The sequence below is a fragment of the Microvirga pakistanensis genome (genome assembly GCF_004458765.1).
GTDB lineage: Bacteria > Pseudomonadota > Alphaproteobacteria > Rhizobiales > Beijerinckiaceae > Microvirga > Microvirga pakistanensis.
Window position 1 is genome coordinate 340664 of record NZ_SPJX01000187.1, and the last position, 56953, is coordinate 397616.

Here is a 56953-nt window from a genome sequence, read left to right on the forward strand (position 1 = left end):
TACGGATTGGTCGCATCCCGTCACGAGCGGGAGGGCGGCGTCTTCCGGGTCAACTACCGCACCGGCGACATGAGCATCTGCTATGTGTTCGACGAGCGGGTCGTGTGCACGCCGCAGGCGAGGCCGTCCACGGCCGCGTCCACGATGGCTCCTGCCGCATCGACACCGGGCGCCGGCTCCGGTACGGGAGCCTCGCCTCAGCGTCCCTGAATACGTCCCGCAGGGTGTTCCGCCGGGGCGAAGATGAAACCATCTTTCTTTTTGGCATCCTCGCATGCTAGAGCATCGTGCGGAAAAGTGGATTGGGTTTTCCGCTCCCAACGATGCTTCTTAAATCTAGGAAAGCATCGGATTCGTCCCAAAGGTGCAGGTCCACTTTTCACGTCCGATGCTTCAAAGGCGGGCTGCGGCCTGTCTTTCGAGCGGGGCGACAACTTTAGAGGTCCTCAGTGAGCGACAATCTCAAGCGTGCAGCGGCTGAAAGGGCCGCTGAACTCGTGGCCGACGGCATGAGGCTCGGCCTCGGCACCGGCTCGACAGCGGCGCATTTCGTTACGGCCATCGGCGAGCGCGTGCGCGGCGGCCTGAAGGTCGTCGGCGTGCCGACCTCGGAGGCCACCCGCGACCAGGCGCTGCGCGAGGGCATTCCGCTCGCGACCCTCGACGAGGTGCCGGAACTCGACCTCACGGTGGACGGGGCCGACGAACTCGACGACGACCTCCGGCTGATCAAGGGCGGCGGCGGCGCGCTCCTGCGCGAGAAGATCGTGGCCTCCGCGAGCGCCCGCATGGTCGTGATCGCGGACGGCTCCAAGCGCGTCCCCAAGCTCGGCAGGTTTCCCCTGCCGATCGAGGTGGTGCCGTTCGGCCTCACGGCCACGGAGCGGGCCATCGGCAAGCTTTTGGAAAGCCTCGGCATGACCGGCGAGCTGCGCCTTCGGCGGGCTGCGGACGGAGCTCCTTACGTCACCGATGGCGGTCATTTCATCCTCGACGCCCATCTCGGACGCATCGACAAGCCCAATGTCCTTGCCTCGACGCTCAACAGCATTCCCGGGGTCGTCGAGCACGGCCTCTTCCTTGGCCTTGCCTCCGGTGCGATCCTCGCGACGGGGGAGGGGCTTGTCGAACTCGGTCAACTCTGACCAACAGCCTTCACGATTGGAGTCCCTTCTATGATCCGTTCCGCTTCACGACTGGCCACGACCTCCGTCGCGTTGTTCCTGCTGGCGAGCCCCGTCTTCGCGCAGCAGGCCCAGCCGAGCGCCGGCCATCTGGCCGCCGGGCGCGAGGTCGCCATCAGCTCCGGCATGACGGGCGCCTTCGATGCGCTGACAGGCCCGCTCCTGACCCGCCTGCAGCGGATGAGCGTCACCAATCCCGACATTCAGAAGGACCTGGACGCGGTCGTCGCGCAGCTGCGGCCCGAGGTCGAGCAGAAGAAGCAGGAACTGATCGACGCCACCGCCCGCATCCTCGCGTCGCGGATGAGCGAGGCGGAGCTGAAGGAGGTCGCGACCTTCTACGCCTCGGCCGTGGGCAAGAAATACGTGCAGCTTCAGCCGGCGGTTCTGGACGATGTCGTGCGCCAGATGGATCTGTGGTCGCAGCGGACCTCCGAGTTCATCATGATCCGCGCCCGCGAGGAGATGGGCAAGCGCGGTCACGGGCTGCAGTAGGCGCGGCAACGACTTGCGGACATGAAAAAGGCCCGGGAAACCGGGCCTTTTTCGTTGGATTGACGGGATGACTAATCCTCGACCGCCTTGAAGCGCCCAAGGCCCTTGAGGACGAAGGGGGCCATGAGGGCGATGAGCGCGATGGCAAGCAGGGTCGCCGAAATCGGGCTCTGCAGCAGCACCATCGGATCGCCGAGGCTGATCGACAGGGCGCGCCGCAGCTGGCTTTCCGCCACAGGCCCCAGGATCAGACCCACCACCACGGGCGCGATCGGGAAGTCGAAGCGGCGCATCAGGAAGCCGAGCACGCCGAACGCGGTCAGCATGATCAGCTCCACCGGCGACGGGTTGGCGGCGATCGTGCCCATGGTCGCGAAGACCAGGATGCCCGCATAGAGCCAGGGCTGCGGGATCGCCAGCAGGCGAACCCAGAGGCCGACCAGCGGCAGGTTCAGGACCAGCAGCATGGCGTTGGCGATGAACAGGCTCGCGATCAGGCCCCAGACCAGATCGGGCTTCTCCGCGAAGAGCAGCGGGCCCGGGTTCAGCCCGTATTGCTGGAAGCCCGCCAGCATCATGGCGGCCGTGGCCGAGGTCGGCAGGCCGAGCGTCAGGAGCGGCACGAGAGTGCCGGCGGCGGACGCGTTGTTGGCGGCCTCGGGACCGGCCACGCCCTCGATGGCGCCCCGGCCGAAATCCTCCGGATGTTTCGTGAGTTTCTTCTCCGTCGCGTAGGACAGGAAGGTCGGGATCTCTGCGCCGCCGGCCGGGAGCGCTCCGATGGGGAAGCCGTAGGCGGTGCCGCGCAGCCAGGGCTTCCAGGACCGCTTCCAGTCCTCCTTCGTCATCCAGAGCGAGCCGCGCACGGGCTCGAGCTTCTCCTCATGGTGGTGGCGGCGCGAGGCGACGTAGAGGGCCTCGCCCACGGCGAAGAGGCCGACCGCCAGGGTCGTCACTTCGATGTTGTCGTAGAGCTCCGGCACGCCGAAGCTCAGGCGCGACTGGCCGGACAGGATGTCGATGCCGACGAGGCCCAGGGCCAGGCCGATGAACAGGCTCGTGAGGCCGCGCACGGGCGAGTCGCCGAAGGTGGCCGAGACGGTGACGAAGGCCACGCACATCAGGGCGAAGTAGTCCTCGGGCCCGAAGCTGACCGCGATGTCGACGAGGTAGGGCGCGAGCAGCGCCAGCCCGAAGGTCGCGAAGGTGCCCGCCACGAAGGAGCCGATGGCCGCGGTCGCGAGCGCGGGCCCGCCCCGTCCGGACTTCGCCATCAGGTTGCCTTCCAGCGCCGTCGCCATCGAGGCGCTTTCGCCCGGGGTGTTGATGAGGATTGCGGTGGTCGAGCCGCCATACATGCCGCCGTAATAGATGCCGGCGAACATGATGATGGAGCCCGCCGGATCGAGCTTGAAGGTGATCGGCAGGAGCAGCGCCACGGTGAGCGCCGGGCCGATGCCGGGCAGAACGCCGACGGCCGTGCCGAGAAGAACGCCGATGAGCGCGAAGAGCAGGTTCATCGGCTGAATGGCGACCGCCAGGCCGCTGGCGAGGGAAACGAAGGCTTCCATGGGGGCCTCAGAGCAGGTTTTCGAGCGGCCCTGCCGGCAGCGACAGGGTCAGGAGCTTCGCGAAGAGCAGGTAAACGACGACGGCGATCACCGCTCCGATCAGGAGATCCACCAGGAAAGCCCGGCGGCCGAAGGCGGCCGAGGTGGCGGCGAACAGGATGGCCGTGCCGATCATGAAGCCGCCGCCGATGGCGATGAGCACGATCAGGCAGGCGAGGCCGCCGAGGATCAGGATGATCGGTGTCCAGTCGAGGCTTTCCCGGTCGGGCAGGTTGCCGCGAAGCGCGCCGATGCCGTTGCCGATGGCCAGGACGGCCAGGCCGACGGACACGATGACGGGCATGGCCTTCGGGCCGACGTCATAGGGGGACAGAAGCTGGAGCTTGGTCATATCCCACCAGACCAGGCCGGCCAGGGCGAGAAGAAGGAGGGCAATGACGAGGCCCGCTACGTCGATGCGCCGATTCTGAGATGACATGAGAGTATCCTAAAAAAAGCGCCGCGCTCTCAAGAACGCGGCGCTTCCACGGGCATTAACGCGAATTTTAAGACTTCACCAGCCCCACCGCGGTCAGAACGTCCTTCGTGCGGGCCACTTCCTCATTCAGGACCTTCGCGAAGGCGTCGCCGGACATGTAGGAATCCTCCCAGCCCTTGGCCTTGAGGATGTCCTGCCACTCCTTGGACTTCGCCATCTTGTCCATGGCGTCCGTGAGGGCCTTCTTCTGGTCGGCGGAGATGCCGGGAGGAGCCACGACCGCGCGCCAGTTGGCGATTTCGAGATCGACGCCCTGAGCCTTGATGGACGGCAGGTCGGCCGTGGCCTTGTTGGCCGGGGAGCTCAGGCCGAGGAGGCGCAGCTTGCCGGCCTTGATCTGGCTCTCGAACTCGCCGTAGCCGGAAATGCCCGCCGTCACCTTGCCGCCGAGGATAGCCGCCAGGGCCTCGCCGCCGCCCGAGAACGGGATGTAGTTGATCTTGGTCGGATCGGCGCCGGCCGCCTTGGCGAAGAGGGCCGCCGCGATGTGGTCCACGCCGCCCGCCGAGCCGCCGGCCCAGGTGACCTTGGCCGGATCGGCCTTGATGGCCTCGGCCAGCTCCTTGACGGACTTGATCGGGGAGCTCGCGGGAACGACGATGGCCTCGTATTCCGCCGTCAGACGGGCGATCGGGGTCGTCTGTTCGAGGGTGACGGGCGACTTGTTGGTCAGAAGCGCGCCCACCATCACGTAGCCCATGACCATGAGCTGGTTGCCGTCGCCCTTGGAGTTGTTCACCAGCTGGGCGATGCCGATGGAGCCGCCGGCGCCCGGAACGTTGGCGACCTGCACGCCCTTGGCGATGCCGGACTGGGTCAGGGCCTGCTGCATGGAGCGGGCGGTCTGGTCCCAGCCGCCGCCCGGCGCCGCCGGGGCCATGATCTTCAGGTCCATCTGGGCCGCCGCCGATGTCACGAAGCCTGCAACGGCCGCCACAGCGAGGGCGCCGCGCCAAAGGCTCTTGCGAATTTGGCTCATTTTAAGTTTCCTCCAAGGACTAAACGTCACGTGAGAACGTGGTGCCGCAGACCGTAGAGCCGGTTCGCCCGAGGGGCAAGCACGTGGCGCGCCGATTGGTGTTGAACTCTCCGGGAGCGCCCGAACTCGGGCTCGAACCGAAAAGGTGCATCGCTCCCTCGGCCTTCCCGCCGTCGTGCTCCGATGCATGCGGGTCATGCCCTGCCGGCTTGGCGGTAAGACTGGCGACGCTGCCGGAATAGCCACTATATGAAGGCAAGCCGCTAGCCGATTCCCAACGGAGACCAAGCCATGACCCAGTTCGATGTCGACCTCTTTGTCATCGGAGCCGGGTCCGGTGGTGTCCGCGCCGCCCGCATCGCGGCCGGCTATGGGGCCAAGGTAATGGTCGCGGAGGAGTATCGGGTCGGCGGCACCTGCGTGATCCGCGGATGCGTGCCGAAGAAGCTCATGGTCTATGCCAGCCGCTTCGCCGACGAGTTCCACGACGCGGCGGGGTTCGGCTGGACCTTCGGCGAGCCCGCCTTCGACTGGGCGACGCTCATCCGCAACAAGGACAGGGAGATCGACCGACTGGAGGGGATCTACCGGGCCAATCTCGAGAAGGCCGGGGTCGAGATCGTCAACAGCCGCGCCGTGATCGAGGATGCGCATACGGTTCATGTTCTCACGACCGGCGCCCGAATCCGCGCCCGCACCATCCTGGTGGCGGTCGGCGCCCATCCGACCATGGAGCCCCCCATTCCGGGCGGCGAACTCGGCATCACCTCGAACGAGGTCTTCCACCTCAAGGACCTGCCGAAGCGCATCATGATTGTCGGCGGCGGGTATATCGCCGTGGAGTTCGCCGGAATCTTCGCGGGCCTCGGCAGCCGGGTGACCCTGGTCCACCGGGGCGACAAGCTCCTGCGCGGCTTCGACGAGGACGTGCGGGATGCCCTGGGCGAGGCTTATGCCCAGCGCGGGATCGAGCTCGCCCTGAAGAAGACCCTCACGCGCCTGGACAAGACGGCCGACGGCATCGCCGCGACCCTGTCCGACGGCTCCGTGGTGGCGGTCGATCAGGTGCTCGTCGCCACCGGGCGGCGCCCGAACACCCGGGGCCTCGGTCTCGAAAAGGCGGGGATCACCGTCGACGAGGTGGGGGCGATCCCGGTCGACGCCTATTCCCGGACGCTCATTCCGTCGATCTATGCCGTCGGCGACGTGACGAACCGGGCCAATCTCACGCCGATCGCCATCCGCGAGGGCCATGCCTTCGCGGACACGGTCTTCGGGCGAAAACCCACCATCATCGATCACGACCTGATCCCCACGGCGGTCTTCTCGACCCCCGAGATCGGCGTGATCGGCTGCGGTGAGGCGGCGGCGCGGGAGATCTATGGGGATATCGACGTCTACAAGACCGCCTTCCGGCCCATGAAGGCGACCCTCTCGGGCGGCTCGGAGCGGGTGCTCATGAAGCTCATCGTCGACAAGGCCACCGACAAGGTCGTGGGCGTTCACATCATGGGCCACGACGCGGGCGAGATGATCCAGCTCGCGGGCATCGCCGTCACCATGGGGGCCACCAAGGCCGATTTCGACCGGACGGTCGCCGTCCATCCCACCGCCGCGGAGGAGCTGGTGACCATGCGCACCCCGCTCGTGGTCAAGAAGCCCGTGGCCGTGGGGTAACGGTCCCGGCGCGGTTCAAGTCCCTTTTGGCCGGCTTCGGATTGCGTGGTAGAATCCTTCCATCCGGAGGGTAGGGCATGCGCATCGGGTTCATCCTCGCGAACGCCGTGGCGCTGCTGTTCTGCCTTACCGTCTTGGCTCTTTTCGTGGCGCTCGTCGCGCTGGTCGGCTTTCTCGGAGCCCTGGTGACGGGGCTCGCCGTCCTCGTGATCGCCTACACTGTCGAGCTCGAGGATGGATCGGCCATCGGATCGGGCTGGACGCCCGATCTCTATGCGTCTCAGCGGATCGAGCGGCCCAAAAGCCCTGAAGAGCGCGAGGCGCGGCACGCCGAGCGGGTCCGGAACCTGGCCTATCTCGGCATCGCCAAGCATGTGGGCGCTGCCCTGACGGTGATCGGAGCTTTGGGCTTTTTCTTCGTTCAGCTACAGCCTTGAGGCCTCGGGAAGCGAAACTGATCGGCGCGTCACCTCTCCGCACTCGCCTTTTTGTTTATGTCGTGTATAGGTGCCCTTTCGTGCCGCTTGTTGCGGTGAACGAGGGGATACGAACGACACGGGGGTATGTGTCATGACTGAGCGGTGGACGCCCGACAGCTGGAGAAACAAGCCGATCCAGCAGGTTCCGGCCTTTCCGGACCCGGAGGCGCTTGAAAGCGTGGAGCAGCAGCTCGCAGGCTTTCCCCCGCTCGTTTTTGCAGGCGAGGCGCGGAAGCTGAAGCGCGAACTGGCGAAGGTGGCCAAGGGGGAGGCTTTCCTGCTCCAGGGCGGCGACTGCGCCGAGAGCTTCGCCGAGCACTCCGCCGACAACATCCGCGATTTCTTCCGCCTGTTCCTCCAGATGGCGGTCGTGCTCACCTATGCGGGCGGCTCGCCCGTGGTGAAGATCGGCCGCGTGGCCGGCCAGTTCGCCAAGCCGCGCTCGTCCGCGACCGAGACCATCGACGGGGTCGAGCTGCCGAGCTACCGGGGCGACATCATCAGCGACATCGCCTTCACGCCCGAGGCCCGCACGCCCGATCCGCGCCGCCAGCTCATGGCCTACCGCCAATCGGCCGCGACCCTCAACCTGATCCGCGCCTTCGCCACCGGCGGCTACGCCAACCTCGAGAACGCCCATCGCTGGATGCTGGGCTTCGTGAAGGATTCGCCGCAATCCTCGCGCTACAGCGAGCTCGCCGAGCGGATCACCGAGAGCATCAACTTCATGCGCGCCATCGGCATCGATCCCGAGACGCATCCCGAGATGCGCTCCACGGATTTCTACACCAGCCACGAGGCGCTGCTGCTCGGCTACGAGGAGGCGATGACCCGCGTGGATTCCACCACCGGCGACTGGTACGCCACTTCCGGCCACATGGTCTGGATCGGCGACCGCACCCGACAGGTCGATCATGCCCATGTGGAATACATGCGCGGCATCAAGAACCCGATCGGCCTCAAATGCGGTCCGTCGCTGACGGCGGACGGGCTCCTCAGGCTCATCGACACCCTCAACCCCGAGGACGAGGCGGGCCGCCTCACCCTGATCTGCCGCTTCGGCGCGGACAAGGTGGCCGATCACCTGCCGGGCCTGATCCGCGCGGTGAAGAAGGAAGGCCGCACGGTGGTGTGGTCCTGCGACCCGATGCACGGCAACACGATCAAGGCTGCCTCCGGCTACAAGACGCGCCCCTTCGAGCGCGTCATGGGCGAGGTGCGGGACTTCTTCGCCATCCACCAGGCCGAAGGCACGCATGCCGGCGGCATCCACCTGGAGATGACCGGCAAGAACGTGACGGAATGCACCGGCGGCGCCCGCGCCCTCACCGATGCGGACCTCTCCGACCGCTATCACACCTATTGCGATCCGCGCCTCAACGCGGAGCAGGCGCTCGAAATCGCGTTCCTGACCTCGGAACTGATCAAGCGCGAGCGGCAGTCCCGGGAGCGCCCGGCCGCTCTGGCGGCTGAGTAAAAGCAAAGCAAAGGGGCGCCGGAAGCGCCCCTTTTACTTTCACGGGTGAGTGCTTCTTCAGTTGAAGGCTCAGCTCAGCCAGCCCATGAAGAAGAGAATGAGAATGATCGGCAGAGGAATGCCGATCAGCCAAAGCAAACCGCCCTTCAGCATGATTGTCTCCATTGTTCAATTCGTGTGATGACAACGACCTGGACTGTACTGGGTTCCAAGAACCATCAGGCGTGCCCCGTGCTCCATCGTCATTCCCGCCTCTCGCCATGGCCGGACCTGATCCGGCCATGGCGAGAGGCGGCGCTGTGACGTGGGAGACCGTTGCAGAGGGATCGTCCGGCCTTTGCATTGCTGCGTCCGGCACGGCGCGCTAGTTTCGCAGGCGTCATGGCTCAGAACACGCTCAAGATCGCGCTCGCGCAGCTCAATCCCATCGTCGGCGACGTGGCCGGCAACGAGCAGAAGGCTCGCCACGCCCGGGCCGAGGCGGCCCGGATGGGCGCCGATCTCGTCATGTTCGCCGAGCAGTTCCTCGCGGGTTATCCCGCCGAGGATCTGGTGCTCAAGCCCGCCTTCCAGGACGCATGCCGCGCCGCCCTCGAACGCCTGGCGCGGGAGACGGCCGATGGCGGACCGGGCATGCTCATCGGCCTGCCGTGGCGCGACGGCGACGGGCTCTACAACGCCTATGCGCTCCTCGACGGCGGCGCGATCACCGTGCGCACCAAGGTGGACCTGCCGAACTACGACGTCTTCGACGAGAAGCGCATTTTCGACCCCGGCCCCTTGCCGGGACCGGTGAATTTCCGCGGCATCCGCATCGGCATCCCGGTCTGCGAGGATATCTGGACGGGCGACGTGGTCGAGTGCCTGGCCGAGACCGGCGCCGAACTGCTCCTGGTGCCGAACGGTTCGCCCTATCACCGTGGCAAGACGGAGGAGCGCTTCAACATCGCGGCCGCCCGCGTCACCGAGAGCGGCCTGCCGCTCGTCTACCTCAACCAGGTCGGCGGCCAGGACGAGCTGGTCTTCGACGGCGCCTCGTTCATCCTCAACGCGGATTGTTCGCTCGCGGGCCAGCTGCCGGCCTTCGAGGAGGCCGTCGCCTTGACCGAATGGGACAAGGGGGAGGAGGGCTGGGTCTGCCGCAGGGCGCCGATGGTCACCATCGAGGAAGACGCGCAAGCCGATTACGCCGCCTGCGTTCTCGGCCTGCGCGACTACGTGGAGAAGAACCGTTTTCCCGGCGTGGTGCTGGGCCTCTCCGGCGGCATCGATTCCGCCCTCTGCGCCGCCATGGCGGTCGACGCGCTCGGACCCGAGCGGGTGCATTGCGTGATGCTGCCCTATCGCTACACGTCGTCCGAGTCCCTGAGGGACGCGGAGGATTGCGCCACGGCGCTCGGCGTGCGCTACGACATCCTGCCCATCGCCGAGCCGGTGGAGGGTTTCGAGGCCGCGCTCCAGCCCCTCTTCGCGGGCCGGGAACGCGACATCACCGAGGAGAACCTCCAGAGCCGTGCCCGCGGCACCCTCCTCATGGCCATCTCGAACAAGTTCGGCGCCATGGTGGTGACCACGGGCAACAAGTCCGAGATGTCGGTGGGCTATGCCACGATCTACGGCGACATGAACGGCGGCTTCAACCCCATCAAGGACCTCTACAAGATGGAGGTCTTCTCCCTGTCCGCGCTGCGCAACCGCTGGAAACCGAAGGGCGCTCTTGGGCCGGACGGCGTCGTGATTCCCGAAAACATCCTCACCAAGGCCCCCACGGCGGAGCTGCGCGAGAACCAGCGGGACCAGGATTCCCTGCCGCCCTACGAGGAGCTCGACGAAATCCTGCGCGGCCTCGTGGAGGAGGAGCTTCGCGTCTCCGACATCGTGGCCAGGGGCTATGACCTCGACGTGGTGAAGAAGGTGGAGCGGCTTCTCTACATCGCCGAATACAAGCGCCGCCAGTCGGCGCCGGGCGTGAAGGTGACGCGCAAGAATTTCGGCCGCGACCGGCGCTACCCCATCGTGAACGGCTTCCGGGATCAGGGGCTCGCCGCCCACGTCAAGGACGAGGCGCTGGAGCGCGCCATCGGCAAGCCGCGGATGGGGTCGCTGGATACGTGAGCCACGCGCCACGTCATCACCGTCCCACGTCGTCACCGGCCCTGTGCCGGTGATCCCGATCCATCGGGGCGCCGCGCCTCTCCGTAACGGGATGGCCGGGACAAGCCCGGCCATGACGAGGGGGGCGTGCCTCAGGGCTCGGAACGACGCCGCCGTTCAAATCGAGCCCGTGGCCCCTTGCGCGGCCGCACGCCCTTCGTCATACCGTTCCCATGTCCAAGCCCATCGTTCGCTTCGCCCCGTCTCCGACCGGGCACATCCATATCGGCAATACCCGCGTGGCCCTGCTCAACGCGCTTTTCGCGCGTCGCGAGGGGGGCACCTTCATCCTACGCTTCGACGACACGGATCTCGCGCGCTCGAAGCAGGAATACGCGGATTCGATCTCGGCCGATCTCGCATGGCTGGGCATCCCGCCGGACGTGACGGTGCGCCAGTCGGAGCGTTTCGCGCTCTATGACGCCGCCGCCGAGCGGCTGAAGGACATGGGCCGCCTCTATGCCTGTTACGAAACGCCCGAGGAGCTGGAGTTTCGCCGCAAGCGCCAGCTCGCCCGCGGCCTGCCCCCGATCTATGACCGCGCCGCCCTGAAGCTGACGGACGAGGAACGCGCCAAGCTCGAGGCCGAGGGGCGCAAGCCCCATTGGCGCTTCCGCCTCGATCACACGAACGTCGCTTGGAACGACCTCGTGCGTGGCGAGTGCCACGTGGATTGCGGTTCGCTCTCCGATCCGGTGCTGGTGCGCGAGGACGGCACCTATCTCTATACGCTTCCCTCGGTGGTCGACGACATCGACCTCAAGATCACGCATGTGATCCGCGGCGAGGACCATGTCACCAACACGGCGGTGCAGATCCAGATCTTCGAGGCGCTCGGCGCGGCCGTTCCCACGTTCGCCCACCACAGCCTACTGATCACGGCGAGCGGCGAGGGGCTCTCCAAGCGCCTCGGCCATCTCTCGGTGAAGGGCCTGCGCGATGCGGGGCTCGAGCCGCAGGCGGTGGCCTCGCTCGCGGTGCTGGTCGGCTCCGCGGAGGCCGTGCGTCCGGTCCCCGATCTCGGCGAGCTCGCGGGGCTCATCGACTTCTCGCACATCTCCCGCGCGCCCGCGAAGTTCGACGAGAGCGAGCTGGAGCACCTCAACGCGCGCCTCATCCACGAGATGCCCTATGAGGCCGTGCGCGGGCGTCTTGAGGGACTATACGCGGATCTGGGCGAAGCCTTCTGGAACGCGGTGCGCGGCAATCTCACCAAAGTGCGCGACGCGGCGGAGTGGGCAAGCGTCGTGCGCGGCCCGGTGACGCCCGTGATCGACGATCGCGCCTTCATCGATGCGGCCATCGAAGCGCTGCCGGCGGCGCCCTGGGACACCACCACCTGGAAGGCCTGGACCGAGGCCGTGAAGACGAAGACCGGCGTGAAGGGCAAGGCCCTGTTCATGCCCTTGCGCCTCGCGCTCACCGGCCTCGACCATGGCCCGGAGCTCGGAAACCTGCTGCCGCTCATCGGCCCCGAGCGCGCCAGGGCGCGGCTGTCGGGCCAGGCGGCGTAAAGACCGGAGACCCTCTTCGTCATGGCCGGGCTCGTCCCGGCCATCTCGCGTTGAGGGGTGCTACGCCTCAGGAAATCGGGATCACCGGCCCGAGGCCGGTGATGACGTGAGCGCGGTTGGTCTCACGCCTTGATCCGGTAGCCCGTGCGGAAGATCCACCAGATCGCCGCGAGGCAGGCCAGCATGAACACGAGCGTCATGGCGAGGCTGACACCCACGTCCACGTCCGCGACGCCGTAGAAGCTCCAGCGGAATCCGCTCACCAGATAGACGACGGGGTTGAACAAGGCGACCTTCTGCCAGAAGGGCGGCAGCATGTTGATGGAATAGAAGCTGCCGCCGAGAAAGGCGAGCGGCGTCACGATCATCAGCGGGACCACCTGGAGCTTCTGGAAGCTGTCGGCCCACACGCCGATGATGAAGCCGAAGAGGCTGAAGGTGACGGAGGTGAGCACCAGGAAGGCGATCATCCAGACCGGATGCTGAATCGAGAAATCCACGAAGAGCCGCGCGGTGATCAGGATGATCGTGCCGATGATCACCGATTTGGTGGCGGCGGCCCCCACATAGCCGATCACCGTCTCGATGGCGGAGATCGGGGCGGAGAGGATCTCGTAGATCGTGCCCGTGAATTTCGGCATGTAGATGCCGAAGGACGCGTTGGAGATGCTCTCCGTCAGGAGCGAGAGCATAATCAGGCCCGGCACGATGAACGCGCCGTAGCTCACGCCGTCGATATTGGCCATGTGCGAGCCGATGGCCGAGCCGAACACGATGAAGTAGAGCGACGTCGAGAGAACCGGCGAGGCGATGCTCTGCATCAGCGTGCGCCAGGTGCGCGCCATTTCGAAGAGATAGATGGCCTTGATGCCGTAGACGTTCACGGGCGCCCCCTCACCAGGCTGACGAAGATGTCCTCCAGCGACGACTCGGAGGTGCGCAGATCCTTGAAGTCGATGCCGTGCTCGTTGAGCCGGCGCAGGAGCGTGGCGATGCCGGTCTCCTCGCTCTGGGCGTCGAAGGTGTAGATCAGGTCCGCGCCGTCGGCGGAAAGCTGCAGGTTCTCGGATTCCAGCGTGGCGGGCAGGGCTGCGAGCGGGGTCTGCAGGTGCAGGGTCAGCTGCTTCTTGCCGAGCTTCTGCATCAGAACGTGCTTGTCCTCGACCAGGATGATCTCGCCCTTGTTAATCACCCCGATCCGGTCGGCCATCTCCTCCGCTTCCTCGATGTAATGGGTGGTGAGGATGATCGTGACGCCGCTCTCGCGAAGCCCGCGCACCATGGTCCACATGTCCCGCCGCAGCTCGACGTCGACGCCAGCCGTCGGCTCGTCGAGGAACAGGATCTTCGGCTCGTGCGACAGGGCCTTGGCGATCATGACGCGGCGCTTCATGCCGCCGGACAGGGCCATGATCTTCGAGTCCTTCTTCTCCCACAGGGAGAGGTCCTTGAGGATCTTCTCGATATGGGCGGGGTTCGCGGGCTTGCCGAAGAGGCCGCGGCTGAAGCTCACCGTCGCCCACACGCTCTCGAAGGCGTCGGTGGTCAGCTCCTGCGGGACGAGCCCGATCTTGGTGCGGGCCGGGCGGAAGTCGCGGATGATGTCGTGGCCGTCCGCCGTCACCGTGCCGGTGCTTGGATTGACGATGCCGCAGATGATGCTGATGAGGGTCGTCTTGCCGGCGCCGTTGGGCCCCAGCAGCGCGAAGATCTCGCCCCGGCGGATCTCCAGGTCGACGTTGCGCAGGGCCTGGAAGCCCGACGCATAGGTTTTCGAAAGGCCGGAGACCGAGATGATCGGGTCCGACGCGCCGGAGGCATCCGGGATTTGCGTGTGATCGAGGGGTTTCATGACGCGCTAGATAGCACGAAAAGCGCGACGGGAACCCTGTCCCTTCCTCTTTGATGAGGATGGAGCCTCCAACCCGTCATCGCCTCTCCTCCGTCATCCCCGGACGTGGCTTGGGAATCCCTATCTTCCATCTCTATCGCAACAAGACGTGGATGGCCGGGACGAGCCCGGCCATGACGCAGGAGGATGGGGCTGAAGGGCTCGGGAAGAGCCGGATCAGTTCTGCGGATTCGGAACCGGAATGAGGTTGGGGGCGATCACGCGCACGGTTCTTTTCTGGCCGTTGCCGGCGGCGACTTCCTGCCGGTTGCCCTCGTTCTCCCCGACGACACGGGTGCTTTCGATCGATTGCGGGCCGATACCGGAGGATTCCTTGCTCGCGGTCGGAGCGGAGGCGGCGCTCTCGGCCGCGGCCTTCTCTTCCTCGTCCGCCTTCTTCTCAGCCGCCTTGCGGGCCTGCACGGCCTTCGGACGCGACATCTCCTCCGCCTTTTCGGCGGTCACGATCACGTCGCCCTTGCGCTGCGACAGCATGCTCTCGGCCTTGCGCAGCACCACAGCCCAGCTTTCGTTCGGCCGCTTGCAGGAGCAGCTCTCGTCGAAGCTCTTGCGGAACTTGAAGGCGTTGGCGAGCGACGTATAGGGTCGGTCGCTCGACAGGGAGACCGCCCGGTTGAGGCCCTCGTCGCCGCCCGGATAGGCATAAGCCGCCGTTTCGGTGCCGGGGCAGAGGGCCTGGCACATCTCGTCGGCGCTCTGCTGGCCGCCGGGCGGGGAGGTGAGCGGGAAGAACGAGCCGTCACAGGTCTTCACGCAGATCAGGCGGCCGCCGCCCAGGGCGCGCGGCCCTTCGTCGGCGATGATCGGCTGGCCTTCCGGCATGACCTCCTGCTGCTGCTGACCGCGGGGCGGGCCGAAGAGCGATTCGAAGAAGCCACGGGGCTGCTCGGCGGAGCAAGTCTGCTGCACGGCCGCCTGGAGCTGCCGGCGGCGGACGTCCACCTCGGCCGGATCGACCGCCTGGGCGGCCAGGCGGGCATAGCCGGCTTCGAGCTGACGGATCTGGGCCGCGATGGAGCCGCACTGGGCCGGGGCGGGGCCGGTCAGAAAGCCCAGGGGGCCGCGCTCACAGCCGATGGAGTTGTAATACCGGACGAGGCGGTTGATCTCCGCCCGCTGGGCCTGCATCTGCCCGGTCGGCGCTCCGCCCCCGTTGCGCTCGAGATTCGCCAATTCCGCGCGGAAGCGCTGGCACTCGGCCGATTGGGCGAAGGCGGCCTGTCCGGCGGCCAGGAACGCCGTCATGGCGAGGAGGAGGCGGAGGAGGAATGTCTTTGTCATCAAGCTGATCGCAGAACGCAGGTCCGATACGGCGCCATGGCCAGAGCCTGGTCATGTGACGCCGGAATGGGGCCCTATTGTGATTACCGCCTCGCGAGCCTCCGGTGAGGGCGCAGGACAGCATATCCATGTACCCTCATCCGGCGTCGGGAGCAAATAAGGTTGCGAGAGCCTTGCAAGAGTCTCGCCAAAGCCGGGCGGCATCCCCACATGCAGCGTAACTTAGGAGAGAACGGGAATGCTTGCTCGAATCGCCCTGGTCCTCGCTCTGGTGCTGGGGAGCGCCACCGGCGCCGCGGCCCAGGAGCCGGATCTGATCTTCAAGAAATCCACGGTGTGGCGTGCCCTGACGCCCGACGACAAGCTCGCCGTCTACGGGATCGACGACCCGCTCGTGGAGGGTGTGGCCTGCCATTACACGACGCCGGAGCGTGGCGGCATTTCCGGGACCTTCGGGGTCGCCGAAGAGGTGTCGGACATCTCGCTCTCCTGCCGCCAGATTGGACCGGTGAGGTTCAAGCAGCGGTTCGGGCAGGGCGACGTGGTGTTCAGCGAACGCCGCTCGCTGATCTTCAAGAAGATGCAGATCGTGCGCGGCTGCGACGCGAAGCGCAATACGCTGGTCTACATGGTTTATTCGGACCGGCCGATCGAGGGCTCGCCCAAGAACTCGACCTCCACCGTTCCCTTGATGCCCTGGGGCACCGAGGCCCCGGCCAAATGCGGCGACTGGCTGAACAAGTGATCGTCTTTGGCGCGGTGGCCGTTCCATCCGCCGTCATGCCCGGCGCTTTAAGCCGGGCATGCACGTCCTTGATACGCTGCGGGTCCCATAACGTGAATGGCCGCAGCGGGTGCGGCCATGACGGTTAAGGTATGAAAGTTCAGTTCGAGCAGGTGATCGAGACCGGCCGGAGTTCGTCGTCCGTGACGGACGCCTTCTGGATGGAGCCCGTGATCTCCGTAGCCTGGATCTGCCGGAACGAAGTGGCCCGGGCATAGCCTTGAGACTCACACCAGGTGTTTGCCACAACTTGGCCACATGACTGGTTTGAGATCAGGCATTCCGCGACGCCGTAGCCATCGGCGGCGGGAACCAGGAAGGTGGCTTCGGTCGAGGAGGCCTGCGAGCCGTTCGGAAGCAGCGTCAGGGACGCGGCAGCAAAAAACACGGCTGTGCCCAACCCGAGCACGGCATATGCACGGCGCATAGAAAACCTCTTCGATTGAATACATGCTTTATTGTCACGGGGGCCCGTGAATAAAGGTCTAACGGATTTGGTAAAGACCCGTTTCTTGCATTCCTGCAAGCAAACTGTGCTCTCCAGCACGGGAACCTTGACGCCTGCCAGCTGACAGGGCATTGATTGTTTCATGAACACGGCAACGATCCTCATTTCCGGGATTATTTGCGGCTAGCGCACCACGCTGGCTGGAGCCGTCTCGTTCTCATTCTGGAATGAAACCAATCTCCGGCCTTGTGGCCTGACAGGGACTCGGTTTCATGGCGCCCCAGCTGAAGCTCTACAATACGCTCACCCGGTCGAAGGACGCGTTCGTCCCGATCGATCCGAAGAACGTGCGCATGTATGTCTGCGGCCCCACGGTCTACGACTACGCCCATATCGGCAACGCCCGCCCCATCATCGTCTTCGACCTTCTATTCCGTCTGTTGAGACAAATTTACGGTGCGGAAGCCGTGACGTATGTGCGTAACATCACCGATGTGGACGACAAGATTAACGCCCGCGCCGCCCGCGATTACCCAGGCCTGCCCCACAACGACGCCATCCGGGCGGTGACCCGGAAGACCGAGGAGCAGTTCCATGCGGATATCCGGGCGCTCGGCGTCCTCATGCCGGAGGATGTGAACCGCCCCGGCGAGCGGCCGAGATTCGTGGAGCCCAGGGCGACCGAGCATATCGACGAGATGCGCATGATCATCGAGCGCCTCGTCGAGAGGGGAGCCGCCTATGTGGCCGAGGAGCATGTGCTCTTCTCGGTTGCGGGCATGCAAAAGCTTTCGGGCGTGCCGCAATACGGCGCCTTCTCCAAGCGTTCCCTCGACGAGCTATTGTCCGGCGCCCGCGTTGACGTGGCGCCCTACAAGCGCGATCCCATGGATTTCGTGCTCTGGAAGCCTTCCGGTCCGCAGGATCCGGCCTGGCCGTCGCCCGCCGGCATCGCGACCCCGGGCCGTCCGGGCTGGCACATCGAGTGCTCCGCCATGGCCTGGAAACATCTGGTCCAGGCTTTCGAGACGCGGCTAGCCTGCAGCGATCCCACGGAGCGCGAGATCTTCGACATCCATGGCGGCGGCATCGACCTCGTGTTCCCGCACCACGAGAACGAGATCGCGCAGAGCTGCTGCGCGTTCCAGACGCCGCGCATGGCCAATGTCTGGATGCATAACGGCTTCCTGCAGGTGGAAGGCGAGAAGATGTCGAAGTCGCTCGGCAACTTCTTCACCATTCATGACCTCCTGAAGGACTGGCCGGGCGAGGTGCTGCGCTTCAACATGCTGCGCACCCATTATCGCCAACCGATCGACTGGACCGCCAAAGGGCTGGAGGAAAGCCAGAAGACCCTGGATCGCTGGTACGAGCTGGCAGGTCACGGCGAGGCGGCGCAGCTGTCCGAGCACATCGTCGAGGCTCTTGCCGACGACCTCAATACGCCGAAGATGCTGGCGGAACTCCATGCTCTCGACGGTCAGGGCGTCTATGACGAGCTTGGTGCGAACCTAAGGGCGATGGGGTTCCTGCTCGAAGGAGCGGAACGTTGGAAGGCCCGCAAGCAGGCCTCGCTCACCGTCGATCCTGCCGTGGTCGAAGCATTGATCGCCGCCCGCAAGGAAGCGCGCGCGGCGAAGAACTGGCCCGAGTCCGACCGCATTCGCGACGAACTCGCTGGGCTCAACGTGGTGGTGAAGGACAACAAGGACGGCACCACCACTTGGGAGGTCGCGCGATGAATGCTCTTTCTCCTCTCACCGTCATGCCCGGGCTTGTCCCGTGCATCCACGCCTTTATGGCGCGGCGGTTCCAAGACGTGGATGGCCGCAACGAGTGCGACCATGACCGCAATATGTCCGAGGGAAGGTGTTGCTGATGGGACAGGCCATGCCGAAACCGGGGCTCCGCCCCTTCCTTCCCGCCGACGTCCCGACCCTCGTCGAGATCTTCCAGGCGAGCATCGAGGAGCTGACGGGCGAGGATTACAGCGAGGCGCAGCAGGAAGCCTGGATGCTGCAGGCCGAGGAGGAGGACTTCGCCCAGAAGCTCACGAAGGATCTCACCCTTGTGGCGACGGTCGAAGGGGCGGCCGTCGGCTTCATCGCCCTCAAGGACAACGAGCTGATCGAGCTGTTCCATGTGCATCCGGCCGTCGCCGGGCAGGGGATCGGCACCATGCTCTACGATGCGGTCGAGAAGCTCGCGACGGCCCGCGGCGCGGCGCGCCTCGTCGCCGAGGTCAGCGATAACGCGCAGCCCTTCTTCCAGAAGCAGGGTTTCCAGCCTCAGCGCCGCAACACCCTCTCGCTCGGCGACGAGTGGCTCGGCACCACCACGATGGAGAAACGTCTCGCGCCGGCCGAGGACAGGAAGCTGTCGTCATGAGCCGGGAGCGCCTCTATCTCTTCGACACCACCCTGCGCGACGGGGCGCAGACCACCGGCGTCGATTTCTCGCTCGACGACAAGCGCGCCGTCGCGGCACTTCTCGACCGACTCGGCATCGATTACGTGGAAGGCGGCTATCCGGGGGCCAACCCCCTGGATACCGCCTTTTTTTCCGAGAAGCGCACGAAGAGCGCCAAATTCACCGCTTTCGGCATGACCAAGCGGGCAGGGCGCTCCGTGTCGAACGATCCCGGCATCTCGGCCCTCCTCGAGGCGCGGGCCGATGCGATTTGTTTCGTGGCGAAGTCCTGGGACTATCACGTGCGGGTGGCGCTCGAGACGACGCTGGAGGAGAATCTCGCCGGCATCCGGGACAGCGTCGAGGCCGCGCTCGCCAAGGGGCGCGAGGTGATCGTCGATTGCGAGCACTTCTTCGACGGCTACAAGGCCAATCCCGATTATGCGCTCGCCTGCGCGAAGACGGCCTATGAGGCCGGGGCGCGGTGGGTCGTGCTCTGCGACACCAACGGCGGCACGCTGCCTCACGAGGTGACGGAGATCGTGACGGCCGTGACGGCCGCCGTGCCAGGCGCGCAGGTGGGCATCCATGCCCATGACGATTGCGGCTGCGCCGTCGCGAATTCGCTTGCGGCGGTGGAAGCGGGGGCGCGGCACATCCAGGGCACGCTCAACGGCCTCGGCGAGCGCTGCGGCAACGCGAATCTCATCACGCTCATCGGCGCGCTGAAGCTGAAGGAGCTTTATGCCTCCCGCTTCGATCTCGGCGTCACGGAGGAAGCCCTGGGCGAGCTCACCCATGTCTCGCGACAGGTCGACGAGATCCTCAACCGCCAGCCCAATCGCCATGCGCCCTTCGTCGGCGCGAGCGCGTTCGCGACCAAGGCGGGCATCCATGCCTCCGCCGTCCTGAAGGACCCGCACACCTACGAGCATGTGGAGCCGGAGATCGTCGGCAACGCCCGCAAGGTTCTCGTCTCGGACCAGGGCGGGCAGTCGAACATCCTGGCGGAACTCAAGCGCTGCGGCTTTTCACTGGAGAAGGGTGATCCGCGCATCTCCCGCGTGCTCGACGAGGTGAAGCGCAAGGAGGCGGACGGCTTCGCGTTCGAAGGCGCGGATGCCTCCTTCTACGTGCTGGTCAAGCGCATGCTCGGCGAGGTCCCGGCCTTCTTCGAGGTGGAGCGCTTCTCGGTCAACGTGGAGCGCCGCTACAACGCGATGGGCGAGCTCGTCACCGCGTCGGAAGCCATCGTGAAGGTGCGCGTGGGCGACGAGGTTCTCATCTCCGCGGCCGAGGGCAATGGTCCCGTGAACGCGCTCGATGTGGCCCTGCGCAAGGATCTCGGCAAGTATCAGCACCTGATCAGGGATCTGGAGCTGGTGGATTATAAGGTGCGCATCTATCAGGGCGGATCGGATGCCGTGACCCGCGTTCTGATAGAGTTCACGGATGCCTCGGGCGAGCGCTGGACCACCATCGGCGTTTCCGCGAACATCATCGACGCCTCGTTTCAGGCGCTGACCGATTCCATGATCTACAAGCTCCTCAAGGCTGGAGCTGCGCTTTAGAGCATCGGGTTGATCCCAAAAGTGAAAAATCCACTTTTAGGTCCGATGCTTTAGCGGACATCCCGGGCGCCCTACATCTCCGACGGGACGCTGAGGGACGGGTCAGAACTTCGCCTCGATCAGATCCGCGTTCTCGACGATGCCGACGCGGCGGGCCGCGGCTTCGACCATCGGGATCACGTCCTCGACCTTCTCGGCCACGAGGTAGCTCAGTTCCAGACCTTCGCGAATGAAGCCCTGGTCGCGCATGTGAGCGAAGAGGGTGAGCAGCGGCTTCCAGAATCCCTTCGTGCTGAGCATCAGGATCGGCTTCGTGTGACGGCCGAGCTGCGCCCAGGTCATCTGCTCCACGAGTTCCTCCAGGGTTCCGATGCCGCCGGGAAGCGCCACAAAGGCGTCGGCCTTCTCGAACATCAGGCGTTTGCGGGTGTGCATGTCCGGCACGACGATGGTTTCCTGAACCTCGTCGAGGAGCTTCTCGCGCGACTTCAGGAAGTCCGGGATGATGCCCGTGACATAGCCGCCATGGTCGAGCACGGCCTGGGCGACCGTGCCCATCAGGCCCACATTGCCTCCACCATAGACAAGGTTGATTCCCTGCTCGGCCATGGCCCGGCCCAATGCCGCCGCATTGTCGGCGAAGACGGGATCGCCTCCGAAACCGGAGCCGCAGTAAACACAGATGGATTTGATAGGCTTGAGATCTGACATGAGCTCTTCGGGGAGGCGGGGAGCCTCCCGCGTTGTATCATAAAACATATAGATTCCCTTTATGGCCGTAGCCTTTTGAAATATAAACCGTTTAAATGCACGAAAGTGCCGCGGTAGAGAAAAAGCACATGGCGCAGGCGACAGAGATCAAAGGAACCATCGCGATCCTCGGCGCGGCAGCGGCCGGCGTCGTCGCGGTTCTTGTCGGTGCCCTCTACTGGGCATGGCCCAGCACACCTGACCTCCCGGGTTCCGCCGCGACGCCCCAGGCGGCTGTGCAGCAGCCCGCCCCGCAGCAGCAGCCGGCGGCCGAAGCGCCGCCCGCCAGGGCCGCGGAGCCGAAAGCCCCGGATACGAAGGCTGCCGAGGCTCCCCTGGTTCCGTCCTTCGACCTCGTGCGCGTGGAGCCCAACGGCGAAAGCGTCATCGCAGGCCGTGCCGCCGCGGGTGCGACCATCGAGCTTCTGCGAGGGGATCAGGTTCATGCCCGCGGCGTGGCCGATGCCTCGGGCCTGTTCGCCATCGTGCCTCCGGCCCTGCCGCCGGGCTCCCACCAGATCGTGCTGCAATCCATCGCGCCCGACGGCGTGCGCCAACGCTCGACCCAGAGCGTCACCGTGGTGATCGATATCGCCCAGAAGCGGCCGCTCGTCACCCTGACCACGCCGGATCAGCCGACCGTCGTCCTCTCCAATCCCGAGCCGCCGGAGCCGCAGGTCGCCCAGGCTGCGCCCGGGAAGCCCGAGGAGCCGGCAAAGGTCGCGGAGCCCGCTCAACCTGCTCAGCCGTCCCAGCCGCCCGCCGCTCCCGAGCCTGCGGCCCAGCCTGCGTCTCGGCCTGAGATCAAGATCGTGAGCGTCGAGGCCGAGGACGGAAAGCTCTTCGTATCCGGCCTCTCGGCGCCCGGCGCGACGGTCCGTCTCTATCTCAACGAAGCCCTGATCGCTCCCGGCGGAGCCGGCACCGACGGAAAGGTCTCGTTCTCGATCGGTTCGGGCGTCCGTCCGGGCGATTACCGCATCCGCCTCGACGATGTCGACCCGGTCTCCGGACAGGTGAAGTCCCGCGCCGAGGTCAGCTTCAACGTGCCCGTCCAGGTCGCCTCCGCTCGGCCGGAGGCGCCGGCCGCGCCAGCGCCGGCTGCGCCTCCTACCGCCGGGACCCAGCCGAGCGCGAGAGCCGGCATCGATGCTCAGGTTGCTGCGGCCGGAACGGTCGTGATCCCCAACATCAACACGGCGATCGTCTCCCGAGGCGACAATCTCTGGCGGATCAGCCAGCGCATCTACGGCCAAGGCTATCGCTATACCGTCATCTATGGGGCGAACCAGGATCAGATCCGCAATCCGGATCTGATCTATCCGGGGCAGGTTTTCGTGCTCCCCACCCACGACGAGCAGAAAACCAATTAGCCTGAACGGGGCTGCGGACTCGGGTGGGGTGAATTCCCGGCTCCGATCTCTTATATCGGGATCCGACAGTTCATTCGGATTCTCTGGTCATGCCTCCCACCACCTCGGTTCCCCCGACGAGCGCCGCCGTGCGCCAGCCCAATGGCTTGGTCGCAACCTGGACGAAGCTCTGGCCCTATCTCTGGCCGCAGGGGCGTCCCGATCTTCAGCGCCGGGTCTTCCTGGCCTTCGGCCTGCTCCTCGTCGCCAAGGGCGTCACCATGGTGACGCCGTTCGCCTTCAAATGGGCGACGGACGCCCTCGTTGCCGTCACGAGCAGCGGGAACCAGGCGACTGAGGCGGCGGCCTCCGCCGGCTCCTGGCTGTGGAAGTCGCCGATCCTGCTCACGATCATCTACGGCATCACCCGCATCCTCATGGCGGTGCTGACCCAGGTTCGCGACGGCCTCTTCGCCAAGGTGGCCATGCATGCGGTGCGCAACCTGGCGCTCCAGGCCTTCGAGCACATGCACCGCCTGTCCCTGCGCTTCCATCTCGAGCGCAAGACCGGCGGCCTGACCCGCGTGCTGGAGCGTGGCCGCGAGGGCATCGAGGAGCTCTCGCGCCTCGTCGTGCTCACGCTCGTCCCCACCATTTTCGAATTCGTGCTCGTGCTGGGCCTTCTCGCTTGGGAGTTCGACTGGGTCTATTCGTTCGTCGTCTTCGTGATGGTCGTCATCTATCTCGCCTATACCTACAAGGCGACCCAGTGGCGGATCGCAATCCGCAAGCAGATGAACGACTCCGACACGGACGCCAACACCAAGGCGGTTGATTCCCTGCTGAACTACGAGACGGTGAAGTATTTCGGTGCGGAGCAGCGGGAAACTGCGCGCTACGACCGCTCCATGGAGCGTTACGAGAAGGCCTCGACGCAAACCTACACGTCGCTGGCCGTGCTCAATGCCGGCCAGGCGGTGATCTTTTCCATCGGCATGGCCATCGTGATGGTGCTCGCCGCCCGGGACATCATGGCGGGACGGGTGTCGGTGGGCAGCTTCGTGCTGGTCAACGCCATGCTGGTTCAGCTCTACATCCCGCTGAACTTCATGGGCATGCTCTATCGCGAGATCAAGCAGGCGCTGATCGACATCGAGGACATGTTCGGCATCATCGAGCGCAACCCGGAGATCCAGGACAAGCCGGGCGCGAAGCCGCTCGAGGTGAGCCAGGCGGTCGTGCGCTTCGAGGACGTGCATTTCTCCTACATCCCGGAGCGTCCCATCCTGAAGGGCGTGACCTTCGAGGTGCCGGCGGGCCACACCGTCGCCATTGTCGGCCCCTCGGGGGCGGGCAAATCCACCATCTCGCGTCTGCTGTTCCGGTTCTACGAGCCCACAAGCGGTCGCATCCTCATCGACGGGCAGAATATCGCCGACGTCCAGCAGGCGAGCTTGCGCAAAGTCATCGGCATGGTCCCGCAGGACACCGTGCTGTTCAACGACACCATCGGCTACAACATCCAGTACGGCCGCTGGGACGCTACCCCGGAGGAGGTGAGGGAGGCCGCGCGCCTGGCCCAGATCGACCGCTTCATCGGCCTCCTGCCGGAGGGCTACGACACCCCCGTGGGCGAGCGCGGCCTGAAGCTCTCGGGCGGCGAGAAGCAGCGCGTGGCGATCGCCCGCACGATCCTCAAAAGCCCGCCGATCCTCGTGCTCGACGAGGCGACCTCGGCGCTGGACACCTTCACGGAGAAGGAGATTCAGGACGCCCTCGACCGGGTCAGCCGGGGCCGCACCACCCTGGTGATCGCCCATCGGCTATCCACCGTGATCGGAGCCGACGAGATCATCGTCCTCGATCACGGGCGCATCGTGGAGCGGGGCGATCACCCGAGCCTTCTGGCACTCGGCGGGGTCTACGCCTCCATGTGGAACCGCCAGCGTGAGGCCGACCGGGCCCGCGAGACCCTGAAGCGCGCGGAGGAGGAAGACCGGTCGGAAGACCGGCCCGAGGATCGGGCGGAGGCTCCTGCGGCAGGTTGACGGGAGCCTCGGCGCCTGCCATCCCCTCGCAAACTCAAGAGCTTGACCAAGTCTCTCCGAAACCTGATCAAGCTCTTGTTCCCCTATTGCCGCATGATCCGGGCGAACAATCGGCATCCAATTGTTCTGATCATGCTCTAGCAAGGCTTCAAGAGAATGACCGATATCCTGGAATCGATGCGCCGCATCTTCGTCCCGATCCACAAGGAGGGGTATCCCTTCATTCTGATCGCGCTGTTCGCGACCATCGTTCTGGCGTGGCTCTGGTCGCCGCTGGGCTGGATCGGCACCATCCTGACGGTGTGGGTCTGCTACTTCTTCCGCGACCCGCCGCGCGTGACCCCGATGCGCGAAGGTCTCGTCATCTCCCCGGCGGATGGGCGCGTGAACCTGATCACCACGGCGGTGCCCCCGGCGGAGCTCAGCCTGCCGCCCGAGCCGATGACCCGCATCTCGGTCTTCATGAACGTGTTCGATTGCCACGTGAACCGCTCGCCGGTGACGGGCCGGATCGAGCAAATCCTTTATACGCCAGGTCTTTTCCTCAATGCCGAGATCGACAAGGCGAGCGAGGACAACGAGCGGAACGCCCTCGTCATCGAGACGGCCGGCACCCGCATCGGCGTGGTCCAGATCGCGGGCCTCGTGGCGCGCCGGATCGTCTCCTTCGTGAAGGTGGGCGACAGCCTGAGCACGGGCGAGCGCTTCGGCCTCATCCGCTTCGGATCGCGCCTGGACATCTATGTGCCCATGAGTGCCCAGGTTCTCGTGGGGCTCGGCCAGACGGCGGTCGCCGGCGAGACGGTTCTGGCGGATCTGACCGCCAACGAACCTGCCCGCCAATACCGGATCGGCTGACCTCCGGCTGGTCTTCGGCCCGCCTGGGGAGAGCAGGTTGTCCCCTCCCGGGCCCCCTCGGACGGAACTGTCCACAGCCGTTTGCGCTTCTCTCCTGTTCTTCCCACGGCTCAGCTTGGCTTTTCGGTCGGGCTGGCCCCTCGCTTCCGAGGCTTTGGGGAGCCTCGAGCCCGGAGAGCCCCGCCAGCGACCCGTAGGGCCACGGTAGTGACCTGAAGGGCGCGTCAGCGAAATCCGGGTCCACTTTTCCGCGCGATGCGTTAGGTTCATGCCATGAGTGACCTTTTTCCCCCTTTCGCCCCGGATCCGAACGAACCGCGCAAGCGGCTTTTCAAGCCTGTTCCATTCCGGGTCATCGTTCCCAACATCATCACGCTGATCGCCCTGTGCCTCGGGCTCACCGCGATCAGGCTGGCCTTCGAGGGGCGCTATGAACCGGCGGTCGTCGCCATCGTGGTGGCGGCCCTGCTGGATGGGGTCGACGGACGGGTGGCGCGGCTCTTGAAGGGCACGTCACGCTTCGGCGCGGAGCTCGATTCCCTGGCGGATTTCGTCAATTTCGGCGTGACGCCCGCCCTCATTCTCTACAGCTTCCTGTTGAACGAGCTGAAGGCGATCGGGTGGATCGCCGTGCTGGTCTTCGCCATCGCGATGGTGCTGCGTCTGGCGCGCTTCAACGTGATGCTCGACGATCCGCACCGGCCCGAATGGAAGAAGAACTTCTTCACCGGCATGCCCGCTCCCGCCGGCGCACTCACCTCGATGCTGCCCCTCTATCTGTCGTTTCTGGGCTTCCCGGTTGGCCCTGCCGTCGCTCCCATCGTGCTCGTCTACCTGCTGGGGCTGGCTTTCCTGATGGTCTCCACGATCCCGGTCTATTCGGGCAAGACGATCGGCCTGAAGGTCCCGCGCCATTGGGTGCTGCCGATCTTCGTGCTGTCGGTGGCGGTTTTCGGGCTTCTGGTGAACTTTCCCTGGGAGATGCTGACCGGCATCACGGTTCTGTTCCTCGGCTCCATCCCGCTCAGCGTCATGCGATACCGGCAGCTCGAGCGGGCGGATACGCCCATGACCGCGTCCGCCCCCCAGCCCATGGCGCCGGGTGGGGAACCGCCGCCCGACGCTTGATTCAACCGTTGCCGGTGCCATCTTTCGACCGGGCGTAGCCTTAATCCCGAGAACCCAAAACATTGTATGGGCTCCTTGAGCCCTGGAGCGTGGAGATCAAAGTGGCGTCTTCTTCCGAGGTGTCGAATCCCAGCCGGCGTCCGAAGCTCGTTCTGGCGTCCGCCTCGCCCCGCAGGCTCGCCCTGCTGCAGCAGGGCGGGATCGAGCCCGATGCCCTTCTGCCGGCCGACGTGGACGAGACGCCCCTGAAGAATGAAGGACCCAAGGACCTCGCCAAGCGCCTAGCCCGCTCCAAGGCGGAGGTGGCCCGCAAGACCGCGCGCAACCGCGAGGACCTGAAGGACGCGTATATTCTCTCCGCCGATACGGTCGTGGTCGCAAGCGGGCGGATTCTGCCCAAGGCCGAGGTGGAAGAGGAGGCGGCCGGCTGCCTGCGCCTGCTGTCGGGCCGGGCGCACCGGGTCTACACCTCCGTGTGCCTCATCACGCCCAAGGATTCGATCCGCGAACGCCTCGTGGAAACCCGCGTGCGCTTCAAGCGTCTGTCCCGCGAGGAGTTCGAGCGCTATCTCGCGTCCCGCGAGTGGCACGGCAAGGCGGGCGGCTATGCCATTCAGGGGCTGGCCGGCACCTTCGTGGTGAAGCTGGTTGGCTCCTACACGAACGTGGTTGGCCTGCCCCTCTACGAAGCCGTGGCGCTGCTCGACGGCGAGGGGTTCCCCGTGCGCTCCACGTGGCTCAACGCTGCCTGATTCCGAAAAGGAGCGAGGCATGGACCCCGCCAACGAGAACAAGCCTCTGGCATCCGCCGGCAAATGCCCGATCTGCGGCAAGCCTGGAACGATGGAATACAAGCCCTTCTGCTCCAAACGTTGCGCGGATGTGGACCTGAACCGCTGGCTCTCAGGCACCTATGCCATTCCAGCGGTCGATGATCCCGAGGACCGAGACGACGCCACGGAAGAGAGCCAATAATTTTCTTTCGAATTTTCGCTTTCGGCGGCTGGACAGGCGGCAGAGGTCTGACTATACAACCGCTCACGACGCGCACGGCACTGGCCGCGCTTCGAATGCCCAGGTAGCTCAGTTGGTAGAGCATGCGACTGAAAATCGCAGTGTCGGTGGTTCGATTCCGCCCCTGGGCACCACTCCTCTAAAAAGTCCCTAAAAACATTGAGTTTCTCGCGAAATTCTCGCCACCGGGATCACTTCGCGAGCAAATGTGGGGGTCTTTTGTTCTCGCTTTCGCCCAGGTCGATCAGGTGCATCGCGTCGCCCGCGAGGCGTTTCTGACGCGCCTTCCTTGTGTAGTGCGATGCCTGCTTCGAAATCTTCCAGCCGAAGATCGCCATCAGCTCGAACTCGCTCGCGCCGTTTTCTGCCGCCAGGGTCGCGCCGGCCTTTCGAAGGCCGTGCGCTGAGCCGTGATGCAGCTCAGCCCCCCGGTAGCGCTTCTTGAACCAGTTGCCGAACCCGGTCACGAGGAACGTCAAGTTCTCCTTGGCTGATGGCGTGTCCTCGATCGTCTTCCACAACGCCCGCAGAACCGGGAGCTCGAGCGTGACCGGATTGCGGTTCTTGTTCTGGGGATAGCGCAGCCAACGCTCGATGGATCCATTTGGATGTCTAATCTCAGAGATGTGCTGCCGACCGAAAGCGGGAATGTCCGCGCGCCGGCCGCCTATGAACATCAGCAGCGCCAGGGCGAGCCAAGCCTTCGAACCTACGGGGTGTTTCTCCCTGAACTTCAGGACTTCCTCGGCCGTCCATGTATGGTGCCCCTCGGAGGCCGACCTGAAATAGGGGACATCCCGAGCTGGATTCGTCTTCACATGGTCAGCCTCGATCCCATAGACGAACACCTGCCGGATTGCCTTCACGCGGCCGTTCGCAGCCTCCGGAGTGTCAACCTTCCGGTCGCGCAGCGCTCGCACCGCCTGAGGCGAGAACTTCGACGGCGGGCAGTTGGCGAAAGTCGCCTCGGCACCAGGCTTCACCGACTCGTCGTAGGTGGCTTCGAGAATCTGGCGCCGCACATGCCGGGTCCGATCGCCCAGGCGCTTGAACTCGGCTGAAAGGAAGTACTGCTCGCAGAGCCAGCGCCAGGTGCCCTTGACGCTCGGCTGCCACTTCCCGGGCTCGGCCGGGGTGGCGGGTTCGGGGGCGCCGTTCAGTGCCCACTCATAGGCGCCCATGAAATCGGGTGTCCACAGGATGCCATGCAGGCGCACTTTTGGATCGCCCTTCCGCCTGCGGAAGTAGATCCCGATATTTCCAGATGCAGAGGTACGCCAAGGGCATGCTCGGCGCGGAAGACCGCTGCATCACCTACTTTCCAATCCTGCGCAAGAACAAGGGAAGACCAGAGAAGCATGAACGACAAGAACAACGCTCGGACCATGATCAGTCACCCACGTCACTATTTCGTCGAGCCAAAAAAGTACCAGATTGTATGTCGTGCGCAATCCGAATGTTCAAGGCAAACACTCGACGGGAATATCGTTCAACTTGCATTGAACATATTCTGCAAGAACTTTCGTGATTATGTGCGACTCCACTTAAGGGCTTAGGTATCTTCGAACCCTCTGAATAGGCCGTCCGTCCGGAGTAGCTCAAAGGCCAGTTTGCAAGTTCAGCCGTCTAGGCAGAGCCTGAAACGGCTGGGGACATCATCCACAGAGGTCTCGCCATGACCCCCTTGCTTCGATCAAGTGCGAATCTAGCAGGCATCCCTCTGGTTGCGGTCAAGCGGCTGTTCGGCAGCTTCTTGGCTATAGGCTGGATGGGCCAACAGATAGACCACGCCCCAACCTTTAGCTGGCACTATGACGACTGCGACTAGTCCAATGCGGCTCTCGCATTGCCATTGATAAAGCCGGGGATACTCTTGAACCCTAGCCGGAGGTCGGCAGCGACCCTTCGGTTAGGGCGTTCCTACTTCCGTCACGAGCGGATCTCACAAACGTTTATGGAACTGTGTCCGAAGTATTCGAGGTATCTGTTGCGCTCTGTGTTAGAAGTCTGTCGATGGCTCGGATCAAACGATCTACATGGACGGGGAAGTCAGGACCTCTGCCCAGTACGGCTGCTTGGCGGTGCAGGAGGCCTTGAAGCTTCTCAGGCAGCTGATCTGCCTGCGGCATGATCGCACCTTCTACCAGCACTGGAATGACCGGGATCTTACGCTGTAGCGCGGTCTCAACCTCGATGCGAACCCAGTCGCTCTCATCCATGATCCGCGGAGGCTTGCCTCTGCGCCTACCAATCCAGCGTGGCCCGATGATAGCAAGCAGAACGTTGCATCCGTTGAGGACCTCTTGGAGATGCTCGCGGAAGTCTATGCCTACTGGGATGCTATCAACGTCAATAAAGATACCCTCAGCTCCATAGCGCCGGGCCAGCCAGTCGTAGATTCGATCGGTAGTTATCGGTACGTCTTTTCGACGGTAGGAGAGGACGATCTTGAGGTTCGAACGCAACAAGGAATTGGCTTTCCCGAACGTTTGGTGATCGGATCGATCAAGCCTTTGTGTCTGACCGTCTCGAACCTCGGTCAGATTGTTGTCTTCAGGCATGACTTTAGACGACAATTTCTTGGGCAAGCTCACCTCATTTGGCTCTGCCCTGTCTAACTCTGCCCTGCCCAGCTCTGCCTTGGGTAAGACTTCCCCAGCCAGATTCGTCCCGCTGAGGTCCACCCCGTCCAGGTTCGCCCCGATCAGTTTCGCCTTGGTGAGGTCCGCCCCGATCAGTTTCGCCTTGGTGAGGTTCGCCCCGATCAGTTTCGCCCCGGTTAGATTCGCCCTGATCAATATCGCCCAGAGCAGGTCCGCCCCGGTTAGATTCGTCCAGAGTAGGTCCGCCCCAGTCAGGTTCACGTCGATTAGGTTCGCCCTAGTCAGGTCCGCCCCGCTCAGGTCCGCCTCAATTAGGTCCGCGCCAGCCAGATCCGCCCCGCTGAGGTCCGGCCGAACGAAAGGATTTTTGGTACGCCATACATTCCACGCCTCGACGCCCTTCCTAAGCCGGGCAACGTGCTTCTTGTTGGCCATACAAGCACTCCGGGTCCGAACCAGCCTATCCTGCGCTGAAGGCACTGGTTCGGCAATGGAGCCGCTGTTCGCTCATTCCCTCCCTCATCCAAAGCAAGGGGAGAGGTGAGGGCTTGCGCGCCTAATTGGCTCCTGGTCGCAGTTCGATAGCCCTGCGTTCAGCGGGTTCAATTACCCGCTCGCCGATCTCGGCGATGAGCTGATCCTGTGTCTCGTAGCGGTGGAGCGGCAGGACCCAAGGATAGCGTCTGAAGTGCTCGAACATACCGTACTCACCGCTCCCTTCCAGCAGGAGAGGCTGCACAGGAACAGACGGTAGGTCAGGCACGATGACACTGAGTTCTTGCGGGATGCTCCTGGCATCCGTGATGTCCGCCACCACGAAGCGTGCCATGCGAGCGAGCAGGGAAATGGTTTCGGTAATGTCCCGGCTGGCGGGCTTGTCGAAATCGAATAAGATTGGGAGGTAATCGCGTCGACGCAACTCCTCGCGTAGAGCATCAAGAACAACTTTGCGTTCTTCTGTGAAGCGGCCAAGGATCAGGACCGCCTTAGATGTAATGGTATCGATGACGTCGCGGATTTTATGGTTGTGGAGTAGTAGGTAAACGAATTGCGCAACCTCAATGTTGTCGACGGTGATCTCGGGCTCATCCCGGCCGGTGATAATTAAGTTTTGCTGAACGACCCCGTCTGTTTTTAGTCCCCAAGCAGATATGCCGTAGATTAGACAGCCGGTGAGATTGGCTTTCGTGAAAGTCGTTCCAATTAGAACTGCTTTCGTCAGAGTTGCCTCGGTTAAGTTGGCACTAGTGAGGTCCGCCTCACTAAGGTCTGCCCTTCTGAGGATGGCTCTGCCGAGGCTGGCGTTGGTTAAGTTCGCGGCGCGCAGGTCGGCCTCTGTAAAATCTGCTTCAATGAGATTGGCGCCACAGAGGTTTGCAGCCTTGAGCTGTGCATACCCAAAATCCGCCTTCTGAAGGCGTGCATGACTGAGATTTGCGTTGCTGAGGTTCGCTCGGAGAAAAATTGCTCCACGTAAATCAGCATGACTTAAGTTTAGGCCAGAAAGATCAGCTTCCCAGAACAGCACCCGTCCAAAGATCGCCTTTTTGAAAACCGCCCCACGGAGGTCCGCTTTCCTAAAATCGACTTCGTCAAGGATAGTGGAGTTAAACTTTGTTCTTCCGAGTTCTGTTGCGCTGAGGTTTGTCCCACAAAGGTATGATTGAGAGAGATCTGCTCTATAGAGATTTGCGTCCCGGAGACTCGCCCCGCTAAGATTTGCCCCAACGAGACTTGCGTTATACATATGTGCGCCAAGGAGACGGGCTTGGCTTAGGTCGGACTTACAGAGGTTCGTGCCGCTGAGATTAGCAACGTTAAGATTGGCCCCTCGAAGATCCGCCTGACAGAGGTTTGCCTCACTGAGATCTGGATTGACGTCAGGATTTTCATCACGCCACGCATTCCAAGCCTCTACCCCCTGCTCAAGCCGAGCAACATGCTCCTCTTTGGCCATGGAAATCTCCGGATCCGATCTGGCTCATCCTGTGCTAAAGGCACGGGCTCAGCAACGGGACCGCTGTTCATTTCCCATCCAGAGTAAGGCACGATAGTGGGGTAGGGAGATCGGCCCGCGTCATGACCCGGCTGGGAAGTGGGTAACATTTCTTCGGCATTCGGTAGCAAACGCCACCGGAATTCTGTGGCCTCTTCCCGAGATGTTCTCCGGCCAATTCGGCTGGATTGCTCCAGAGCGCCTATCTGGTATTGCGTTCCGTTCCATGACCAGGCATCCAGCTCGGCGCGAGGATCGACCGACCACTTGAGGAGAATTCCAATGGGCGCGCATGCCGCCTTGCCGGCGCTGGTCGGAGAGGTCCTGGGGGCGTGGAGCCTGACTCCTGACGGCTCTCTGATGACCACTCCTTCCAGTTGGGTTCTTCCGGTCAGGCATGAAGGTTCGCCCGCGATGCTGAAGGTCGCGCGCATTCCCGACGAGCAGGCAGGCTACCGTCTCATGACGTGGTGGGAAGGCCATGGTGCCGCCAAGGTCTTCGCCTCGTCTGCGAGTGCCCTGCTCATGGAACGGGCCACAGGCGCCAGCGATCTCGCGCAGATGGCCTGGTCTGGCCAGGATGACGAAGCCTGCCGGATCCTGTGCGATACAGCGTCTACGTTGCATGCACTTCGGCGCCGTCCACTTCCGGAGTTGCACCCGTTGGAAATCTGGTTCCAGCCGCTCTTCCAGCTTGCCCCGGCACACACGGCACTTGCGCCCGCAGCCGACATCGCGCGCCAGCTTCTGGCTGCTCCGAACGCCGTCGTTCCGCTCCACGGCGACCTGCACCACGAGAATGTCCTCGACTTCGGCGATCGAGGATGGTTGGCGATCGACCCACATGGGCTGTTAGGCGAACGAACGTTCGACTATGCCAACATTTTCACGAACCCCGATCTCAGCGATCCCAGCCGGCCGCTCGCCACTCTGCCAGGGCGCTTGGAAGCCCGGCTGGACGTTGTGATCAGCGCGACGGGGATCGAACCCCAACGGCTCCTTGCTTGGATCGTCGCGTGGACAGGGTTGTCGGCAGCTTGGTTCATAGACGACGGCGATGACAAGGGTGCTGCAACCGACTTCGCGATCAACGCAATGGCTCAGAGTCTGCTCAGGTAGCCAATCTACGAAAGGACACCTACCAAGACCAGCCGCGCTGAATCGCTCCTCCACCTATGGATCGCGATGGAGAACGCCGAGCGTACCCAAGCCAACCGGGATATTCCAGGAGCTGCGGTACGTCTGTCGATCTTCTTGCTGCTGCGTTGACTGCCTGCGATAAGCCGCCATGCCAATCTACTGGATGAAGGCCACAGACGTTTACCCGGACGGCGGCTATGATGAAACAAACTTCATGGCCTTTGACCCTGATGTTCTGTTCCCGCGGTTCCACATGACCGAAGAGGACGAGACCATTGGGAGCGTCCACCTGATCCGAGGCGGGCCGCAGGACGGTCGCTGGCATTGGTCAATGACCGTATCTCTGCCCGGTCCCTACTATAGCGCACAGACGAGCGGGACAGAGGCCGCCAGGGGCGGGGCTGCCCGGAAGGTCATTGAGGCCTACCGGCACTATCTCTCGACGCGGCCGGAGCAGTACCCTCGGAACTAGCCCCGTTTCGTTGCCCGGATGTCCTGGAGCTTCTGGCAAACAGCCTTGATCTCCTCGGCAGCCTTCAGCCCTCGAATTCCGATCACACCGCGATCGATGGTCTTTCCATCCTGATCTTTCCGGCCGTTGAAGAAGGCATCCCGCTGCTCCTTGGACATGGCCAGGATGGCGCGGGCTTCGGTCTCGATCCGCCATTCCTCAGACCAGGTGTTCACAAGCTGGCCGGTGAGCTCAGAGATAGCCGTGGTGTCGCGGGAGTAGGTCATGTCCCTGCATATGGCAGGGAAGGGTGAAGAGAGGGTTGAAGGGGCAGCTAATCTCCCGGCAGAGCGTCCCTATCAACCGCCTCTTATCGCGCATAAGGGCCTCCCGGCTGGCTCTATCGAGGATCATCAGATCTTCCCTTGGAAGAGCCCCGTGAATGCGCTTGGCAATCTCAGTGGACCGTTCTCCATCCGGATCCTCAATACAGGCTCGATCTAGACGTGACGCTACCGAACAGAGTACTGAGCAGGTCGCACAATCTCATAGGTGCAGGCGAAAGCGGCCGCTGCGATCCTGTAGGTGTCCTTCGTGTCATTGGGACTGCGGACAATTGCGTCGCCGGGGCGAGCAATCATAGGCTCACCCCAAGGCGCTTCGAACGTGAAGCTGCCCTCTACATCACGAACGATGAAATACAGCATCTCACCGCCGCGTGGCCGGTAGGCCCGATAGCCGTCAGCACCGGCCGGGCCGGTCGGTCCTTCGTAGCGCTCCTGGAACTTCGTCGCGGTGACCAAGATTTCCTCGTTACCTGTCTCAGGGCAGCGATTGCGCACGACCATGTCGCCATTTTGCGCCGGAGGGCTTTGCGTCTCCTTTCCCTCACCAGTAATGATCGTGACAACAATTTCACCGGGCCGGGCAGGGCGAACATCAACCGGTTTGGTCTTGCGGGCAACTCCCACCCGTCCTTCCAGCTGCGCTTGGGCAAACAATTCAGCGATGTTCTCGCGTTTATCGGCGTGGGCTGGAGCGAGAGCAAACACCACCAGTCCAATGGATCCGATACACAGGCTTACACGCATGTCTGTCTCCACTGCTTTCAAGTTGAAGAAACAGAGGGATCCCTGTGAAATGCAGTATAATACAATAGGTGATCCCTTGCTCAAGCTATGTAACCAAAAGGGTTGGGGTTGAGCGAGTGAACAAACGATGCGGGTGGGATTTCTACAGCCGGTGGTCCTAAGCATCGGAGCTCAATGCCGCGCTTCTTCAACACGTTTGATGGTCATTGCTTCGCGGCCGATGAGGCGGGGCAGGGAGGGATGAAGGGAGGGTTGAGGCCAAGGTGCTGGATTCGCACTTCGCCTGTTAACTGTGGGGACAATTTCAGCGCTCTTTCAGGTCCCGATCCAAAGGGGGCCAGAGCCGGTGGGGGACTGTTCCAAAAAGCCAAGGGACTCAACAAGGCAACTTTGCCCCCAGCGCGATCCTAAGTTATTGACTTTTCGCGCCCAGGTAGTTCCGCCCCTGGGCACCACTCCTTTCCTTTGCGATCTCAAGCGATTGCAGCCAGGTGACGCTTCGATCCGCTCGTCTGTGCTGCCCAAACCAATCCTCGCATTGTCTAGAGCTGTTTCCACTTACATGGAATCGCCTCTTTTCTTTGATGGACCGCATTTCGACGGCGAGCCGGGTCCACGTCGCCGAAAAACGATCTAGGAAGCCGAGGCCGCTGGGAGAATGCCGAGGGTGGCGATAAGGCAGTCGATCTTTCCAGGAAACGCTGGCCGACGGCTGCTATCGCCTGAGTCTCTTCGCTTGCGAATTGCTGTCAGGCAGCACGAACAGAACTGGGCTCTTGAGAATGGCCTCGATCCCCTGCGCGCTGTGGACCCGGAGATTGACACGGTCCCTGATGACGGCTGCTCCCAGGGCGAAGACGATTCCTGCGACGGTGCCAACGATTACCTGGAGCAATCTGACTACGGAAGGGATGTTCGGTGGTTCAGCACGTTCGGCGAGGCGGATGCTGATCGTCCTCGTGTCGGATTGGGTATAGAGCCGAATCAGATCGACCCGTCGGCGGGACGCATCGAGACGTGTGTTGTAGGCTCTCTTGAACGCCTCGGCTTCGTCCGCTGCGGCACCGACTTGGGCGATGCGACGCAACTCGTCCTCCAAGTCCGCCGCGGCCTCGCCGAGCGAGGCTCTGGTCTCTTGAGCAAGACGCGTGTCAGGGTGCTCCGGGCCGAGCTCCATCTGCAAGGTCCGGACCTGTGTATCCGTGGCGTCCAGCTTTCGTCTGACATTGCGGAGCTGATCCAGCATCGTGTTGTACTTTGCCGGGCTGCCGAGACCCGAGTTGCTCGAAATGTTCGCAGGGAGCACCAGGGCAGGGGAAATTTGGCCAGAGGGAACTTGGCCAGAGGGAGCTTGCGCGGCCAGTTCGGACCGGGCTCGGGCCGCGAGACGCTGTCGGAGATTCCGTTCAACATCCGTCGCGACGGGTTCTGTTCTGTCCACCCGCAGGGAAGGCTGGCCGGAAGCTGTCGATGGGGCGCTTGGCCGTTCTGCCTGATCCTCCAGCACCGAACGGCGCTGAGCGGCAATCTCGGATTGGGTGCGTATGAAGATCTCCTGGCGTAGGTCCAAGACCCGGCGCATGTTGAAGAGATCGACATAGTGGCGGCGATACTCGTCGATGATCGCATTGACCGCCGTAGCCGCCAGCACGCGATCCTCGTCGGTCAGGGCGATCGTGATGTAATCCCCATTGCCCTCGACGAAGAGCGATCTGCTCCAACGCCTGACGAATCTCTCCCGTCGGGACAGCACCGTCAGGATGCCCCATCGGTCGAGCGTCGCAAGGACCTGTTCTATTTTGTCGCGTAGGGCGGATGGTCGACGGGGTCGCTCATGGGGGCGAAGCTGGTCGACCACGGCCTCGATCACGGGGCGTGAACGGATCACGTTTGCGACGTCGCTCGCGATCTCGACGGCTGCACCGGGAAGCTCGATCTGATTGCGCAGCAATGGATGCTGGCTCCGCTCCACCACGATGCTGCCAGCGGCGGTATAGACGGGGGGAATGAGATAGCTCAAGGCAATCGAGGCGCTCGAAACAGCCAGGGCCGCTACAATGATGAACAGCCGCTGCCGGTAAAAGAAACCGGCCAGCTCGCTCAGCACCAACTTGGTCTGATCGCGGTGGAAGGCCCGTGGTTCGGTCCCTGTCAACATATTCGCTCAGAGCCCGTGCCGCATTCAAGACTCCACGCCCACATGGCAAGGGCGGAGGCGGTGAAACCTGCAAGCGTCAATTGACTTACGCTCCCTTGTCAAAAAATGCCCGCCGTTCACCAGAAGACCGCATTACTCTACAGACCGGGTCGAGCAGAGAATATCCCCCTTTGTTGGTAGAGGATAATGGAGCTTGAAAAAGAAGAGAGCGGGAGGCGATCGTTTCGGATCGCCTCCCGCTCTGGGAGAGGAGTGTGCAGCGGATGCCGGTGCGGAGACGTGAGCGCTCCGCAGCCGTCGGCCGATCAGATGACGTAGAAATCGGCAGCGCTGAGCTTCAGGCCCGTCTGCAGTTCGGCGAACTTGACGGCGGCCTTGGCGCCGGAACCGTCGACATCGTAAGAAAGCGCGCCGGTGCTGCTGTTGTAGATGATGCGATCATCCGCATCGAGGGCCTTCGTTCCGATGCGGAACTTGCCGGCAGCAAGGGTGCCCCAGCTGCCGAGCTGGGTCATCACGGAGTTCTCCAGGTAGATGAGATCCGCAGTGACGTCGAAGTCCGTGATCTTGTCGACATTGGAGGTGCCGAGAGCCGTGTTGAACACGAACACATCCGCGCCTGCTCCGCCGGTCAGGATATCGTTGCCGGCACCACCGCCCATCTTGTCGTTTCCGCCCAGGCCTTTGATCGCATCAGCACCGGAGGTGCCGACGAGCGTATCCTTGCCACTGGTCCCGTTGATGGTGTTGAGCGTCTCGGACGGCGTCGGCGGGGTAGGCTCAGGCGTGGGAGTAGGAGTGGGAGTGGGAGTGGGAGTCGGCTGAGGGGCAGGTTCAACGCCGCCCGTGATGATCCCCGCCTGCACCTTGCCCCAATCGAGCGGAGCATTGCCGTCGGTGCGATTCTGCTGAATCGTGGGCTGAAGGTTTCCGCTGTCGACGGTGAGCCAGTTGGTCCGATCCATGCTGTTGCCGTCGAAGGTCACCCGACCGCTGTACCATGCCTCATGAGGGCCCGTAGCAGCCGTGACATCGATGAACCGATTCGACGAGACGCCCCGGAACCAGTTGTCCTCCACGGTGACCTGGTCCGCACCTATGACACGCAGTGCCTGCTGGCCGGAATTGTAGACCTCGTTGCCGATCACGCGGATGTTCACGGCTTCGAACTGTCCGGTGCCGGGACGCATGTACTCGAGGTCGGAGCTGCCACCGGCCTGGATAGCCCAGCGGGAATTGTCATGGAGGAGGTTGTACTCGATGGAAACGTTGCTCGATCCACCCTTGACGTGAATGCCTCCGCTGCCGATCACGCCAAAGATCTCGTTGTGAGAAATGACGCTGTTCGAAACCCCGACGAAATCGATGCCCTGTTCCATCGTGGAGCCGGAGATCGAATTGTTGGTGACGGTGATCTGGTCTCCCTGGCTCACCTTCAGGCTGTCACCGGCGCCCGCCCTGATGTCGTTGTTGCGAATGATGATGTTCGTCGGCAGGTTCGTCATCTGATTAGCCGACGAGAGATGGAGGGCGGCGTGCGCGCCATAGCCACCGACGATCTTGAAGCCGTCGATCGTGATGTAATCGGCCGCCTGTACCTTTACGGTTTCGAGGGTGTCCTGAACGGGGCGGATCTCCGCCTTGCCGCGGCCATCTGCCGAGACCAGCTCGATCGGAGCGCTCGCGGTGCCGCTCTTCTGGAACGCCACGTGCTCGTTGTAGACGCCGGCCTTCACCATGATCTTCGTGCCCGGCGTTGCGCGGTTCACGGCTTCTTGGATGGATCCGAGTGGTGCGGCTTCGGTTCCGGCAGCTCCAGCGCGACCGTTCGTGGCGACCCAGATGATGTTCGTAGCCATATGAAATCCTTCTGAAAATGTTTAGGAAAATAATCGAGTTTGAATGTAAGTGTCCGCTCCCGGCATCCGGACTGATTGAGACCGGGTTGGACATTGGACAGCTATCTGCCGAAACGCAGGCACAGAGCTGCTCAGCTCTGAGAAGAGTCAGAGCAAAGCCGAAATATCATGGATAGATGAGCAACAAAGGCAGCCTTCTGCTCAAGAAGCAGGAAGCTTTGTGCTTACCTTAAGGAACGATGATGCTGGCCCGTGAAAGGCAATGCGAAGATGATTGCCATTCGGGCAGGTGCGAAAATGATGATCTAAGGGAATGTCGTCATGGTTAGGCCCCTGCAATTCTTTTATTTTTGATTCTGTAACAATGGGTCGGATAGATGGTGGCAAATTGTGACCAGATAATGGCGGCTCGAGCGTTGGTATTACACCAAAGGTATTAAAGATTATCTTCTTATGTGGTGCGCGGCGTCAGAAAAAGTCATTCCGCCCGCGATCGGCATCGATCAAGACATTGCCATTCCGGCAGGAAGAGGGCCGCATCTCGTTCGTGCATAACAGTGCACGCGCGGGTTCGCCGAGCGAGGGCATTCTCCTGAAGGTTCTTACTTGATCCCCATGGCCGTAATGCCCATCAAAGGCCGCGTGAACCGGTTGAGAGCCAGTCGCATGCTGTTCGGGCAGGACGCCAGGATCAGCTCCAGCCCTCGCAAAACCGCATAAGGAGGTGTCGCGAGCCGGCGCCCATTCACCACGATCATGAACTGGACGCGACGGAAGCCTGCCTTCAGGAACAGGGATTTCATGGAGCCGTAATCGTATTCGCGCATATGAAACCCGGTTGCAACATCATCGAAGTAGCATGAAATGTCGTGCGGGCCCGTGACGCGGCTCGGCGTCACGCACATGTACCTTCGGCCTGGCTTCAGAACCCTTGCGATTTCACGAAGCTGATCCACGGCATCTTCCACATGGAGATGTTCCATCAGTTGGTTCGAGTAAATGAAATCAACCGAAGCGTCGGGGAGGGCGATTTCCACTCCGGGCGTTTTCAAGAAGCGGAAATTCTCCGGAGCCGAAGCAAAGTCCACCAGTGCATCGGTCACGTCCATGCCGATCGTCGCCGCAACCCGGTCCGCAAGTGCGAATGACAGTGCGGCATCGCCGCATCCGACTTCGAGAAAGACGTCGTCCGGCTTCAGCCATGCACTCAGCAGGCGGACCTTGCTGGCGATCCGCTTCGCCTGAGGGTCGGCTACATAATTGTTCTGAGGGTGATCCGGCAGCCGGGCGAACAGTTCGGAATAGACATCCGTGTAGAGATGCTCGCGCTCCGAACGTGTCGAGCGGCGCAAGCGGTCGGCCAATTGGCGCTCGAGTTCGTAGTGGGCAACAAGACGCTCGGGCGATCTCGTATCCCCATGCCGCTTCTGGAGCTTCCGATACCCTGGTTTCAGATGCTTTGCATTTGCCATGACACGATTCCGATCAATGGTGCGCGAACGACGACCGCTCGCACCTATGGCGTTGCCGCCGAGGCGGAGTGACCCGCAGGTTCCGGGCTGCGCGAAAGAGTTGGGCCATGCGCGTTGGATGAACGTGAGGTGCCGCCTTGTCCCGGGTCGCGTTGGTTCCCGGTCGGCAACGGCTCGCGACTTTGGCTGACATTGTCAATGATCACGCTCAGCTGTCCGCCGGTCTCCCGTGCATCCTGCAGCTTCCACGCCGGCACGTAAACTCCGACCTTGAAAAAGGGACCAATGAGATCGTTATAGGCATTCGGGCCCTTGTACTCGACGATGCTGACTCCGTCCTTCCAGATCTGGACGAGCCCATCTTCTCGATACGACCACTTCACATGAAAGACCCAATCGGTCCATGCACCGCCGTCCACGGGAGCCGCCCACAGCGCCATGCCGCCCTGCGGCTCCGAATGCAGGAAGGGAACGCCGCTGATGAAACGGTTGTCCCATGTCGTCACGACATTCCAGGTGCCATTATGAACGATTAAACGTAACGGCGGAGCTCGGCCGCGCTCGCCCAGGATCTTGTCATCGACAGCATGCCATTGTGCGACGGTGACGATTTCGGACGTCTTCTGCGCCTCCTCCGGAAGGAGGAGGCTGAACGCATACCATTGATCCTCTCCAACCCCGACGGGCTTGAGGCGAAGCTCTGCCCGCTTGCCGCCAGCCACTAAGGGATCGTCCTTTCGAAGCGTGATCCTGAGGGCTTGGCTGCCATGCCGCGCATCCTGCGCAACGAACGTCTTGGAGTGATCGCAGCAGAACTCGACCTCACCCCGGTCCGCCCACGATGAGACGGTTCCACTTTCGAAGCTGCTGTTGAAGGCCGGTCCCTCGGAATATTCCAGATTGTGGAGGTAATAGAGCAGGGAATATCCGACGTGACCGAACAGGATTGTTGCGGCGAGCAGGAGAAGGGGGGTGAGAATCCGTCGCTGCTTACGGGAATTTCCGAACGGTAACATTGAGCGTTCTCCGGCTCCGGGTTGTTCAGGGCGCCAGTGGTGACGGGCGGCTTGTCATAGCGGCGCTACTGCAGCGGGACGAATTGCGGGATCGGTCGGCAGCGTGCGCTCTTGATCACTCTCGTTGAGCTCCAAGGGAGGATAGCGGTCTGGCCGCATGACGGAAACCATGCCGACCATGAAGTACACGAGGGACGTGAAGTAGTTGTAGGCCATGAAGTCCACAAAAAGCCCATTGACCAGAAGGCTCACCAGCATCGCCAGGACGTAGAGCGCAACTGTGCGCGTGAAGATGCTCGCGCGCGGGTCCCGCCCGATGGATCGAAGGGTGCTGATGCAGGCGGAGAACGCGACCATGTAGCAGATGATGCCTGAGATGCCGCACAGAACCATGATATGGATGTATTCGAAGTGCGGCACGCCGATGCCTGCCGCCCACTCGGCGCCGATCTCTCCCGCTCCCGCCAAATAGGCATCTTTGGAGTCACTGAAGGCGTGCCGCCCAAAGCCCACTCCAAGCACCGGATGGGCTTCGATCATGTTCGTTGCCGTCACGAAGAGGGCGATGCGGTTATAGATGGGCTCCAGCTCGCCAAATCGCGACACCAACGCACCCGTGTCCATGACCAAGGGAATGGCGGCCGCCGCTATCACAGCTCCTGCAATGCCTCCACCTGCGAGCAGCGGGCGGACCCGCGGGTCCCCTAGAAAGACAACCAGGAGCCCCGCAGCCAAGCCGACCAATGGCGACCGGGTCATGCAGATCACGATGCCACCCACCATGAGAGCGAAGCCGGAGGCCAGCGACGCGCGCAGAAGGAGACTTCGAGTGGTGACGAATTGAGCGAGGGCCAACAGGGAGATTCCTGCCAGAACCGACCCGTACTCGACTGCATTTGCGAAAGTCCCCGTGGTCCGTCCTTCGTGGATGACCTCGAAGGATATCGGGGTGAAAAGCTTGACGCCGAAGAAGAACTGCAAAACTCCTATCGCGACCAGGCCCAGCCCCGAAGCCGTGAGAAGGCGCAGGAAGCGCAGGACATCCAGCTCGGTCCAATCGATCCTGCGAGCGATCAGAATCGACAGCCACGGCATCAGGTAGCACTGGAGCAGAAGCGCAAGGTCGCCTCGGATGACTTTGAGATCCTTGTTTATGACCGTCGTCAGAAAGGAGAAGACGAGGAGGCCGACGAAGATGAGAACTCTCCGGTCCAGTGTTGCAAGGGGACGGGTTCGGCCGGACCGCGTCATGGTTCTTACGACCATCAGTCCCAGAAGAAGCAGAAACAATGCGCGCTCCAGCGTGAAGAACGGGACGTTCGCGGCGACATTGTTGGGAAAGACGAACAATGTGGGTTGCCCGATCATCCAGAGCATCGCGATGAGTTTGGTATCGATAACGAGCAGGAAGCCCAGTCCCACTGGCGCTATGAACATGGCCGCCCCGATCCAGTCGGCGGACGCAACGGAAAGGGCAACGCCCAGGCCCACGACGGTCCAGAGGCCGAATTCGGCAATGCTCGCGAGAAGCCGGCTGTTGTACCACCTGGGACGACGATTGCCGATCACGTTGAGAGAGAGCTGCGGCATGTTCGGCTGTCCTCATGCGGTGCCTGTCGGCCGTCAGGAGCGATGGCGCAGAACCCGGAAGGATCCCGAGGCTGCGCCATTTGTCCGGAGCGAAGGCAGGTGATCTCAAGCGGCAGGGATGCCATCGCGGAGCGTCTCCCTGGTGGAGTGCTGCGCCTGAAGCCAGATTTCGAGATTGAGGGCATACCAAAGGAGATAGCCGGCTTGGCCGGGAGCCCGACCATCAACGAAGTCCTGGTATGTCCGGCGCAGCCAGTCGACATCCATGTAATCGGCGATGCGGAACGATTGCTGGCTCATGAAAGGCTTCAAGGCCCCGAGAAAATGCTCGTGCTGCTGACGCCAGAGAACGGGATTGAAGTTCTTTTTCAGGTGCTCCTGAGTGACGACAGGAGGCAAAATTCCTTCCATCGCCTGCCGCTGCAGAATGCGGGTTTGGCCCCGCCGGATCTTCAGTTCCCGTGGCGCGGCAAACAGATACTCGACGACGCGACGGTCGAGGAGAGGGAAGCGGGTGTCGACGTCGAAGATGGCTCCGAGCGCCTCGTGCATCGGAAGCGCGATATTGACGAGGATCGAATTGAAGACCTCGAGGCAGTCCTGGCGGTAGTAGTCTGCGAACACCCGCTTCGGACCCTGCGCGATCCGGTCTTCCAGGTTCGTTCGCCGCGCCAAGCCGGGATTGACCCATGGCGGCACCACCTGCCGACCTTGGAAACGGCGCAGGAGAAGTCGCGCTCCTCGCGGCACGAGCGGTGAAGCGATATACGCCATCGTGAGCCGCCGCAGGGAGGTCGGCTTTCCGGTGCTGCGGTCGATCGGGAACAGGCCTGACAGGTCACGGCTGAATTCGATGAGACGTCCCGACCGCAGAAGATCCGCCAAGTAGTGATACCGGCCGAAGAACAACTCATCGCCTCCAAGCCCGCTCATGGTCACGTGAACGCTGCGCCGCGCCGATTCTTCCTTGCATCGCCAGAGATACATCAGGCCCATGTCGACCTGAGGCATGCCGCCTGCGCGCTGGATCTGGGGCAGGCGATTGAAGACGTTGTCCTTGTCGACATAGATGTGGTGATGTCGCGCGCCGACGCTTTGCGCGACGGCTTTGATCAATTCCGGCTCATCGGCGGCCTGATCGCGCAACTCGAACGAGAAGGTCTCTATGGGGGCATCGATCTCACGCCGGTTGAGCTCCCTGCGTAGAAGCGCCGCGACCGTAGACGAGTCGAACCCCCCGCTGAGTTCGCAGGAATAGGGACCTTCTGGCGGTGTCCGGCGCCGCACGGAATCCACCAGCAGCTCCCGTATGCGGACCGCGATGTCAGCTTCCCGCGTCTCCTCGAGTTTCTTGTCGGGGTCGATGCGCCAGTACGGTTCCTCGCGTGGGGAGCCTGTGCCCTCCTGGATCAGGATGTGGCCAGGCTTCAGGCGATGAACTCCACGGTGAAACGAATGGCTTGCATCGACAAGGGAGCGCTCCAGGGCGATATAGGATGCAATCGAGTCCTCGCATGGCGCGACCGGCAGGCCGGTTTCGAGAAGCTGGGCCGGTTCCGAGGCCACCCACAGGGCGGAATTCCAGCGAGCGTAGCAGAGAGGCTTGACCCCGAGCGCATCCCGGGCTCCCAGCAATCGGTGATGACGGGCGTCGTACAAGACGAACGCGAAGTCGCCATCGAGTTCCTTGACGCAGTCGGCACCCCAGGCATCGTATGCGGCCGCGATGGCGGAGCAGTGTCCTTCGACGCTATGCCCGAGCTGGCGCAGCTTCCGCGCAACATCGTCCAGATTATACAGTCGACCGCTCAGAACGACCGCAATGCGCCCTCCATCGACAACGAACGGCTGGGGATCTGGCACGGAGGCGCTGTTGCGCTGGTGCGCAAGCGCGAGGGGTCCGCTCACATAGGTAGACGGATTGCGGCCCCGGTGTGGGGCTGCGGCCGCCATGCGCAGGAGGGTATCGATCGATGGCGTTGCTCCGTCCAGGCGGAGGATTGCATTAATGGCTCCCATCGTCATCTCCATTCCGATCCCATTCCACCGATCTGGAAAGTTGGGACAGGTTCGTTGCGAGTGCTTTGCTGACCTGCAGAATCCGAGCTTTCGGATGGCGGCTGAAAATGTATAGCCGCTGATACCGATCCTCGTGGGTCGCCCATCTGCGCGTGTACTCCGTCACACCGTTCATATCGAGCGATGTCATTCCATGCGCAATCGCGTCCTGGATGAAAGCATCCATGAGGGGGTACGTATTAAGAGTATCGCGCATATCGTCGCGAAGGTAGGTCAGCAGGGCAAGCATCATGCTTCGCCGCGAAACGCCCATCATGGCTCCAACCGGAATGCCGTTGAAGTTCATAACGATGACGACGGCATCGTCGCTCGACGCGAAAGCGGTGCCGACCTCCGTCAGGAAAAGCCTGATTCTATCATCAAGCGGCACTCGCATCCGAGCGTCGTTCCTGGTGGGGTCCGCCTTCCACGTATGACGTTCGAGCTCGAACAGGATGCTCAAACCGCGGCGGATATTCTCTCCACGATAAGTGACCAACTCGACTTCGCCAGCGCGGTGGCACTGGTTCATATGACGTCTTCGACTCTTGCGGAAAGTCGCGGTTCTCTTCGAGAGGTAGGCCTCCATCCCGCCGGACAGGTCGGCGCGATGCATGATCCGCGTCCGACCCGATGGAAGGGCTCCGAAGCCCTCCTTCGCCGCAGCCGCCGTGAAAGCCTCCCGCTGGCCCGATTCGGCCGGAAGCCCCTCCAGCACCATGACGTCCCACTCCGAGGCGCGGTTGGACCAGTAGTGAAGCACAGCGGCGCAGACAGGCGCCGGGTCACCTGCAAGAAGGGCGTGAGCACGCGCATTCTGCGATGGAATGTTGAGCGGAAAGGTGACGCGGCGGACGGGAACGACACGGCGCCATTTCGGGATGTCGAGATTGGCATGATCCTCGGCGATCTGAAGAGGATCGTCACGCCTTGGCCAGGCTTCCCATCCGCGCGACAGGACCATAGGCACGATCCCTCGCGCTCTCGACCCTTCACGGATCACCAGGTTATGCAGGTCCTTGTTAGGCCCGAAAACGTTCCACCATGCGCGAACCCAGCGATGGTCAAGGAGGACGTGGCGGAAGGTGCAATCATTCTGGACCCGGTCCCACTCGGCAGCGACTGCGTCAATTCCAGAGGGAGAGTCGACGCGCTCTACATGCAATCCCCTTGCATGATCGAATGGTATATCCTCTTGGATGTCCAAGATCGAGGAAGGTGGATCCAGGAAGGTCATGAGGGTGTCCTTGCTTGCTCTACCGGGGCGTTGCCGCGGGGGGAGACCAGGCGACTCAGGGCAACGGCGCTGTTGTCGACAGCCCGCAGCATTTGCGAGTATGGACGCGAATTGAAAAAAATCGTCCGTGTATAAGTATGATGATCTTTTGCCCACTTCGCGTAGTTGCGGGTGTAACCGTTGAAGTCGATCCGCTTCATCCCGCGCGAGATGCAGCTCTCGACGAGGTTCTGGAACAGCGGCGCGGCGGTGACCGGCTTGCCAAGTTTTTCGCTACGATAGAGCGTCAGACCAAGTGATGTGCCGCCTCGCTCCAGATTGAACAAGCCGGCTGCATCGGTGTCGCCGAAGCTCAGGATCAAGAGATTCGCGTCATCGTCCGCTGAGAAACGCGTGGCGGCTTCGCGAAAAAAGCTCCGCGCTCTGTCATCGAGCGCGAGATGGAGGCGCCGTTCCTTTTCGTCGGACACTTTCCAGCTCTGTTCTTCGAGTGCAAACAGGCGGTTGAGGTTGGCGACCACGTCGGGCCCACGGAAGTTGGAAACCTTCATGGGACCAAGATGGGCAAAATCCTGTTCGATCTTCTTCACGTCGCGCCTCAAGTTTTCGCGGAAGCTGCGAGAGCGACTTTTTAGGAATTCCGGCCATGTCGGTGGAAGATCCGCATAGAGCATGTCACGCATGCTGCGCCGGGTCCCAAGCGACAGGCCCACGCTGTCGATCGTGGCTCCCAGCATCGCATCTTCATGCGTCCAGGACCGCAGCCCGGGAAGCGTCGCGACGTCCCAGGAGCCCGACGTCGTTTGCGCATAGCCGGCCAGTGCGGCATACAGGCTTCTCTCCGGTTGCGGAAAGATGAACTGTCCTCGGGCGTTCCCGGAGATGATGTTGATCGGGAATGTCAGTCGCCGAACAGGAACGACTCGCTGCCAGCGGAGTGAAGGCAGATGGCGGTAGTCGTCGGGGCAGGATACATAGGCATCCCGAAACGGGTACGCCTCGAGCCCCTTGGTGATGGCCAGGGGCACAATTCCCACGGGCGTGGATCCGGTCGAAAGAACCAGGGTATGTTGAGCCTTGCCGGCACCGAAATGGCGCCACCATGCGAGTACCCAGCGATGATCCATCAGGACATGAGAGTACTCGCACCCGTCGTGCAGCTCCTTCCAGAGGGGGCCGACGGCTTCCAGTTCGTCCAGGTCCGCGATCCGGCGGATGGTCGTGCCCTGAGTCATGTCCGGCTCCAGCGCTTCACCACGTGCACGAGGCGGTCGATGTCTCCGTCCTGAAGGGATTGGTGCACCGGAAGGCCGAGCATGTTCTCCTTCCAGATGCGCTCTCGGGGAAAGCGCTCCCAGGGAACGGCAGGGTGGAGCAGCGGCCACATATGCTTTGCCGCAACGGATTCATTCGCCAGAGCCCGGCGCAGGGTTGCGATCTCCTCGACGAGCACCGGAAAGAACAGCGGACATGCGTCGGGATGCAGACGCGACTTCATGGGCTTGAGGCCTCGCACATCCGACAGCGCAGCCTCAAGCATCTGGTAGTGACGACGGCGGCTCGCCCTGACGGCCTCATGATCGGACGCTCGAAAGAGACGCAAGGAGCGGCTCGACATTCCGAGATCCGAGTGATCGGCAGTAAACGGCTGGAGGTCCCATTGAATGTCGTCGGCGGCTTCGAGTTTTGCTTGGGCCGGATTCCTGCGGCCTGCCTTCATGCGTCTGCGCAGATCCTCTGCCGCCCTGACGAAGGCCAAGGGATGGGTGCGCAGCGTCAAGGACACGAGCTTTCGCGTCGAGCGCTGCACGATGTCCGGTGACGGGGGCTTCGCGACGGTTCGAACCTGTCCGGTTTTCAGATACAAGGCACCTCCATCCGGAAGAGCTATCGTCTTCCTCAAGCTGAACACGGCCGCCTCGCTGGTCATGCCGATGGGCTTGCCGTCCTGCGTGGCATAGAGAGCGTGAGCGCAATCCTCGATGAGCGGGATGCCCCGTTGCCGGGTGATCTCCTTCGCGGGCCTCAGGTCTGCCGGGAAGCCGAGGTAATGGGTCACCATCGCTGCCGACGCATGCTCCGTCGCCTGCGCGAAGGAGACCGGATCAGGGGAAAGATCGTCTCCAATGGCGAAGAAGGAGAGCTTGAGCCCCGCCGCGAGAAACGGGTCGAGCTCCGACCCACAGCAGAAGGCCGGAACGGCGATCGTCTGGCCGGGGCGCAGCCCCAGCGCGTGAGCCGCTTGCCACAGGGCCACACGGGCCGAATTCCAGAACGTGACGTTCGGGCCGTCGAAGGGGCGGGGAAGGGGCCCCATCCCCCGGGCGAGCAGGGCTGCTACGCTGGGTCCGGGCATGGACGAGACAGGTCGGACCTGGGTCATGGCTCTCTCCTCTAGATTTCCCGCTCGATGCGCCGTCCTGCCCACGGCCATCGGGACGGGAGAGCAGGCCAGTCCCAAGGGGATCTTTCGGTCCAGCGCAACAGGACAAGAGCGGCGGTTGCAAAACCCGCGAGGATCGCGAGCTTGATCGTCAGGCCCTCGACGAGACCGGTGTCCGCCGTCGACAGGGAGGCACAGGTCACGCTTGCGGCAGCGATGCCCACGACTGCGACAAGGCCGTGCCAAGGGAAAAGACGCACGAGGCCGCTGTGCCGGTCGGCCCAGACCAACGTGAGACCGGTGCGCACGAGCATGACGCCTGCGCACACGGCCGCGACCCCGACGATCCCGGCGTTCAAGGCTACGATCCAGTAGATCGGGGCTCCGATGAGCAGGCTCACGAGGGAAATCGCGATGAGAGGAGAGGTTTTCTTGGCGTGATGCAGGCCGACTTCCCCGAAGCTCCGAAGGGCCGCGAGCACCTGCACGCATGCGAGCCAAGGGAGAACCGAAGCTGCTGGCGCATAGGCGTCTGCGGCGATGATCCGGATCACCTCGTCCCTGAAGACACTGAGCGCGACGCCGATGCCAACGAGAACGATCATGAACCGGAAGAAGATCTGCGGAAGCTCCCGGCTTCCATCCCCGGCTTGCAGGACCTCGAGCTGTCGAACACCCCAGATCTGCATGAAGGGCGCCGTCACGAACAGATTGAGCAGGCTTGTGACCCGCAGGCCCAGCCCGTAATGGCCGAGCGCCGCTGGTCCCTGCAGGGAACCGATGACGTAGCGATCGAGGGAAGACTGGATCGTGTCGAGCATGATCGTCGGCACCAGAGGGCTGCCAAATTTCAGCAGATCGACGAGGATCGGCCGGGATAGGGACATCGATGTCGTACGGTACATGTCGATCAGGATGATCAGGGAGACGACCGTGCTTCCGACCAGCGTCGCCAGGACGATCCCGAAAACGCCTTCACCCAGAAGGACGACGAGCCATAGGCTGAGACCCGTGAGCAGGACGGCCTTCACCAGCGAGACGAAGAGATAAAACCCCGATCTCTTGAGCACGATGATGTAGTTGAGCTGGAGGTTGAAGAGGGTCGACGGGATCAGGCCCCATATCGCCCAGGCAAAGACCCATGCTTCATTCTCAAGGCCGAAGAGATGCTTGCTCGCGATCAGGGATGCGGGATAAGCGAGGATCGCAATCAGGAGGGACATTCCCGCATAGGCCGCGAGAGCCGTCCCGAGAACGGCGCCTTGCCCGGCCTCGTCCTGCTGTTCGACATGCAGGCGAACGAGCGCCCGCCCCAGGCCCATTCCAAGAACGACGGACAGGATATCCGTGACGAGAACGATACTTGCGTAAAGGCCGAATTCGACCGGGGTCAGAACATGGGTGTAGACCGGAAGGAGTATGAGGCCGGCGCCTCGATTGACGAGGTTGGCGAGCCCATAGATCCGGCCGTGACGCAGGATGGTTTTGGATTCGGCCTGGGCCATCACACCGCCTCCACGCGCTTCATCAACCGCTTGGCCGCGGGTCTCCCCTTTGCGATCGCCAGACGCAGGAAATTGCCCCAGATGCCTCTTGCAAAAAGCCAGACCTCGTCGTGCTCGATGCTGCTGTCCGTCCAGTCGTGCAGGATGTTCGGCCTTTGAAGAGAGCCGCGGGAGGCATCGAACGTCCTGATCCCGGCTTCATGGGCCGTGTCGATTGCCTCACCCAGCAGAACTCTGCCGACGCTTAAAGCGGCAAGATCTTCCGGATAGGCGAAGTTGTAGTCCAGGAAGGTTTGCCCGACCAGGAACCCGAGACGATAGCTCACCACGTCGCCGTCGAGCCTCAGCAGCGTGATCTCCACGCGTCGGTCGGCAGCGAGGGCCCGGGTGACGTCCTCGAAGAAAGCACGCCGTTCGGGAGTGGAGAATATCCCCGTTCCAGCCGCCCCCTTCCAGCTTCTGCCCTCGATCGATGCCGCGAGGTCGATCAGCCCCGGAACGTCCTCCGGTGCCGGCCGCAACCGTTCGAATGTCACGGAACCCATGTTCCGCAGCTTGCGGCGAGAGCGGTCCAGGCGCGACTTGAGGCCCTTGGAGAAGGACCTGCCGGCCCGCGCCTGATCCGGGATCTCGACGATGGGGGCACGGCCGCAGAGGCGAACGAGCGAGTGACTGCGCAGCGAGGCATCCTGGAAGAATGCCCGGTACCCTGCGGTTGCCGGCAGCTCGCTCAGGATGGTCACATCGGATTGTGTGAACCCGGGCTTCAGCAAAGCTTCGACAAGAGCCTTCAGGGCGCCGGGTTCCGAGTCCGAGACGGGAAGCCCGATCCGGTCGCTCAGCGGATATCCGAGGGGCCGCAATGTTCGTGCCGGCAAGCCCCAAAGGAATTCACGGCCCCACGTCATCGGCAGGCAAGCCACGAGCTCGCGGTCGCGGCGGACCGTGATGATTCTTGTCTCCCGCCCCGAGAGAACGTCATGAGCGGCCGCCGCCCGAATCCAGCTCCAGTCGTTGAACAAGGTCGTGGCGGCGCAACGGGACAGAAGGTTCTGATACTCGTCTTGGAGAATATCGAGCGCCGCCGCGCCATGATGCCACCCAGCTTCCAGCTTCATGTCGCCGCCTCCTTGATGTCCACGGGCAGGCGGGGCGCTTTTCCGGCAAAGTGCTTCTTGAGCTGGTAGGCATGCATGAAGAGATTGGGCAGCGGACCGCACCGGAAGGCGTAGTATTGCCGCATCGTCCGGATCTCCGTCGCCCAGTCGAGCTTGTAATCACCACGACCGATGATGCAGTCGAGATCCACTGTTTCGATCTCGGGGTGCTCCATGGCCATCTGGAGCAGGGAGCAGATGACCGCCTGCCCAGGGCCGAGCTTCGCATGGTCAGGATCGAACGATGTCTTGAGCGCGTGGAGGATCCCGTTCTGGCGGATCCCGAAGATGAAGGCGACCGGCCGGTCTGCTTGAAAGTGACAGGCCGCATGCAGAATGCCTCGTGCTGCGGCGTCCCGCATGACGCCCTGCCAGAACTGCCAATGCGGTGCCGTCGACACCACGGACGTGCCTTCGTCGAAGCTCCAGCTTCGACGGCCGACATGCTCCACCGCTGCAAGGAGCTCGTCGACAGAGGCGAGGTCGCCGGGAAACACGCGGGTGGTCAATCCCTCCGAAGCAAGACGGCGGCGGTGCTGCTTTCTGATCGTTCGCGAGCGGGTCGCGAAGTAAGAGTCCCAGTTTCCCCTTGCCGCGACCAGAGGCAGCAAATAGCTGCTTCTCTCATGGGCTCGGACGCCGCCCGCGAGAGCCGGAAGGCTCGACAGCAATGGATCTCCATCCGTCAAGAGACCGGGGTCGAACCACCGCCAGCGCAGCCTGCGCAGGTCATCCAGCATGGCCGAAACAGCCTGCGCGTGGCGCCGGACCAGGACGATCTGCGAGCGCTTGAAAACCGGTTGGCCGGCGAGCCGCAGAACCGGAGTGCTCATGAAGCCGACTCGCTGGGTCGCAGGCGTCCAGGCTGCGCATCCGACGATGCCCGCGCCGTCGCGCATGATCTGAAACGCGATCGGCCGGCCGGCTCCAATCGTGGTCAGCCATCGCCTGATCCAGAAGTGACGCGCCTGAACGCTGGCGAAGGGCGCTTGGTGTACAGCGGCATCCCATTCCGTCGCGCACCTGTCGAAGGCCTCCAGGCTCGTGACGGCCTCAACCTTGATCGGGTCATGGAGATGAGGCTTCATCAGGAAACTCTCAGGGCGCGGAGCATCTTCCCCACCATTCCCGGCGCGGCGCCGTCAGGAGCCAGGACAGAGACCCGTTCAGCCGGGAGTTCGCGCATGTAGAGGCGGTAGAGTTCGCGGAAGCGCGGCTTCGTGATCCACTCCATCCAGCCCAGTAAGTGCCCGAGCAACGAGCCGATGTCGCGCGTCACGAGGATCAGGCAGGACATCGGAACATAACGGAGCTTCTTCAGGCCGCCGTCCACGAGAAGAACCTTTCTCACCCCGGCGCGCCAAACATAGGCCAGGAAGAGGAGGCTTGCGAGAATCGGGAAGAGATAGCTGACGAAACCGAGGAGCAGGAGGGCTGCGAGGGAACCGTAGACGAGCATCAGTCGTGCCACATGCCGCGATATGAACCGCATCTGGCCATTGCCGCGTCCGTAAAAGAACACCTGGCGGAAAAGGTCTCCTATGTTGCTGCGGACGTGGTGCCGAAGTCTCGCATCGGGGGCGATGACGCTCTTGCCGCCAAGGGCGTAAACCTTGCGGCTGAAGAGCTTGTCCTGACCTTTCGCGAGCCATTCAGGCTGTCCGCCGGCTGCCAGCCACATGCGCCGCGTGACCGCCGTGCAAAGACCGCCTGGGAGGATGACCTGCGGCAGAAGGCGCCGAACTTCATCCAGGCTCAAGCGATCCAGGATGTAATTCTCGAAGTAGTGAATGGCCGCGACGCAGTGCTCGAAGTCATTCGTCACGTTCATCTGGAAGAGGCCGCTGACGAGCTCGATCTGCTCGTCCTCCTCGAAAGGCCGCACAATTGCTTCGATGTAGCCGGGTTCGATGATGTTGCCGAAGTCGTCGAGAACGAGAATATCGCAGGTTGTCGCGCGAACGGCGGCATTCCGCCCCCCGCCCGCCCAGAGGGCAGGGTTCGGAATGATATGAATCGGAACGCCGCGACCCTCGTATTCCTTGATCAGCTCGGGCGTTCCGTCTGTCGAGAGACCGTCCGCAATGACGATCTCGTCCGGCAGACGCGTCGATGCGAAGATGGCATCCATGGTCGGACGAACTGCGGCGGCATCGTTGCGGACGGGCATTACCAGAGCGACACGCTTCCGGGTGGAGTTGGTCATTCGTTCCTCCGTATATCGCTCGCAACGTAGATGGACTGGACCCTTGTGGCCGGGAGGCGTTCGAGCCAGCCCAGAACCGGGACGCCGAGGGCGCTCTCCACATTCTCCGGCCCCGTCGGATGGTCGTCGAAGTAGTCGCGGAGCAGGCCGACGCCGAGCGCAACGAACAAGCTGGCGATCAGCGCCCCTAGAATGAGAAACAGCCGCGCGATCCAGGGTTGGGGCGGCACGACCGCATGCTCCACCTGACGGACGTTCACCACATCCTGGTCAGCCTGCTCGTTGATTGCGGCTTCGCTATACTTGTTCGAATAGTCGATGAATGTCTTGCGGCGGGTTTCGAGCTGCAGCTCCATGTCCGCAAGCGTCGATTCGTCCCGTTCGAGCCGCTGGAGCTTGGATTCGGTCTCCTGCACGCGCGCCTCGACGGCCGCTATGGTGTCTCTCAGGACGACGACTTCCGGGTGTTGAGCGTCATAGCGCCGCGCCAGACGATTGAGATCGTTCGTCGATGTGAGGAGTTGACCCCGGAGCGTGCTCAGCTCCCGGGCGTATTCGTCTCGGGATGCAGTGATGGCATACAAGGACGCGTTCTTCTTGAAGTCGATGATCCTCTGCCGCGCGCTGTGATACTCTTTTTCCGCGTTCGCCTTCTGATCACGGTAGAATTCTGCGAGACCACGCGTCGAATAGATCCTGAGATGCTGCTTGATATACTGGTTCGTGATCTCGTTGACGAGATCAGCCGCGAGTTGAGGATCGTCGTGAGATACCGAGATCGTCAGGATATTCGAGTTGACGACTGGGTTGACCGATACCCAGCGCATGAGCGACTCGATCCAGCGATCCCTTGGATTGATCTCAGGCACGAGCCTGAGTGCCACGAGCACATCGTTCACTCCCGACATGATACGGGCAAAAGGCGTATCGGAAGGGGGCCTCTCGGGCAGCCGGAGGGAATCGACGGCCGCCGCAATGACACTGCGGGAACTCGCGATCCCACGTGCCGTGTTCATGACTTCGTTCATCTCCAAGCCGGGCGAGTAGTCGGTTCGCATGATCGGAGACCGTGTACGCTCGACAAGAAGGCTCGATTTTGCCGTATAGGTCTGAGGGACCAAATAGAGCAGCACCGTTGCGGCAGCGAAGAGCGCAATGAAAACACCAAGGATCACGTATCTGCGCCGGAAGAGAAACATCCAGGCTTTTGATTGGGCCGGAGTACCTCCGTCCAGAACGACCGGCGCAACTGACGTCCAGTGGGTGTTCATAGGCGGTCTCCCGCGAGGAAAGCAGGCGTCGAGAAGGTGCGTCGGTTGAGGATCACGCCGGAAACTGGAAGGCGTAAGACGTCGAGCTCCTTTCGGGAGCGCACAAGGGCGTCGACGGTCGTAAGAGACATGTCCACGACCACGTACATGTGATCGATGCCTCCGCTCCATGACGGGGACAGCTGCTTTTGTAATGAACCCAGATCAATAAGGATCAGATCGTACCGTTGCACCAGCAGGTCCTTCAGGGCCGCCCAGTGATTCTCCCAGGACGGAGCGGACAACTGGTCAGGGTGTAGCATCAAAAGATCGAAGTTTCTTTCTGGAGCCGAGGTGATCCAGTCACGGACATTGACGTAATGCGGGTGCAGCAGCTCAGCGACTTTGAGCGGTCGGGGCTCGACCTTGATCAGCTCGGCGACAGGTAAACCGGCGCTGGCGTCGATAAGAAGAACGCGCAGTGCTTCGCCTAGAATACGGGCCAAGCCGATCGAGATGGTTGACACCCCTTCATGCGGAAGTGTCGACATCAGTCCCAGGACGACACCGTCCGGGCCAGGCTGAACCGTGGCGAGAATGTCACGGCACGCCCGGCGTAGAGACAGTGGAATGGTTGAGCGGGACATGATCTCTTCCTAATCCTGCAACGCCGGCAGGCTGCCGACTCTCGTGGGGGGAGCTTGAAGGTTGTTCGGAGCGGCGCCGACCCCTGTGGGTAGGGCGCCGACTTCGCGAGTGATGATGAGAACATCGCCGGGCCGTACGGGATCGTTGCCGTTGACTGGCACCGGTTCCGGAGATGTCTCCCGGACGAGCTTGAAGCTGCGAACGATCTCGGTTTGAGGCGTCGAGGGACTCGGAAGCGCATATCCGTGGTTGTTCAGGAACTCCGTGGCATCCGCTATCCGGCGGCTGAGATTGGCCAAGTCCGCTTCGACGCTGATCATTTGCTCGGCCAGTGTAATCCGGCGCTCTTCGGAGCTACGCTTGATCTCCAGCTCGATATTGATTCGTGTCTGGTTCGCCTGTGCGATCAAAGCGATGGTGTTGTTCAATCGCAGGTCCGTGTCGGACGACATGCGCTCCAGATCCAGCACTCTGCTGCTCGCCGTGAGACCCCGCTCTTTGAGATCCTTGATGTTCCTGAGGTCGACATCGATGATCTCCCGTAGTTTCCGTGTCGCGACGAGCTGCTCCTCCAGAGCCACTTTGCTCTTCTCCACTTCCTTCTGTTGTGAAAGGCGAAGCTGCCTTCGTTGAGCTTCCTCATCAGCGCGGGATCGCAGCAAGTGGAGTTCCGCAGCTTTGATCTGTTCGAGCCGCTCCTTGCCGACCATCGGTTCCAGCTCCGAGAGGGGAGGGAGATCCTTCGCACCATCACGCTCAGCGATCAGCCTTGCCCGCTTGACGGATTGAGCTGCGAAGCTCTGCTGCGCGGACGCTAGTTCCTGGCGCTGTCTTTCGGCATCTCGGGAGATGGCGCTTCCATCCGCTACGCTTGCGAGGAGAGGATACCCTCCGGCGATCGCCACGAGCTGGGTCACAGTCAGCCCCGGAATGTACTCCTGGCGTCCAGGATTCCTGACATCGCCCATGACGAAGACCGGTCCATATCTGACGATCTCCATCGTGACATCTGGGTTCGCATAATGCCGGGCGGCCAGGGCATTCATGGCCGCCTCGCGCAGCTCTGCCGTTGTCCGTCCGGATGTCTTCAGTTCTCCAATCCCAGGGATCGATATGCTCCCGGCCGCGCTGACCCTGAACGATCCCGACATCTCCGGTTCCTTGAAGACGATGATGCGGACCTCGTCCCCGGGCCTGAGTTCATATTCGTAGTCGGCGGCTGACGCGGTTGCGGCCGTGAGAGTGCATGAACCGATAATGCCTAGGCCAAATAAGAGAGCTCTGATCATGTCAAACCTTCGCACTAGGGTTAAGGTCATGTGGCATCATCTCCGGTGGGGCCGCATGTGTATCGGCCGCAGTCAAGGGACCAATGACGCTTGAGTAGCAGGCAAGCAGATTTGGAACCTGGTGTTTCCATGCGAGCGTTTCATTGAGACGTTTCTGGCCGGCGGCGCCCATGCGGCGCATGCGCTCGGGATCACTGAGCAGCTCAAGGATCTTTTCGGCG

Annotated in this window: 50 protein-coding genes and 1 tRNA gene (2 of these 51 cut by a window edge); 21 read left to right on the forward strand and 30 right to left on the reverse strand. The window is 62.7% G+C overall.

The annotated features are described in order from the left end of the window. The 3 genes from E4K09_RS13350 to E4K09_RS13360 all read left to right on the forward strand — a co-directional run. Positions 1 to 210, forward strand: the end of a protein-coding gene (locus tag E4K09_RS13350; RefSeq protein WP_134497740.1) for a hypothetical protein. It extends 246 nt beyond the left edge of the window; only the last 210 of its 456 coding nucleotides appear in the window; its start codon lies off the left edge, out of view; its stop codon occupies positions 208 to 210. Positions 211 to 449: 239 nt separating this feature from the next. Next, complete coding sequence (gene rpiA / locus E4K09_RS13355; RefSeq protein WP_134497742.1) at positions 450 to 1145, forward strand: ribose-5-phosphate isomerase RpiA; 696 nt, start codon at positions 450 to 452, stop codon at positions 1143 to 1145. Between the two features lie 30 nt (positions 1146 to 1175). Further along, complete coding sequence (locus E4K09_RS13360) at positions 1176 to 1679, forward strand: DUF2059 domain-containing protein (RefSeq protein WP_134497744.1); 504 nt, start codon at positions 1176 to 1178, stop codon at positions 1677 to 1679. A 71-nt stretch (positions 1680 to 1750) separates the two neighbouring features. On the opposite strand, the gene E4K09_RS13365 is transcribed toward E4K09_RS13360, so the two are convergent. The 3 genes from E4K09_RS13365 to E4K09_RS13375 form a co-directional block, all read right to left on the reverse strand. Beyond that, a complete protein-coding gene (locus E4K09_RS13365) occupies positions 1751 to 3250 on the reverse strand; it encodes a tripartite tricarboxylate transporter permease (RefSeq protein WP_134497747.1) in 1500 nt (499 codons plus the stop codon). A gap of 7 nt (positions 3251 to 3257) precedes the next feature. Further along, positions 3258 to 3728 (reverse strand): tripartite tricarboxylate transporter TctB family protein, encoded by a 471-nt coding sequence (locus E4K09_RS13370; protein ID WP_134497749.1) that lies wholly within the window; start codon positions 3726 to 3728, stop codon positions 3258 to 3260. Between the two features lie 67 nt (positions 3729 to 3795). Beyond that, a complete protein-coding gene (locus tag E4K09_RS13375) occupies positions 3796 to 4767 on the reverse strand; it encodes a Bug family tripartite tricarboxylate transporter substrate binding protein (protein WP_134497751.1) in 972 nt (323 codons plus the stop codon). 291 nt (positions 4768 to 5058) lie between these two features. Here E4K09_RS13375 and gor point away from each other — a divergent pair, with 291 nt between their 5' ends. From gor to gltX, 5 genes are all read left to right on the forward strand, one after another. Beyond that, entirely contained in the window at positions 5059 to 6444 is a 1386-nt protein-coding gene (gene gor, locus E4K09_RS13380; RefSeq protein ID WP_134497754.1) for a glutathione-disulfide reductase, read from the forward strand. A 77-nt stretch (positions 6445 to 6521) separates the two neighbouring features. Beyond that, complete coding sequence (locus tag E4K09_RS13385; RefSeq protein ID WP_134497756.1) at positions 6522 to 6881, forward strand: hypothetical protein; 360 nt, start codon at positions 6522 to 6524, stop codon at positions 6879 to 6881. 133 nt (positions 6882 to 7014) lie between these two features. Further along, complete coding sequence (locus E4K09_RS13390) at positions 7015 to 8400, forward strand: class II 3-deoxy-7-phosphoheptulonate synthase (RefSeq protein WP_134497759.1); 1386 nt, start codon at positions 7015 to 7017, stop codon at positions 8398 to 8400. 381 nt (positions 8401 to 8781) lie between these two features. Then, the gene (locus E4K09_RS13395) at positions 8782 to 10515 is read left to right on the forward strand and encodes an NAD+ synthase (protein ID WP_134497761.1); all 1734 of its coding nucleotides are present in this window, start codon (positions 8782 to 8784) and stop codon (positions 10513 to 10515) included. Between the two features lie 212 nt (positions 10516 to 10727). Beyond that, the gene (gene gltX, locus E4K09_RS13400) at positions 10728 to 12068 is read left to right on the forward strand and encodes a glutamate--tRNA ligase (protein WP_134497763.1); all 1341 of its coding nucleotides are present in this window, start codon (positions 10728 to 10730) and stop codon (positions 12066 to 12068) included. Between the two features lie 122 nt (positions 12069 to 12190). On the opposite strand, the gene E4K09_RS13405 is transcribed toward gltX, so the two are convergent. The 3 genes from E4K09_RS13405 to E4K09_RS13415 all read right to left on the reverse strand — a co-directional run bounded on the left by E4K09_RS13405 (position 12191) and on the right by E4K09_RS13415 (position 15261). After that, positions 12191 to 12952, reverse strand: coding sequence for an ABC transporter permease (locus tag E4K09_RS13405; protein ID WP_134497765.1), 762 nt, complete (start codon positions 12950 to 12952; stop codon positions 12191 to 12193). Next, positions 12949 to 13920, reverse strand: coding sequence for an ABC transporter ATP-binding protein (locus E4K09_RS13410; RefSeq protein WP_134497767.1), 972 nt, complete (start codon positions 13918 to 13920; stop codon positions 12949 to 12951). Before E4K09_RS13410 ends, E4K09_RS13405 begins: the two co-directional genes overlap by 4 nt. 216 nt (positions 13921 to 14136) lie before the next feature. Further along, a complete protein-coding gene (locus E4K09_RS13415) occupies positions 14137 to 15261 on the reverse strand; it encodes a DUF2865 domain-containing protein (RefSeq protein ID WP_134497769.1) in 1125 nt (374 codons plus the stop codon). Positions 15262 to 15499: 238 nt separating this feature from the next. Here E4K09_RS13415 and E4K09_RS13420 point away from each other — a divergent pair, with 238 nt between their 5' ends. After that, positions 15500 to 16006 (forward strand): CreA family protein, encoded by a 507-nt coding sequence (locus E4K09_RS13420; protein WP_134497771.1) that lies wholly within the window; start codon positions 15500 to 15502, stop codon positions 16004 to 16006. Positions 16007 to 16145: 139 nt separating this feature from the next. On the opposite strand, the gene E4K09_RS13425 is transcribed toward E4K09_RS13420, so the two are convergent. Continuing rightward, the gene (locus E4K09_RS13425) at positions 16146 to 16472 is read right to left on the reverse strand and encodes a hypothetical protein (protein ID WP_134497773.1); all 327 of its coding nucleotides are present in this window, start codon (positions 16470 to 16472) and stop codon (positions 16146 to 16148) included. A gap of 293 nt (positions 16473 to 16765) precedes the next feature. Here E4K09_RS13425 and cysS point away from each other — a divergent pair, with 293 nt between their 5' ends. From cysS to cimA, 3 genes are all read left to right on the forward strand, one after another. Further along, positions 16766 to 18235, forward strand: coding sequence for a cysteine--tRNA ligase (gene cysS / locus E4K09_RS13430; protein WP_134497775.1), 1470 nt, complete (start codon positions 16766 to 16768; stop codon positions 18233 to 18235). Between the two features lie 136 nt (positions 18236 to 18371). Further along, positions 18372 to 18881: a GNAT family N-acetyltransferase gene (locus E4K09_RS13435; protein ID WP_134497777.1), complete on the forward strand. Its 510-nt coding sequence runs from the start codon at positions 18372 to 18374 to the stop codon at positions 18879 to 18881. Further along, positions 18878 to 20473, forward strand: coding sequence for a citramalate synthase (gene cimA / locus E4K09_RS13440; RefSeq protein ID WP_134497779.1), 1596 nt, complete (start codon positions 18878 to 18880; stop codon positions 20471 to 20473). The genes E4K09_RS13435 and cimA overlap by 4 nt, the downstream gene beginning before the upstream one ends. A gap of 102 nt (positions 20474 to 20575) precedes the next feature. Here cimA and E4K09_RS13445 read toward each other — a convergent pair whose 3' ends face one another. Continuing rightward, entirely contained in the window at positions 20576 to 21184 is a 609-nt protein-coding gene (locus E4K09_RS13445) for an LOG family protein (RefSeq protein ID WP_134497781.1), read from the reverse strand. Positions 21185 to 21312: 128 nt separating this feature from the next. Here E4K09_RS13445 and E4K09_RS13450 point away from each other — a divergent pair, with 128 nt between their 5' ends. From E4K09_RS13450 to E4K09_RS13480, 7 genes are all read left to right on the forward strand, one after another. After that, complete coding sequence (locus E4K09_RS13450) at positions 21313 to 22596, forward strand: LysM peptidoglycan-binding domain-containing protein (RefSeq protein ID WP_166802299.1); 1284 nt, start codon at positions 21313 to 21315, stop codon at positions 22594 to 22596. An 89-nt stretch (positions 22597 to 22685) separates the two neighbouring features. Continuing rightward, complete coding sequence (locus E4K09_RS13455) at positions 22686 to 24623, forward strand: ABCB family ABC transporter ATP-binding protein/permease (protein WP_134497784.1); 1938 nt, start codon at positions 22686 to 22688, stop codon at positions 24621 to 24623. A 156-nt stretch (positions 24624 to 24779) separates the two neighbouring features. Continuing rightward, complete coding sequence (locus E4K09_RS13460) at positions 24780 to 25481, forward strand: phosphatidylserine decarboxylase (protein ID WP_134497786.1); 702 nt, start codon at positions 24780 to 24782, stop codon at positions 25479 to 25481. Positions 25482 to 25754: 273 nt separating this feature from the next. Then, positions 25755 to 26609, forward strand: a complete 855-nt coding sequence (gene pssA / locus E4K09_RS13465) for a CDP-diacylglycerol--serine O-phosphatidyltransferase (RefSeq protein ID WP_134497788.1) — start codon at positions 25755 to 25757, stop codon at positions 26607 to 26609. Positions 26610 to 26710: 101 nt separating this feature from the next. Beyond that, complete coding sequence (locus E4K09_RS13470; RefSeq protein ID WP_134497790.1) at positions 26711 to 27361, forward strand: Maf-like protein; 651 nt, start codon at positions 26711 to 26713, stop codon at positions 27359 to 27361. A 19-nt stretch (positions 27362 to 27380) separates the two neighbouring features. Further along, on the forward strand, positions 27381 to 27584 hold the full coding sequence (yacG, locus tag E4K09_RS13475) for a DNA gyrase inhibitor YacG (RefSeq protein ID WP_134497792.1): 204 nt from the start codon (positions 27381 to 27383) through the stop codon (positions 27582 to 27584). A gap of 97 nt (positions 27585 to 27681) precedes the next feature. Further along, positions 27682 to 27757: transfer RNA gene (locus E4K09_RS13480), tRNA-Phe, on the forward strand. Positions 27758 to 27814: 57 nt separating this feature from the next. On the opposite strand, the gene E4K09_RS13485 is transcribed toward E4K09_RS13480, so the two are convergent. The 3 genes from E4K09_RS13485 to E4K09_RS13495 all read right to left on the reverse strand — a co-directional run bounded on the left by E4K09_RS13485 (position 27815) and on the right by E4K09_RS13495 (position 32183). Next, positions 27815 to 28840: a tyrosine-type recombinase/integrase gene (locus E4K09_RS13485; protein ID WP_134497794.1), complete on the reverse strand. Its 1026-nt coding sequence runs from the start codon at positions 28838 to 28840 to the stop codon at positions 27815 to 27817. 735 nt (positions 28841 to 29575) lie between these two features. Next, positions 29576 to 30661, reverse strand: coding sequence for a toll/interleukin-1 receptor domain-containing protein (locus tag E4K09_RS13490; protein ID WP_134497796.1), 1086 nt, complete (start codon positions 30659 to 30661; stop codon positions 29576 to 29578). 121 nt (positions 30662 to 30782) lie between these two features. Further along, positions 30783 to 32183, reverse strand: a complete 1401-nt coding sequence (locus E4K09_RS13495) for a pentapeptide repeat-containing protein (RefSeq protein WP_134497798.1) — start codon at positions 32181 to 32183, stop codon at positions 30783 to 30785. 321 nt (positions 32184 to 32504) lie between these two features. Here E4K09_RS13495 and E4K09_RS13500 point away from each other — a divergent pair, with 321 nt between their 5' ends. Further along, entirely contained in the window at positions 32505 to 33341 is an 837-nt protein-coding gene (locus tag E4K09_RS13500; RefSeq protein ID WP_134497800.1) for an APH(6)-I family aminoglycoside O-phosphotransferase, read from the forward strand. 169 nt (positions 33342 to 33510) lie between these two features. Further along, a complete protein-coding gene (locus E4K09_RS13505) occupies positions 33511 to 33834 on the forward strand; it encodes a hypothetical protein (protein WP_134497802.1) in 324 nt (107 codons plus the stop codon). Here E4K09_RS13505 and E4K09_RS13510 read toward each other — a convergent pair. The 19 genes from E4K09_RS13510 to E4K09_RS13595 all read right to left on the reverse strand — a co-directional run. Further along, entirely contained in the window at positions 33831 to 34100 is a 270-nt protein-coding gene (locus E4K09_RS13510; RefSeq protein ID WP_134497804.1) for a DUF7696 family protein, read from the reverse strand. The genes E4K09_RS13505 and E4K09_RS13510 overlap by 4 nt on opposite strands. A gap of 225 nt (positions 34101 to 34325) precedes the next feature. Beyond that, complete coding sequence (locus E4K09_RS13515) at positions 34326 to 34904, reverse strand: hypothetical protein (RefSeq protein ID WP_204985721.1); 579 nt, start codon at positions 34902 to 34904, stop codon at positions 34326 to 34328. A gap of 715 nt (positions 34905 to 35619) precedes the next feature. Next, positions 35620 to 37062 carry a Wzz/FepE/Etk N-terminal domain-containing protein gene (locus E4K09_RS13520; RefSeq protein ID WP_134497806.1) on the reverse strand — a complete coding sequence of 481 codons (1443 nt, stop codon included), beginning with the start codon at positions 37060 to 37062 and terminating at the stop codon, positions 35620 to 35622. A 305-nt stretch (positions 37063 to 37367) separates the two neighbouring features. Next, the gene (locus E4K09_RS13525; RefSeq protein ID WP_134497808.1) at positions 37368 to 38921 is read right to left on the reverse strand and encodes a right-handed parallel beta-helix repeat-containing protein; all 1554 of its coding nucleotides are present in this window, start codon (positions 38919 to 38921) and stop codon (positions 37368 to 37370) included. Positions 38922 to 39523: 602 nt separating this feature from the next. Continuing rightward, positions 39524 to 40393, reverse strand: coding sequence for a class I SAM-dependent methyltransferase (locus E4K09_RS13530; protein ID WP_134497810.1), 870 nt, complete (start codon positions 40391 to 40393; stop codon positions 39524 to 39526). A gap of 44 nt (positions 40394 to 40437) precedes the next feature. Then, complete coding sequence (locus E4K09_RS13535) at positions 40438 to 41409, reverse strand: polysaccharide lyase family 20 protein (RefSeq protein ID WP_134497812.1); 972 nt, start codon at positions 41407 to 41409, stop codon at positions 40438 to 40440. Between the two features lie 54 nt (positions 41410 to 41463). Further along, positions 41464 to 42999, reverse strand: coding sequence for an O-antigen ligase family protein (locus E4K09_RS13540; protein WP_134497814.1), 1536 nt, complete (start codon positions 42997 to 42999; stop codon positions 41464 to 41466). Positions 43000 to 43104: 105 nt separating this feature from the next. After that, positions 43105 to 45018: an asparagine synthetase B family protein gene (locus tag E4K09_RS13545; RefSeq protein WP_166802300.1), complete on the reverse strand. Its 1914-nt coding sequence runs from the start codon at positions 45016 to 45018 to the stop codon at positions 43105 to 43107. Next, a complete protein-coding gene (locus E4K09_RS29050; protein ID WP_166802301.1) occupies positions 45005 to 45778 on the reverse strand; it encodes a GNAT family N-acetyltransferase in 774 nt (257 codons plus the stop codon). The genes E4K09_RS13545 and E4K09_RS29050 overlap by 14 nt, the downstream gene beginning before the upstream one ends. Before the next feature lie 512 nt (positions 45779 to 46290). Continuing rightward, positions 46291 to 47529: a GNAT family N-acetyltransferase gene (locus tag E4K09_RS13555; protein ID WP_134497820.1), complete on the reverse strand. Its 1239-nt coding sequence runs from the start codon at positions 47527 to 47529 to the stop codon at positions 46291 to 46293. Then, complete coding sequence (locus tag E4K09_RS13560) at positions 47526 to 48677, reverse strand: DegT/DnrJ/EryC1/StrS family aminotransferase (RefSeq protein WP_166802302.1); 1152 nt, start codon at positions 48675 to 48677, stop codon at positions 47526 to 47528. Before E4K09_RS13560 ends, E4K09_RS13555 begins: the two co-directional genes overlap by 4 nt. A gap of 11 nt (positions 48678 to 48688) precedes the next feature. Beyond that, positions 48689 to 50182 carry a lipopolysaccharide biosynthesis protein gene (locus E4K09_RS13565; protein WP_134497822.1) on the reverse strand — a complete coding sequence of 498 codons (1494 nt, stop codon included), beginning with the start codon at positions 50180 to 50182 and terminating at the stop codon, positions 48689 to 48691. Then, the gene (locus E4K09_RS13570; protein WP_134497824.1) at positions 50182 to 51300 is read right to left on the reverse strand and encodes a GNAT family N-acetyltransferase; all 1119 of its coding nucleotides are present in this window, start codon (positions 51298 to 51300) and stop codon (positions 50182 to 50184) included. The genes E4K09_RS13565 and E4K09_RS13570 overlap by 1 nt, the downstream gene beginning before the upstream one ends. Beyond that, positions 51297 to 52427, reverse strand: a complete 1131-nt coding sequence (locus tag E4K09_RS13575; RefSeq protein WP_134497826.1) for a GNAT family N-acetyltransferase — start codon at positions 52425 to 52427, stop codon at positions 51297 to 51299. Before E4K09_RS13575 ends, E4K09_RS13570 begins: the two co-directional genes overlap by 4 nt. After that, positions 52427 to 53545, reverse strand: coding sequence for a glycosyltransferase (locus E4K09_RS13580; RefSeq protein ID WP_134497828.1), 1119 nt, complete (start codon positions 53543 to 53545; stop codon positions 52427 to 52429). The genes E4K09_RS13575 and E4K09_RS13580 overlap by 1 nt, the downstream gene beginning before the upstream one ends. Beyond that, entirely contained in the window at positions 53542 to 54816 is a 1275-nt protein-coding gene (locus tag E4K09_RS13585; protein WP_166802303.1) for a GumC family protein, read from the reverse strand. The genes E4K09_RS13580 and E4K09_RS13585 overlap by 4 nt, the downstream gene beginning before the upstream one ends. Then, entirely contained in the window at positions 54813 to 55442 is a 630-nt protein-coding gene (locus E4K09_RS29055; protein ID WP_166802304.1) for a CpsD/CapB family tyrosine-protein kinase, read from the reverse strand. Before E4K09_RS29055 ends, E4K09_RS13585 begins: the two co-directional genes overlap by 4 nt. A gap of 9 nt (positions 55443 to 55451) precedes the next feature. Then, on the reverse strand, positions 55452 to 56732 hold the full coding sequence (locus E4K09_RS13590) for a polysaccharide biosynthesis/export family protein (RefSeq protein WP_166802305.1): 1281 nt from the start codon (positions 56730 to 56732) through the stop codon (positions 55452 to 55454). A 1-nt stretch (position 56733) separates the two neighbouring features. Continuing rightward, positions 56734 to 56953 carry the 3' end of a glycosyltransferase gene (locus E4K09_RS13595; protein ID WP_166802306.1) on the reverse strand. It continues 2018 nt past the right edge of the window, so only the last 220 of its 2238 coding nucleotides appear in the window; its start codon lies beyond the right edge, outside the window; its stop codon occupies positions 56734 to 56736.

What these genes read in the sequence shown, in the direction of transcription:
- E4K09_RS13410 (WP_134497767.1), bottom strand. Translation starts at nt 13,920, where the DNA reads ATGAAACCCCTCGATCACACGCAAATCCCGGATGCCTCCGGCGCGTCG.
- E4K09_RS13455 (WP_134497784.1), top strand. Translation starts at nt 22,686, where the DNA reads ATGCCTCCCACCACCTCGGTTCCCCCGACGAGCGCCGCCGTGCGCCAG.
- E4K09_RS29050 (WP_166802301.1), bottom strand. Translation starts at nt 45,778, where the DNA reads ATGGTGCTGGAGGGGCTTCCGGCCGAATCGGGCCAGCGGGAGGCTTTC.
- E4K09_RS13570 (WP_134497824.1), bottom strand. Translation starts at nt 51,300, where the DNA reads ATGAAGCTGGAAGCTGGGTGGCATCATGGCGCGGCGGCGCTCGATATT.
- E4K09_RS13560 (WP_166802302.1), bottom strand. Translation starts at nt 48,677, where the DNA reads ATGACCCAGGTCCGACCTGTCTCGTCCATGCCCGGACCCAGCGTAGCA.
- E4K09_RS13540 (WP_134497814.1), bottom strand. Translation starts at nt 42,999, where the DNA reads ATGCCGCAGCTCTCTCTCAACGTGATCGGCAATCGTCGTCCCAGGTGG.
- E4K09_RS13390 (WP_134497759.1), top strand. Translation starts at nt 7,015, where the DNA reads ATGACTGAGCGGTGGACGCCCGACAGCTGGAGAAACAAGCCGATCCAG.
- gor (WP_134497754.1), top strand. Translation starts at nt 5,059, where the DNA reads ATGACCCAGTTCGATGTCGACCTCTTTGTCATCGGAGCCGGGTCCGGT.
- E4K09_RS13490 (WP_134497796.1), bottom strand. Translation starts at nt 30,661, where the DNA reads ATGGCCAACAAGAAGCACGTTGCCCGGCTTAGGAAGGGCGTCGAGGCG.
- E4K09_RS13505 (WP_134497802.1), top strand. Translation starts at nt 33,511, where the DNA reads ATGCCAATCTACTGGATGAAGGCCACAGACGTTTACCCGGACGGCGGC.
- E4K09_RS13545 (WP_166802300.1), bottom strand. Translation starts at nt 45,018, where the DNA reads ATGGGAGCCATTAATGCAATCCTCCGCCTGGACGGAGCAACGCCATCG.
- E4K09_RS13425 (WP_134497773.1), bottom strand. Translation starts at nt 16,472, where the DNA reads ATGCGCCGTGCATATGCCGTGCTCGGGTTGGGCACAGCCGTGTTTTTT.
- E4K09_RS13435 (WP_134497777.1), top strand. Translation starts at nt 18,372, where the DNA reads ATGGGACAGGCCATGCCGAAACCGGGGCTCCGCCCCTTCCTTCCCGCC.
- E4K09_RS13395 (WP_134497761.1), top strand. Translation starts at nt 8,782, where the DNA reads ATGGCTCAGAACACGCTCAAGATCGCGCTCGCGCAGCTCAATCCCATC.
- E4K09_RS13510 (WP_134497804.1), bottom strand. Translation starts at nt 34,100, where the DNA reads ATGACCTACTCCCGCGACACCACGGCTATCTCTGAGCTCACCGGCCAG.
- E4K09_RS13590 (WP_166802305.1), bottom strand. Translation starts at nt 56,732, where the DNA reads ATGATCAGAGCTCTCTTATTTGGCCTAGGCATTATCGGTTCATGCACT.
- cysS (WP_134497775.1), top strand. Translation starts at nt 16,766, where the DNA reads ATGGCGCCCCAGCTGAAGCTCTACAATACGCTCACCCGGTCGAAGGAC.
- E4K09_RS13530 (WP_134497810.1), bottom strand. Translation starts at nt 40,393, where the DNA reads ATGGCAAATGCAAAGCATCTGAAACCAGGGTATCGGAAGCTCCAGAAG.
- E4K09_RS13495 (WP_134497798.1), bottom strand. Translation starts at nt 32,183, where the DNA reads ATGGCCAAAGAGGAGCATGTTGCTCGGCTTGAGCAGGGGGTAGAGGCT.
- E4K09_RS13460 (WP_134497786.1), top strand. Translation starts at nt 24,780, where the DNA reads ATGACCGATATCCTGGAATCGATGCGCCGCATCTTCGTCCCGATCCAC.
- gltX (WP_134497763.1), top strand. Translation starts at nt 10,728, where the DNA reads ATGTCCAAGCCCATCGTTCGCTTCGCCCCGTCTCCGACCGGGCACATC.
- E4K09_RS13450 (WP_166802299.1), top strand. Translation starts at nt 21,313, where the DNA reads ATGGCGCAGGCGACAGAGATCAAAGGAACCATCGCGATCCTCGGCGCG.
- E4K09_RS13515 (WP_204985721.1), bottom strand. Translation starts at nt 34,904, where the DNA reads ATGCGTGTAAGCCTGTGTATCGGATCCATTGGACTGGTGGTGTTTGCT.
- pssA (WP_134497788.1), top strand. Translation starts at nt 25,755, where the DNA reads ATGAGTGACCTTTTTCCCCCTTTCGCCCCGGATCCGAACGAACCGCGC.
- E4K09_RS13420 (WP_134497771.1), top strand. Translation starts at nt 15,500, where the DNA reads ATGCTTGCTCGAATCGCCCTGGTCCTCGCTCTGGTGCTGGGGAGCGCC.
- E4K09_RS13585 (WP_166802303.1), bottom strand. Translation starts at nt 54,816, where the DNA reads ATGAACACCCACTGGACGTCAGTTGCGCCGGTCGTTCTGGACGGAGGT.
- E4K09_RS13555 (WP_134497820.1), bottom strand. Translation starts at nt 47,529, where the DNA reads ATGACTCAGGGCACGACCATCCGCCGGATCGCGGACCTGGACGAACTG.
- cimA (WP_134497779.1), top strand. Translation starts at nt 18,878, where the DNA reads ATGAGCCGGGAGCGCCTCTATCTCTTCGACACCACCCTGCGCGACGGG.
- E4K09_RS13500 (WP_134497800.1), top strand. Translation starts at nt 32,505, where the DNA reads ATGGGCGCGCATGCCGCCTTGCCGGCGCTGGTCGGAGAGGTCCTGGGG.
- E4K09_RS13385 (WP_134497756.1), top strand. Translation starts at nt 6,522, where the DNA reads ATGCGCATCGGGTTCATCCTCGCGAACGCCGTGGCGCTGCTGTTCTGC.
- E4K09_RS13445 (WP_134497781.1), bottom strand. Translation starts at nt 21,184, where the DNA reads ATGTCAGATCTCAAGCCTATCAAATCCATCTGTGTTTACTGCGGCTCC.
- yacG (WP_134497792.1), top strand. Translation starts at nt 27,381, where the DNA reads ATGGACCCCGCCAACGAGAACAAGCCTCTGGCATCCGCCGGCAAATGC.
- E4K09_RS13520 (WP_134497806.1), bottom strand. Translation starts at nt 37,062, where the DNA reads ATGTTGACAGGGACCGAACCACGGGCCTTCCACCGCGATCAGACCAAG.
- E4K09_RS13375 (WP_134497751.1), bottom strand. Translation starts at nt 4,767, where the DNA reads ATGAGCCAAATTCGCAAGAGCCTTTGGCGCGGCGCCCTCGCTGTGGCG.
- E4K09_RS13360 (WP_134497744.1), top strand. Translation starts at nt 1,176, where the DNA reads ATGATCCGTTCCGCTTCACGACTGGCCACGACCTCCGTCGCGTTGTTC.
- E4K09_RS13365 (WP_134497747.1), bottom strand. Translation starts at nt 3,250, where the DNA reads ATGGAAGCCTTCGTTTCCCTCGCCAGCGGCCTGGCGGTCGCCATTCAG.
- E4K09_RS29055 (WP_166802304.1), bottom strand. Translation starts at nt 55,442, where the DNA reads ATGTCCCGCTCAACCATTCCACTGTCTCTACGCCGGGCGTGCCGTGAC.
- E4K09_RS13525 (WP_134497808.1), bottom strand. Translation starts at nt 38,921, where the DNA reads ATGGCTACGAACATCATCTGGGTCGCCACGAACGGTCGCGCTGGAGCT.
- E4K09_RS13565 (WP_134497822.1), bottom strand. Translation starts at nt 50,182, where the DNA reads ATGGCCCAGGCCGAATCCAAAACCATCCTGCGTCACGGCCGGATCTAT.
- E4K09_RS13580 (WP_134497828.1), bottom strand. Translation starts at nt 53,545, where the DNA reads ATGACCAACTCCACCCGGAAGCGTGTCGCTCTGGTAATGCCCGTCCGC.
- E4K09_RS13535 (WP_134497812.1), bottom strand. Translation starts at nt 41,409, where the DNA reads ATGTTACCGTTCGGAAATTCCCGTAAGCAGCGACGGATTCTCACCCCC.
- E4K09_RS13415 (WP_134497769.1), bottom strand. Translation starts at nt 15,261, where the DNA reads ATGACAAAGACATTCCTCCTCCGCCTCCTCCTCGCCATGACGGCGTTC.
- E4K09_RS13575 (WP_134497826.1), bottom strand. Translation starts at nt 52,427, where the DNA reads ATGAAGCCTCATCTCCATGACCCGATCAAGGTTGAGGCCGTCACGAGC.
- E4K09_RS13370 (WP_134497749.1), bottom strand. Translation starts at nt 3,728, where the DNA reads ATGTCATCTCAGAATCGGCGCATCGACGTAGCGGGCCTCGTCATTGCC.